59 protein-coding genes and 5 pseudogenes (2 of these 64 only partly in view) are annotated in these 56998 nt (G+C 49.8%); 23 read left to right on the top strand and 41 right to left on the bottom strand.

The annotated features are described in order from the left end of the window. On the bottom strand, positions 1-124 hold the 5' portion of the coding sequence (locus VSQ30_RS12890; protein ID WP_161880199.1) for a hypothetical protein. The gene continues 95 nt to the left of window position 1, outside the view; the window shows 124 of its 219 coding nt (coding positions 1-124); the start codon lies at positions 122-124; its stop codon lies off the left edge, out of view. 417 nt (positions 125-541) lie between these two features. Between VSQ30_RS12890 and VSQ30_RS12885 the strand changes: the two genes are divergently transcribed. The 5 genes from VSQ30_RS12885 (at position 542) to VSQ30_RS12865 (ending at position 7025) form a co-directional block, all read left to right on the top strand. Next, positions 542-1222, top strand: coding sequence for a lysophospholipid acyltransferase family protein (locus VSQ30_RS12885; RefSeq protein WP_334464460.1), 681 nt, complete (start codon positions 542-544; stop codon positions 1220-1222). Continuing rightward, entirely contained in the window at positions 1223-3217 is a 1995-nt protein-coding gene (locus VSQ30_RS12880) for a bifunctional 4-hydroxy-3-methylbut-2-enyl diphosphate reductase/30S ribosomal protein S1 (protein WP_334464459.1), read from the top strand. A 137-nt stretch (positions 3218-3354) separates the two neighbouring features. Beyond that, positions 3355-5721, top strand: coding sequence for a protein translocase subunit SecF (gene secF / locus VSQ30_RS12875; protein WP_334464458.1), 2367 nt, complete (start codon positions 3355-3357; stop codon positions 5719-5721). A 143-nt stretch (positions 5722-5864) separates the two neighbouring features. Next, positions 5865-6437, top strand: coding sequence for a DUF4364 family protein (locus VSQ30_RS12870; protein ID WP_334464457.1), 573 nt, complete (start codon positions 5865-5867; stop codon positions 6435-6437). 87 nt (positions 6438-6524) lie between these two features. Then, on the top strand, positions 6525-7025 hold the full coding sequence (locus VSQ30_RS12865) for a hypothetical protein (RefSeq protein ID WP_334464456.1): 501 nt from the start codon (positions 6525-6527) through the stop codon (positions 7023-7025). Positions 7026-7172: 147 nt separating this feature from the next. Here the strand turns inward: VSQ30_RS12865 and VSQ30_RS12860 are convergent, their stop codons facing one another. The 4 genes from VSQ30_RS12860 to yfbR all read right to left on the bottom strand — a co-directional run bounded on the left by VSQ30_RS12860 (position 7173) and on the right by yfbR (position 13223). Continuing rightward, positions 7173-8672, bottom strand: a complete 1500-nt coding sequence (locus VSQ30_RS12860) for an O-antigen ligase family protein (protein WP_334464455.1) — start codon at positions 8670-8672, stop codon at positions 7173-7175. A gap of 323 nt (positions 8673-8995) precedes the next feature. After that, positions 8996-11572, bottom strand: coding sequence for a DNA polymerase I (gene polA, locus VSQ30_RS12855; protein WP_334464454.1), 2577 nt, complete (start codon positions 11570-11572; stop codon positions 8996-8998). Beyond that, positions 11569-12558, bottom strand: coding sequence for a tRNA dihydrouridine synthase DusB (gene dusB, locus VSQ30_RS12850; protein WP_334464453.1), 990 nt, complete (start codon positions 12556-12558; stop codon positions 11569-11571). The genes polA and dusB overlap by 4 nt, the downstream gene beginning before the upstream one ends. A 14-nt stretch (positions 12559-12572) precedes the next feature. Further along, positions 12573-13223 (bottom strand): 5'-deoxynucleotidase, encoded by a 651-nt coding sequence (gene yfbR, locus VSQ30_RS12845; RefSeq protein WP_160641809.1) that lies wholly within the window; start codon positions 13221-13223, stop codon positions 12573-12575. A gap of 253 nt (positions 13224-13476) precedes the next feature. On the opposite strand from yfbR, the gene VSQ30_RS12840 reads away from it, so the two are divergent. Beyond that, positions 13477-14361 (top strand): sugar phosphate isomerase/epimerase family protein, encoded by an 885-nt coding sequence (locus VSQ30_RS12840; RefSeq protein ID WP_334464452.1) that lies wholly within the window; start codon positions 13477-13479, stop codon positions 14359-14361. Between the two features lie 266 nt (positions 14362-14627). Here the strand turns inward: VSQ30_RS12840 and VSQ30_RS12835 are convergent, their stop codons facing one another. Continuing rightward, positions 14628-15557, bottom strand: a complete 930-nt coding sequence (locus VSQ30_RS12835) for an NUDIX domain-containing protein (RefSeq protein WP_334464451.1) — start codon at positions 15555-15557, stop codon at positions 14628-14630. Positions 15558-15783: 226 nt separating this feature from the next. On the opposite strand from VSQ30_RS12835, the gene VSQ30_RS12830 reads away from it, so the two are divergent. After that, positions 15784-15927: a hypothetical protein gene (locus tag VSQ30_RS12830; RefSeq protein WP_334464450.1), complete on the top strand. Its 144-nt coding sequence runs from the start codon at positions 15784-15786 to the stop codon at positions 15925-15927. Here VSQ30_RS12830 and VSQ30_RS20800 read toward each other — a convergent pair. Both VSQ30_RS20800 and VSQ30_RS12825 read right to left on the bottom strand, forming a co-directional pair. Continuing rightward, complete coding sequence (locus VSQ30_RS20800) at positions 15900-15989, bottom strand: hypothetical protein (protein WP_502876280.1); 90 nt, start codon at positions 15987-15989, stop codon at positions 15900-15902. The genes VSQ30_RS12830 and VSQ30_RS20800 overlap by 28 nt on opposite strands. A 14-nt stretch (positions 15990-16003) precedes the next feature. After that, entirely contained in the window at positions 16004-16576 is a 573-nt protein-coding gene (locus tag VSQ30_RS12825; protein ID WP_334464449.1) for a LytR/AlgR family response regulator transcription factor, read from the bottom strand. A 374-nt stretch (positions 16577-16950) separates the two neighbouring features. Here VSQ30_RS12825 and VSQ30_RS12820 point away from each other — a divergent pair. Beyond that, positions 16951-17624: pseudogene (locus VSQ30_RS12820) on the top strand (DUF6017 domain-containing protein); the annotation flags it as partial. Beyond that, positions 17621-17755 (top strand): annotated as a pseudogene (locus VSQ30_RS20795) (VirB6/TrbL-like conjugal transfer protein, CD1112 family); the annotation flags it as partial. The pseudogenes VSQ30_RS12820 and VSQ30_RS20795, both read left to right, overlap by 4 nt. Here VSQ30_RS20795 and VSQ30_RS12815 read toward each other — a convergent pair. After that, positions 17752-18237, bottom strand: coding sequence for a hypothetical protein (locus VSQ30_RS12815; protein WP_325296647.1), 486 nt, complete (start codon positions 18235-18237; stop codon positions 17752-17754). The pseudogene VSQ30_RS20795 and the gene VSQ30_RS12815 overlap by 4 nt on opposite strands. Positions 18238-18340: 103 nt before the next feature. Here VSQ30_RS12815 and VSQ30_RS12810 point away from each other — a divergent pair, with 103 nt between their 5' ends. Genes VSQ30_RS12810 through VSQ30_RS12795 form a run of 4 tightly spaced genes read left to right on the top strand, consistent with a single transcriptional unit; the run spans position 18341 to position 19849 of the window. Further along, the gene (locus VSQ30_RS12810; protein ID WP_334464448.1) at positions 18341-19018 is read left to right on the top strand and encodes a DNA cytosine methyltransferase; all 678 of its coding nucleotides are present in this window, start codon (positions 18341-18343) and stop codon (positions 19016-19018) included. Next, positions 19012-19278, top strand: a complete 267-nt coding sequence (locus VSQ30_RS12805) for a hypothetical protein (RefSeq protein WP_502876253.1) — start codon at positions 19012-19014, stop codon at positions 19276-19278. Before VSQ30_RS12810 ends, VSQ30_RS12805 begins: the two co-directional genes overlap by 7 nt. A 2-nt stretch (positions 19279-19280) precedes the next feature. Next, on the top strand, positions 19281-19487 hold the full coding sequence (locus tag VSQ30_RS12800) for a transposon-transfer assisting family protein (protein WP_002569181.1): 207 nt from the start codon (positions 19281-19283) through the stop codon (positions 19485-19487). Beyond that, positions 19484-19849, top strand: coding sequence for a cysteine-rich VLP domain-containing protein (locus VSQ30_RS12795; protein ID WP_334464446.1), 366 nt, complete (start codon positions 19484-19486; stop codon positions 19847-19849). The genes VSQ30_RS12800 and VSQ30_RS12795 overlap by 4 nt, the downstream gene beginning before the upstream one ends. Positions 19850-20047: 198 nt before the next feature. Here VSQ30_RS12795 and VSQ30_RS12790 read toward each other — a convergent pair whose 3' ends face one another. Further along, entirely contained in the window at positions 20048-20650 is a 603-nt protein-coding gene (locus tag VSQ30_RS12790) for an alpha/beta hydrolase (protein ID WP_334464445.1), read from the bottom strand. A 143-nt stretch (positions 20651-20793) separates the two neighbouring features. Between VSQ30_RS12790 and VSQ30_RS12785 the strand changes: the two genes are divergently transcribed. The 7 genes and pseudogenes from VSQ30_RS12785 to VSQ30_RS12750 all read left to right on the top strand — a co-directional run bounded on the left by VSQ30_RS12785 (position 20794) and on the right by VSQ30_RS12750 (position 28843). Beyond that, entirely contained in the window at positions 20794-21834 is a 1041-nt protein-coding gene (locus tag VSQ30_RS12785; protein ID WP_334464874.1) for a tyrosine-type recombinase/integrase, read from the top strand. A gap of 394 nt (positions 21835-22228) precedes the next feature. Then, positions 22229-22525: pseudogene (locus tag VSQ30_RS12780) on the top strand (helix-turn-helix domain-containing protein); the annotation flags it as partial. A 281-nt stretch (positions 22526-22806) separates the two neighbouring features. Next, a complete protein-coding gene (locus VSQ30_RS12770) occupies positions 22807-25149 on the top strand; it encodes an ABC transporter permease (RefSeq protein WP_285828311.1) in 2343 nt (780 codons plus the stop codon). Between the two features lie 591 nt (positions 25150-25740). After that, positions 25741-26181, top strand: a complete 441-nt coding sequence (locus VSQ30_RS12765; protein WP_334464444.1) for an RNA polymerase sigma factor — start codon at positions 25741-25743, stop codon at positions 26179-26181. Further along, positions 26162-26422, top strand: coding sequence for a helix-turn-helix domain-containing protein (locus VSQ30_RS12760; protein ID WP_004081240.1), 261 nt, complete (start codon positions 26162-26164; stop codon positions 26420-26422). The genes VSQ30_RS12765 and VSQ30_RS12760 overlap by 20 nt, the downstream gene beginning before the upstream one ends. 416 nt (positions 26423-26838) lie before the next feature. Then, positions 26839-27066 carry a TnpW family protein gene (locus VSQ30_RS12755; protein WP_004607973.1) on the top strand — a complete coding sequence of 76 codons (228 nt, stop codon included), beginning with the start codon at positions 26839-26841 and terminating at the stop codon, positions 27064-27066. Between the two features lie 100 nt (positions 27067-27166). Beyond that, positions 27167-28843 carry a recombinase family protein gene (locus VSQ30_RS12750; protein ID WP_025577798.1) on the top strand — a complete coding sequence of 559 codons (1677 nt, stop codon included), beginning with the start codon at positions 27167-27169 and terminating at the stop codon, positions 28841-28843. Between the two features lie 63 nt (positions 28844-28906). Here VSQ30_RS12750 and VSQ30_RS12745 read toward each other — a convergent pair. The 26 genes and pseudogenes from VSQ30_RS12745 to VSQ30_RS12620 all read right to left on the bottom strand — a co-directional run. After that, positions 28907-29080 (bottom strand): annotated as a pseudogene (locus tag VSQ30_RS12745) (recombinase family protein); the annotation flags it as partial. A gap of 138 nt (positions 29081-29218) precedes the next feature. Continuing rightward, on the bottom strand, positions 29219-29434 hold the full coding sequence (locus tag VSQ30_RS12740) for a DUF6870 family protein (RefSeq protein WP_004083374.1): 216 nt from the start codon (positions 29432-29434) through the stop codon (positions 29219-29221). Positions 29435-30040: 606 nt separating this feature from the next. After that, positions 30041-30460 carry a sigma-70 family RNA polymerase sigma factor gene (locus VSQ30_RS12735; RefSeq protein ID WP_334464443.1) on the bottom strand — a complete coding sequence of 140 codons (420 nt, stop codon included), beginning with the start codon at positions 30458-30460 and terminating at the stop codon, positions 30041-30043. 467 nt (positions 30461-30927) lie between these two features. Beyond that, positions 30928-31419 (bottom strand): winged helix-turn-helix domain-containing protein, encoded by a 492-nt coding sequence (locus VSQ30_RS12730; RefSeq protein ID WP_022745526.1) that lies wholly within the window; start codon positions 31417-31419, stop codon positions 30928-30930. 61 nt (positions 31420-31480) lie between these two features. Beyond that, positions 31481-32260, bottom strand: coding sequence for a response regulator (locus tag VSQ30_RS12725; protein WP_334464442.1), 780 nt, complete (start codon positions 32258-32260; stop codon positions 31481-31483). Between the two features lie 305 nt (positions 32261-32565). Beyond that, positions 32566-32865 (bottom strand): DUF3267 domain-containing protein, encoded by a 300-nt coding sequence (locus VSQ30_RS12720; RefSeq protein WP_502876279.1) that lies wholly within the window; start codon positions 32863-32865, stop codon positions 32566-32568. 53 nt (positions 32866-32918) lie between these two features. Then, complete coding sequence (locus tag VSQ30_RS12715; RefSeq protein WP_334464441.1) at positions 32919-33914, bottom strand: IS1595 family transposase; 996 nt, start codon at positions 33912-33914, stop codon at positions 32919-32921. A 37-nt stretch (positions 33915-33951) separates the two neighbouring features. Continuing rightward, the gene (locus VSQ30_RS12710; protein WP_334464439.1) at positions 33952-34263 is read right to left on the bottom strand and encodes a hypothetical protein; all 312 of its coding nucleotides are present in this window, start codon (positions 34261-34263) and stop codon (positions 33952-33954) included. Beyond that, entirely contained in the window at positions 34254-34424 is a 171-nt protein-coding gene (locus VSQ30_RS12705) for a hypothetical protein (RefSeq protein ID WP_334464437.1), read from the bottom strand. The genes VSQ30_RS12710 and VSQ30_RS12705 overlap by 10 nt, the downstream gene beginning before the upstream one ends. Before the next feature lie 26 nt (positions 34425-34450). Then, positions 34451-36817 carry an ABC transporter permease gene (locus VSQ30_RS12700; RefSeq protein ID WP_334464435.1) on the bottom strand — a complete coding sequence of 789 codons (2367 nt, stop codon included), beginning with the start codon at positions 36815-36817 and terminating at the stop codon, positions 34451-34453. Positions 36818-36831: 14 nt separating this feature from the next. Beyond that, positions 36832-37497 (bottom strand): ABC transporter ATP-binding protein, encoded by a 666-nt coding sequence (locus VSQ30_RS12695; protein WP_016222139.1) that lies wholly within the window; start codon positions 37495-37497, stop codon positions 36832-36834. A 140-nt stretch (positions 37498-37637) separates the two neighbouring features. After that, on the bottom strand, positions 37638-40013 hold the full coding sequence (locus VSQ30_RS12690) for an ABC transporter permease (protein WP_334464433.1): 2376 nt from the start codon (positions 40011-40013) through the stop codon (positions 37638-37640). A 311-nt stretch (positions 40014-40324) separates the two neighbouring features. Beyond that, on the bottom strand, positions 40325-40984 hold the full coding sequence (locus VSQ30_RS12685; protein ID WP_160275149.1) for a CatA-like O-acetyltransferase: 660 nt from the start codon (positions 40982-40984) through the stop codon (positions 40325-40327). 76 nt (positions 40985-41060) lie between these two features. Next, on the bottom strand, positions 41061-41480 hold the full coding sequence (locus VSQ30_RS12680; protein ID WP_016323777.1) for a nuclear transport factor 2 family protein: 420 nt from the start codon (positions 41478-41480) through the stop codon (positions 41061-41063). Positions 41481-41506: 26 nt separating this feature from the next. Beyond that, positions 41507-42538 (bottom strand): sensor histidine kinase, encoded by a 1032-nt coding sequence (locus tag VSQ30_RS12675; protein WP_334464430.1) that lies wholly within the window; start codon positions 42536-42538, stop codon positions 41507-41509. After that, entirely contained in the window at positions 42535-43227 is a 693-nt protein-coding gene (locus VSQ30_RS12670) for a response regulator transcription factor (protein ID WP_160267771.1), read from the bottom strand. Before VSQ30_RS12670 ends, VSQ30_RS12675 begins: the two co-directional genes overlap by 4 nt. Positions 43228-43564: 337 nt before the next feature. Then, positions 43565-44023, bottom strand: a pseudogene (locus tag VSQ30_RS12665) (tyrosine-type recombinase/integrase); the annotation flags it as partial. A 25-nt stretch (positions 44024-44048) separates the two neighbouring features. Beyond that, positions 44049-44234, bottom strand: coding sequence for a hypothetical protein (locus VSQ30_RS12660; RefSeq protein ID WP_502876251.1), 186 nt, complete (start codon positions 44232-44234; stop codon positions 44049-44051). A gap of 17 nt (positions 44235-44251) precedes the next feature. Then, positions 44252-46363, bottom strand: coding sequence for a DNA topoisomerase 3 (locus VSQ30_RS12655; protein ID WP_334464428.1), 2112 nt, complete (start codon positions 46361-46363; stop codon positions 44252-44254). Further along, complete coding sequence (locus tag VSQ30_RS12650; protein ID WP_334464426.1) at positions 46360-46494, bottom strand: DUF3789 domain-containing protein; 135 nt, start codon at positions 46492-46494, stop codon at positions 46360-46362. The genes VSQ30_RS12655 and VSQ30_RS12650 overlap by 4 nt, the downstream gene beginning before the upstream one ends. Positions 46495-46683: 189 nt before the next feature. Then, positions 46684-47235 carry a DUF3795 domain-containing protein gene (locus tag VSQ30_RS12645; RefSeq protein ID WP_334464424.1) on the bottom strand — a complete coding sequence of 184 codons (552 nt, stop codon included), beginning with the start codon at positions 47233-47235 and terminating at the stop codon, positions 46684-46686. Positions 47236-47303: 68 nt separating this feature from the next. Beyond that, positions 47304-47561 carry a TfoX/Sxy family DNA transformation protein gene (locus tag VSQ30_RS12640; protein WP_334464422.1) on the bottom strand — a complete coding sequence of 86 codons (258 nt, stop codon included), beginning with the start codon at positions 47559-47561 and terminating at the stop codon, positions 47304-47306. Positions 47562-47618: 57 nt separating this feature from the next. Continuing rightward, positions 47619-47933: a DUF3784 domain-containing protein gene (locus VSQ30_RS12635; RefSeq protein WP_334464420.1), complete on the bottom strand. Its 315-nt coding sequence runs from the start codon at positions 47931-47933 to the stop codon at positions 47619-47621. A 353-nt stretch (positions 47934-48286) separates the two neighbouring features. Continuing rightward, positions 48287-48817: a GNAT family N-acetyltransferase gene (locus VSQ30_RS12630; RefSeq protein WP_330572349.1), complete on the bottom strand. Its 531-nt coding sequence runs from the start codon at positions 48815-48817 to the stop codon at positions 48287-48289. Positions 48818-48862: 45 nt separating this feature from the next. Continuing rightward, positions 48863-49327 (bottom strand): VOC family protein, encoded by a 465-nt coding sequence (locus VSQ30_RS12625; protein WP_135991988.1) that lies wholly within the window; start codon positions 49325-49327, stop codon positions 48863-48865. Positions 49328-49466: 139 nt separating this feature from the next. Next, positions 49467-49982, bottom strand: a complete 516-nt coding sequence (locus VSQ30_RS12620; protein WP_334464419.1) for an SLOG family protein — start codon at positions 49980-49982, stop codon at positions 49467-49469. Between the two features lie 148 nt (positions 49983-50130). On the opposite strand from VSQ30_RS12620, the gene VSQ30_RS12615 reads away from it, so the two are divergent. The 3 genes from VSQ30_RS12615 (at position 50131) to VSQ30_RS12605 (ending at position 51105) form a co-directional block, all read left to right on the top strand. Further along, positions 50131-50445: a helix-turn-helix domain-containing protein gene (locus VSQ30_RS12615; protein ID WP_053769357.1), complete on the top strand. Its 315-nt coding sequence runs from the start codon at positions 50131-50133 to the stop codon at positions 50443-50445. A gap of 133 nt (positions 50446-50578) precedes the next feature. Further along, positions 50579-50839, top strand: coding sequence for an AbrB/MazE/SpoVT family DNA-binding domain-containing protein (locus VSQ30_RS12610; protein ID WP_006861305.1), 261 nt, complete (start codon positions 50579-50581; stop codon positions 50837-50839). Continuing rightward, complete coding sequence (locus tag VSQ30_RS12605; RefSeq protein ID WP_289225872.1) at positions 50836-51105, top strand: type II toxin-antitoxin system RelE/ParE family toxin; 270 nt, start codon at positions 50836-50838, stop codon at positions 51103-51105. Before VSQ30_RS12610 ends, VSQ30_RS12605 begins: the two co-directional genes overlap by 4 nt. Before the next feature lie 132 nt (positions 51106-51237). Here VSQ30_RS12605 and VSQ30_RS12600 read toward each other — a convergent pair whose 3' ends face one another. The 5 genes from VSQ30_RS12600 to srtB form a co-directional block, all read right to left on the bottom strand. Then, positions 51238-51651: a dUTP diphosphatase gene (locus VSQ30_RS12600; protein WP_334464416.1), complete on the bottom strand. Its 414-nt coding sequence runs from the start codon at positions 51649-51651 to the stop codon at positions 51238-51240. Continuing rightward, entirely contained in the window at positions 51648-52391 is a 744-nt protein-coding gene (locus VSQ30_RS12595) for an FAD-dependent thymidylate synthase (RefSeq protein ID WP_502876250.1), read from the bottom strand. Before VSQ30_RS12595 ends, VSQ30_RS12600 begins: the two co-directional genes overlap by 4 nt. 10 nt (positions 52392-52401) lie before the next feature. After that, positions 52402-52689: a hypothetical protein gene (locus VSQ30_RS12590; protein ID WP_120484350.1), complete on the bottom strand. Its 288-nt coding sequence runs from the start codon at positions 52687-52689 to the stop codon at positions 52402-52404. 148 nt (positions 52690-52837) lie between these two features. Next, positions 52838-53320, bottom strand: a complete 483-nt coding sequence (locus tag VSQ30_RS12585) for a hypothetical protein (protein ID WP_334464415.1) — start codon at positions 53318-53320, stop codon at positions 52838-52840. 71 nt (positions 53321-53391) lie between these two features. Next, positions 53392-56998: the 3' portion of a class B sortase gene (gene srtB / locus VSQ30_RS12580; RefSeq protein WP_334464414.1), read on the bottom strand. The gene runs 50 nt beyond the window's last position; the window shows 3607 of its 3657 coding nt (coding positions 51-3657); its start codon lies beyond the right edge, outside the window; its stop codon occupies positions 53392-53394.

Below are 56998 nucleotides of genomic sequence, written 5' to 3'. Positions count from 1 at the left end.
CCCGCTTTCTGCACCTGGCGATATACCCTTTCGCAGTTTTAATGCTGCTGGCAAAACCCCAGACGTGGGAATACCCGCCGCATACCTTCCTGTCGCTCTCGTACTCCATGAAATACTGCTTCATACCGTTCCCATTCCCTTTCCGGAAAGTGTCTAAAACAATCCTGCGACTCCCTCCGCAAACTTAGTCCCTGCCCCAAATTTCGGAAGTTTTACCCATGTGTGGGATATTCACTTGCCAGCCTGAAACGGCTCTTTCTCTACAATCCGTTTTCTGTTGGTTTTGTCTGCCTCCCACACCGTCTGTAAATAGAAAATTGTTTTAGACGCCTTTCTCAAAGTGTCTAAAACAATTATGACATCCGCCGGCAGGCCCTGGCAGCGGAAAAGGGCTTGTAAACCGCGGCAGGCTGTGATATAATACAATTTAACAAAATGGGGCGGTATATACTTTGCGGGTTTTTATACCGGGCACCGGGCAGAAGGGGGACGCCGCATCCTGCCCGCGCCCCGTACCGTTTCAAAGGAGAGGAGCGAGGAAGTGGCAAAAAAGAAAAGGGAGTGCAAGAGGAAAATGTGGCTTTATGCCCTGGGGCAGTTCCTGCTTGTGCTGTTCTACTACCCGGTGTTCCGCATGCGGGTGCGGGGGCGGGAGAACATCCCCCGCACCGGGCCTTTGCTGGTGTGCTGCAACCACGCCGCCAAGCGGGATCCGGTTATGCTGGGGGTTTCCATGAGGCGGCAGGTGTTCTACATGGCCAAGGAGGAGCTGTTCCGCGGCAGGTTCCTGGGAGGGCTGCTCAGAAAGCTGGGGGCCTTTCCCGTGCTCAGGGGCAGCGGCGGGGCAGACGCCCTGCAGGAAGCCTACGATCTGCTGGACGACAACGCTGTGGTAGGGGTGTTCATCGAGGGCACCCGGTCGAAAACCGGGGAGCTGGGCAGGCCTAAAACAGGCGCGGCCCTTCTGGCCTACCGCACAAAGGCGCCTGTGGTGCCCGTATGCATCACGGCCGAGGACGGCAAGCCCCCCCGGGTCTTTAAGCGCACCATTGTGAAATTCGGCAGGCCCATCCCCTTCGAGGCCCTGGAAATGCCGGACGATTCCAGCATGCAGCTTCGCAAGGCAAGCCGGAAGATTATGTCAGAAATAGCCGCCCTGCGGGCAGAGTCCCTGGAGGAGTTTGGGATACAGCCCGAGGGCGCGGGAGAGGGGGAAAACTGATTGCAGGTAGAAGTGGCAGAAACCGCTGGCTTCTGCTTCGGGGTGGACAGGGCGGTAAACGCGGTCTACAAGCTGCTGGAGGAAGGGAAGAAGGCCTGCACCTTAGGGCCTATCGCCCACAACCCCCAGGTGACAGGGGACTTGCGGGAAAAGGGCGTGCTGGCGGTGGATTCCCCTGCCGGCGCGCCTCCCGGGTATGTGCTGGTCATCCGCTCCCACGGGGTGGCCCGGGAGGTGGAGGAGGAAATAGGGCGCCTGTCTGTTCCCTGCGTGGACGTTACCTGCCCTTCTGTGAAAAAAATACACCGGCTCGCCCGGGAAGCCGGGGAGCAGGGAAGGGTGTTTTTACTGTTCGGGGATGGGGATCACCCAGAGGTACGGGGGATCACAGGCCACTGCACAGGGGAATTTCTGGTGTGCCGGGGGGCGGGGGAACTGCAAACCCTGCTGAAAAACCGCCCGGATTTGTCGAAATTGCCCATAGCAGTGGCAGCCCAGACCACCTTCCATGCTGGAGAGTGGCAAAATTGTTTGGGAATCCTGAAAAAAGTATGTACAAACGCCGTGTTTTTTGCTACAATATGTAATGCAACTGCGAAGCGGCAAAAAGAGGCAAAGGCCCTGGCCCAAAAATGCCACCGGATGGTGGTCATCGGAGGCCGGGACAGCTCGAATACGGCGAAACTCCGCGATATTTGCGCTGAATATTGTGAGACGTACCTCATAGAAAGGGCGGACGAGCTGCCCGCTTTTCCGGCCGGACTGCGCATTGGCATCACAGCGGGGGCATCGACCCCGGCAAGCATTATAAAGGAGGTACTGGTTACCATGGCAGAAGTAAACAACAACGAGCTGAATTTTGAGGAAATGCTGGAGGAGTCCCTCAAAAGCTTAAATACAGATGAAAAGGTACATGGCGTTGTTGTGGGCATCTCCCCCACGGAGGTCTATGTAGACGTAGGCCGCAAGCAGGCAGGCTTCATTCCCGCAAACGAGCTTTCCAACGACCCCGGCGTAAAGCCCGAGGACATTGTAAAGCTGGGCGATGAAATGGATCTGCTCATCATGAAGACAAACGACCAGGAAGGCACCATCATGCTCTCCAAAAGGCGCGTGGACGCCATGAAGGGCTGGGATGAAATCCAGGAAGCCCAGGAGAGCGGGGAAATCCTCACGGGCAAGGTTATTGAGGTGGTCAAGGGCGGCGTTATCGTCTTGAAGGGCGCCATGCGGGTGTTCGTGCCTGCCTCCCAGGCAACCGCCAGCCGGGGCGAGGATCTGAATGCCCTGATGGGCACCCAGGTGCGGTTCCGCATTATCGAAGTAAACCGCCAGCGCCGCCGGGCCGTAGGCTCCATCCGCAGCGTGCTCCGGGAAGAGCGCAAGGCCGCCCAGGAGAAGTTCTGGGAGACTATCGAGGAAGGGCAGGCCTTCACCGGCACTGTCAAGTCCCTGACAAACTTCGGCGCTTTTGTGGACTTGGGCGGCGTGGACGGCATGATCCACATCTCCGAGCTTTCCTGGAACCGGGTCAAGCACCCCAGCGAAGTGGTGAACGTGGGCGACACGGTAGATGTGTATGTCAAGGGCCTGGACAGGGAGAACGGCAAGATTTCCCTGGGCTACAAGCGGCCTGAGGACAACCCCTGGGTGAAGATGGAGCGGGAGTATCCTGTGGGCACTGTGTGCGACGCCAAGGTTGTGGGCATGACGGCTTTCGGCGCTTTTGCCAACGTGATCCCCGGCATTGACGGCCTTATCCATATTTCCCAGATTGCCGACCACCGCATCGAGAAGCCCCAGGATGTGCTGAAGGTGGGCGACGAAGTGCGCGTAAAGATTACAGAAATCGACTTTGACAAGCACCGGGTGTCCCTTTCCATCCGGGCGCTGCTGGAGGAAGAGCAGGCCGCAGCCGACGAGGCCGCTGCCGAAGCCCCGGCAAACGAGATTGTGTATTCTACAGAGCTTCCCGCTGACGAGCCGGAGGAATAAACCTAGTATTTTCGTGTATTAAAACAGGGTAGTATCTACTGCTGCCCTGTTTTCTACGTAAAAACAACAACGTGATAAAACAGCCCAAGGGCTTGCTCTGCAAAGGGTTTTGTCACGCTGTATTGGAGGAAAGAACTATGAAGCGTGTAAAAAAACCGGTATTTTTTGTGGTGCTGGTGCTGATCTGCGCCCTGGTGTTCACCTCGCTGTTCGGCTTGTACGGCCAGAACGGCGACTTTAAAACCACCATCCTGAAAGGCGTGGGGGACATCCGCTGGGGCATCGACATCCGGGGCGGCGTGGAAGCCACCTTCAGCCCCGCGGGGGATGTGCAGGCCACGGACAGCGAGCTGGAGTCTGCCAAGCAGATTATCGAAACCCGCATGGTGGCCCAGAACATCACCGACTATGAACTGTATACTGACAGCGGCAACAACCGCATTATCGTGCGCTTCCCCTGGAAGAGCGACGAAACAGATTTCGACCCGGAGACAGCCATCAACGAGCTGTCTGCCACCGCCATGCTCACCTTCCGGGAGGGCGGCGATTATGAAACCATGGAATACGGCACAGACGGCCAGCCTGTCTATAAAACGCCTTCCGGCACTACAGCGGATACCATCATCCTGGAAGGCTCCGACGTGGTGAAGGCCGAGCCTGGGGTGCAGCAGAGCGAAAGCACCGGGGCCACAGAGTACGTGGTTTCCCTGGAGCTGAGCGACAGCGGCAAGGAAAAGTTCTCGGAGGCCACCGGGCGGCTGGTGGGCAGCGTTATCTCCATCTGGATGGACGATGTGCGCCTGTCCGCCCCCACAGTAAATGAAGCCATCACAGACGGCAAGTGCATTATTTCCGGCGGCTTCACCAGCGAATACGCCACCACCCTGGCGGCGCAGATCCAGGCGGGCGCTTTGCCCTTTGCGTTGGAAACCTCTAACTTCAACGCGCTGGCCCCCACCCTGGGCGCCAACGCCCTGAACGCCATGATGCTGGCAGGCATTATCGCCTTTGCCCTCATTGCCGTGCTGATGATAGTGGTGTTCCGCCTGCCCGGCGTGGTAGCGGTTATTTCCCTGGCAGGCCAGATGGGCATCTGCTTTGCGGCCATCACAGGCTTCTTCCCCAACATGAATTCCTTCACCATGACCCTCCCCGGCATTGCGGGCCTCATCCTCTCCATCGGCATTGGCGTGGACGCAAACGTTATCACCGCCAGCCGCGTCCGGGAAGAGCTGCGTGCCGGCAAAACCCTGGACGGGGCCTTGCAGCGGGGCTTCCAGAGCAGCTTCTGGGCCATCTTTGACGGCAATATCACCACTGCCATTGTGGCTGTCATGCTCATGGGCGTGTTCGGCCCCAGCAACATCCTGTCCCTGATTTTCGGCGAATCCACTACAGGCTCCATCTTCTCCTTTGGCTTCACCCTGCTGGTAGGCATTATCGCCAACTTCATCATGGGCGTGTTTGCCACCCGCATGATGACCCTCTCCCTGGCAGGCTTCAAGTGCCTGCACAGGAAATGGCTCTTTGGCGGCTCCAAGGAGGACGGGCAGGCCGGCTCCAAAACGGAAAAGGTGTGGGACTTCTTCAGCAACCGCAAAACCTTCTATATCATCTCCGCCGCTGTGCTGGTGGTGGGCATTGTGGCAAGCGCGGTTATCGGGCCGAAGCTGGATATCCAGTTTGCAGGCGGCGCTATGATCCGCTACACAGTAGACGGCACTGGCGTCACCTCTGACGCTGTGGCTCAGACCATCCAGGACAAGCTTGGGAAAACAGCTTCCGTGTCCCTGAATACAGATATGGGCACAGGAGGCCAGCAGGCCACCATCTCCTTCTCCGGCAACCAGGGCATGACGCCCGACGAGCAGAAGGAAGTGGCAGACACCCTGTCCGATGCTTTCCATGATGCCACCTTCACCCTGCTGGAGTCCAACTCCGTGGACGCCACCATGGGCGCCAAGTTCTTCCAGAAGTGCCTGGTGTGCTTTGCCCTGACAGCCGTGCTGCTGCTGGCATATATTGCCCTGCGGTTTAAGAAGATTGGCGGCCTGTCCGCCGGCCTCACCGCTATTGTGGCCCTGCTCCATGACGTGCTCATTTCCTTCTGCGTGTTTGTGGTGTTCGGAATGCCCATCAACGATATCTTTATCGCTGTGGTGCTCACCATCCTGGGCTATTCCTTAAACAGCACCATCGTTATTTACGACCGCGTCCGGGAGAACAAGCGCAAGTTTGGCTCCAAAACGGCTCTCAACACCATTATGAACCAGAGCCTGAGCCAGACCCTGGGCCGCACCCTGCTCACCTCCCTGACCACCTTCCTGGCTCTGGTGGCAGTGCTGGCTGTGGCAGGCATATACTCCATCTCCAGCGTAATTTCCTTCTCCTTGCCCATGATGGTAGGCGTGGTGGCTGGGTGCTTCTCCTCCCAGTTCATCGCCCCCACCCTGTTTGCCGCATGGCAGAACCATGTGCAGGCAAAGGAAAAGTCCAACTCCTAAAAACAGCAGATACGATAAAGGGGCCGTCCGGCACAAGCCGGGCGGCCCCTCTTGCCCTTTTACGCGCCTGCTCCCATTGCGCCTTTCGCAGGGGTATGGTATAATAAGCTTATATAAAAAATGTTTTGTCTGGAGGGATGGTCATGGAGCGGGGGTTTACCGGCGGCGTAGGGCCAGGAGGATTATGGAACCCAAATGATATCCGTATATTGATATGCTATGTGCTGCATAGCGTAGACGCGCCCTTGCCCCGGGAGGACGTCTCTCAAATTTTGCAGCGAAAGGGTCTGGCGAATTACTTTGAGGTAGAGGACGCATTTGCCGCTTTAGAGCGGCTGGGCCACATTTCCCAGGATGGGGCGGGGCTTTGCCAGGTGGAAAAAACCGGGCGGGAGATAGCCGCCGCCCTGGGGGACACCCTGCCCCTTTCTGTGCGGGACAAGGCCACAGAGACGGCGCTGGCTCTGCTGGCCCAGGCCCAGGTGCAGCGGGAGAACCGGGTGGAAATCCAGGAGGGCGCTAAGGGCTTCCAGGTTTCCTGCCACATCTCCGGAGGGGACATGGAGCTGATGTCCGTCTCCCTGTATGTGCCGGACAGGGCGCAGGCAGAACTGGTGCGGGAGAACTTCTACAAAAACCCCGAAGGGGCTTACAGGCTGCTTTTATCCTTTCTCACAGGGGACATGGGGTATGCAAAGGAGTTGTTTGAGAAATAGGAGTCGTGGCGCTTATTTAAAAGGCGCGCAAAGCCGATATAGTAGGTAAATGGCAGGGGATTTCCGCTGCGGAAAGGAGCGTGTTTTATGGAAATGCGGGTAACCGGAAAGCGTTTTGGGGGGACAGTGAAGCAGGCGGTTCCAGAGAAAAAGCCGCAATTAGGGGGACAAAGCCCCATGGGCAAGGCCCGGCAGGACAGGCTGGAGCTGTCCAAACGGGCGGCGGATTTCCTCACAGAGCAGGCAAAACAGATGGCCGAGGAGTTGGGCCGGCTGGGGCAGAAGGAAAAGGAAGAGTCCGGCGGCGGTTCCCTGCTCGACAGTTATAAAAAGCAGATGGATATCATGGACAAGTGCGCCAAGATTTCCGCCAGCATCTCCGCAGGGGACAGGGTGCCCCCGGAGGATCTGCGCTATTTGAAGGAGCACGACATGAACGCCTATCGGCTGGCAATGGTGACCCGGAAGCCGAAGAGGGATCCACAAGACAAGAAAAGCGAGCTTTCAGAAGAGGACATCCGGGAGATGGAGAGCGGTAGGACCATGGCTTCTGGAGCAGACGCTGCCAGCGAAGCCGGCGGCGAGTGAAGAGACGGAACGGGACAGCCAGAGATGGATGACAAATAGCTGCAAGAGATTACAGAAAGTTTACAAAACCCGCAGGTTTTACCAAAAACCTGCGGGTTTTTACCATTATTAACATTTTGTTCATAAAATTGGAAGGATTGGAAAATGCTATGCCTTCCTTCCCTGCTTCCGGGAACTCCCGGGGCATTCCCGGATTTTCACCAGATAGTAAATGCCTGCCAAGGCAAGGGAAAAGTATACGGTAACGTTAGGCTTGCGCAGCACCTGCCCGGAAAACTGGGCCGCGCCCAGCGCCAGTATGCATATAAGGGAATAGGCCCCCAGCTCCAGGGAAAGGAAGTCAAAAAACCTCCGGCGGTTTTGCACCAGGCCTTTCAGGACGCACCACACGAAGTACAGAATGAAGCCCAGATACAGGGCGGCGCCTAAATAGCCGTAATAGAAGGGAAGGGCGGAAAGGTCGTTCTCCGCGTCATAATTGTACCCATTTATGGTGGCCTCCGCATACTCAAACCCTAAAAGCCTGGTGGGGAAATCCTTCTCGTCCCGGATTAAATCCAGGGCCGCCAGGCGCTTTGTACGGCTGTTATACAGAACCTGGGGCTGGGTGGCGTAATGATACTGCTCCATCACCTTTTCCAAGCCGAAGCGATCCAGCAAATCCCCCAGCAGAGGCCCGCCGAACACGCCGGGCTTGCTGTACACCTCCGTATACACCCGCTGTATTTTTTCCAGCTTTTCCGGGGGGATTTCCTCCCCTTGTGCATAGGTGAAATCCCAGTCCTCTCCTAAAACAGCAGCGGCCTTTTCCTCATAGATGGCATAAGAGTTGGCTGTAAGCTTCTGCCGCTGCACCATGGGGGAAACGCCCTGCAAGGACAGCAGCACTGCCGCCGCCAGGAGAAGGGGGATACAGAAGCGGATATGCCCGCGGGTTAGCAGGAACAGGATCCCGAAAGCCCCGCACAGCAGCACAGCAGAAAAGTACGTAAGCCGGGTGCCTGTAAGGTACAAAAGCCCCATCCCCAAAGCGCACGCAAGGGAAAACACAGAAAGCCTTTCCGTACGGGCGGCCCACAACAGCAGCCCTGTCACCAGCAGGCAGAGGATGGCGCTTTGGGCGTTTGGCACGCCAAACCAGCCCAGCACGCCCAGTTGGATGCCACGCTCGGAAAAGTCATAAGTATAAGCTGGGGCGCCAACGGCGTAGGAAAGCAGGATTATCAGCAGCACTGTGGTGAAATTTACCGCGAAAAAGAAGGGGATGCGCGAAAACAGTTCCCCGCTCTTTTTCAGGCATGTGATAAAACTCAGCGTCCACAAGGGGAGCTGGATAAGCTTCAAATATTCCGCCACGTCCCCGATAGGATCCATATAGCCCATACGGGCACAGTTCAGCCCGTGTAAAAGCCAGAGCGCGCCTATGGCGCCATACATGGCGCCATAAACCCATTTGCGGTCTGACAGATAGAAGCCGTAGGCGCTCACAGCTACCAGCAGCAGGCAGCGCAGGGCGGTGGTAACGCTTGTAAGCTCCGCTTCCCCCATGAAATAGGACAGTACATCCAGCACAGGCTGGCTTACTAAAAGCACAGTCACAATGGCGGGGGTATGTGTAAGAAAGTCTCTCTGTAGAATACGCTTCATGCTTCCTCTTTTCCAACATGGAGTTTAAGAACCGCCCGGTTAAGGACGGCCTTTTTGTCTCCCTGTCCCGGGCGGTTTATTGTACCATAACCTTATCCGGAGTTCCCGATACCCCTGCGAAGCAGGGGGTGAGCGCTTTGCGGTTATTATACCATGTATGGGTGCCGTAATATCCCGCTTAGAATGGTGCGGTATTGCCTATTATTCATTATAGCAGTTTTCCCAGCGGATTTCAACTGTGGACTCCACGGGGGCAGGAGGACACACGATGGCCGCCGTAAGCGCGGAAGCATCCGGTCGCGTTTCCTCTGTCCTGCGTGCCGTCAGCCTTTGGCGTCGTACCAGGTTTTCCCGGCGCAGGCCTCTGCCACCAGGGGGACGGCAAGGTTTACCGCCTGCTCCATCTCCTCCCGCAGCAGCTTTTTCACCTGTTCCTGCTCGCTTTCCGGACACTCTACAATCAGCTCGTCGTGTACCTGTAAAATCATCCTGGCCTGAAGGCCTTCCTGCATAAGCCGTTTGGAAACCCGGATCATGGCGATTTTAATGATGTCCGCCGCCGCCCCCTGGATGGGCATGTTCCGGGCCACCCGTTCCCCAAAGGCCCGCATGTTGAAGTTGGAGCTTTTCAGCTCCGGCAGGTACCGCCTACGGCCAAACATGGTTTCCACATAGCCCTGCTCCCGGGCTTCCTCTGCCACCCGCTTCATGTAGGCGTCCACCCCGGCGAATCCCCGCAGGTATTCGTTGATATAGTCCTCCGCCTCCTTGCGGCTGACCCCGATATCCTTGGAAAGGGAGAAGGCCCCGATGCCATAGACAATGCCAAAGTTTACAGCCTTTGCCCTGCTGCGCATTTCGCCTGTCACCAGTTCCGGAGGCATGCCGAACACCCTTGCCGCTGTGGCGGTGTGGATATCCCGGCCCTCCCTGAAGTCCTCCTGCATGGCGGAATCGTTTGCCACATGGGCCAGCACCCGCAGCTCGATCTGGCTGTAGTCCGCGTCCACCAGCACGCCTTTTTCCGCCGCGAAAAACTTTCGCAGCTCCCGTCCGATGGGGGTGCGCACCGGGATGTTCTGCAGGTTCGGCTCTGTGCTGGAAATGCGCCCTGTGCGGGTTTCTGTCTGGTTGAAGCTGGAGTGGATGCGCCCGTCCGGGCCAATCACCTTTAAAAGCCCGTCGCAGTAGGTGGATTTCAGCTTCGATACTGTGCGGTAGCGGAGGATTTCCTCCACCACCGGGGCCTGCCAGCGCAGATCGTTTAAAACGTCCACATTGGTGGACCAGCCTGTTTTCGTCTTTTTCCCATGGGGAAGCCCCAGCTTTTCAAAGAGGGCTTCCCCTAGCTGCTTGGGGGAGTTGATGTTGAAATCGTATCCCACCTGCTCTATGATGGAATCGTGCAGCTCCTGCACCTGCCGCTCCATCTCCCTGCCGTAGGCCTCGATGGAATCCCTGTCCACGTAAAACCCGATGTGCTCCATCTGGGCCAGCACAAAGCTTAAGGGGATTTCAATGTTTTCCAGCAGCTCCCGCTGGCCGTTTTCGTCAATGGCCTTAGAGAGGGACTGGCACAGCCCGGGCATCCCGGCGGCACAGCAGAGGGCTTCTTCCTCCAGCTCCGGCAGGACGACCCGGTATTCGGCGCAGAGCCTCGGCACGTCATAGCCGCTGGCAGAGGGGTTTAAAAGATACCCTGCCAGGGCTGTGTCCATGCGCACGTTTTCTATCTGGGTTTGAAGCTGTAAAGCCAGCCGGTGCAGGGGCTTTACATCGTGGGTGAATTTCCCGATGCGCCCGTTCTGAAAGAAGGCCCGCAAAAAGGCTTCGTCCGGTTGCACAGCCCAAAGCTCCCCCTTGTGGCAGAAATCCATCTCCAAAAGGGCGCCTTCCTTGTCCCACTGGCACAGGAAATAGGCTGCGCCCTCATCCTCCAGCCGGGGCAGCATGGCCGCGCCGTCTGGAAGGCGGTTTACAGGCAGGGCTTCCCCCGCTGCCTTTTCCGCCTCCTGCTGGGGGGCGGGGATGCCGTCCAGCCCGAATTTTTCCAGGAGGGAGAAAAGCTCCAGCTTTACCATAGCGGCCGCGGCTTTCTGGGGATCCCCGGCCCCCTTTTGATAGTGGGCAAGGGTGGTGTCAATGGGGGCATCCCGGCGGATGGTGCCCAAATCATAGCTTAAAAAGGCGTTGTCCCGGGAGGCCTCCAGCTTTTTGCGCATGGCAGGCTTGATATCCAGCTCTTCCAGGTGATCATACAGGTATTGGATGCTGCCGTATTTCTGGATAAGCTCCCCCGCGCCTTTGGGGCCGATGCCCGCCACGCCAGGGATGCAGTCGGAGGCATCCCCCTGGATGGCCTTGAGGTCGATCATCTGCCGGGGGGTTACGCCGTATTCCTCCATGATTTTCCCTTCGTCGTACAGCGTCACCTGGGGCTGGCCGAATTTCGTGGTGGCAAGGCGCACGCTGGTGCTGCCGGACACAAGCTGCAGGCTGTCCCTGTCTCCTGTGGCAATGAGGCACTGGTGGCCCTCCTTCTCGCAGGCGGCGGAAAGGGTGCCCAGGATATCGTCGGCCTCCCAGCCCTCGCAGGTGACGACATGGCAGCCCAAATCCCGCAGAAGCTGCTGCAAAACAGGAAGCTGCTGGGCAAGCTCCTCGGGCATGCCCTTGCGGTTTGCCTTATATCCCGCATACTGCTTGTGCCGGAAGGTGGGCGCCCGCATGTCAAAGGCCGCCGCCACCCCTTCCGGCTCCGTCTCCTCCAAAAGCTTTTTCAGCATGGTGAGAAAGCCGTATATGCCGTTTGTAAACTCCCCGGATTTTGTGGACAAAAGCTTTATCCCGTAAAAGGCCCGGTTCAGGATGCTGTTCCCATCTAACACCAATAGCTTCATAGGTCTTCCTCCTGCTCTTGTTGATTTCTCTGGTATACGTCCCCCACCAGCCTGTCCAAATCTTCCAGGGTGCAAAGCTGCCCGGCCCTGCGCCGGAACTCTGCCGCTCCCCGCAGGCCGTGGAGATACCAGCCTGCGTGCTTCCTGGCCTCCCGCATGGCCCGGCCCTCGCCCTTCAGCTCCACCAGCAGGCCAATGTGCCTGCGCATGGTGAAAAGCCTTTCGGCAATGCCGGGAGGCGGCAGGATGGTGCAGGAATCGGTGAGGTAGGCGTTTATCTGCCGAAACACCCAGGGATTCCCCAAGGCGCCCCGGCCCACCATCACCATGTCGCAGCCCGTTTCCATCAAAAGGTTCCGGGCAGACTGGGCGCCTGCCACGTCCCCGTTGCCGATAACCGGAACGCTGACCGCCTCCTTCATCTGGCGGATGATGTCCCAGTCCGCCTTTCCCTGGTACATCTGGGTACGGGTGCGCCCATGTACGCACAAAGCGGCTGCCCCGGCCTGCTGGCAGATTTTCGCCACCTCCACAGCGTTTTTGCTGGATTCGTCCCACCCGGCCCGCATTTTCACCGTAACGGGTACAGGAACCGACCGCCGCAGGGCGGACACGATCTCCCCGCATTTCTGGGGATCTTGCATCAGGGCGCTGCCCGCGCCGTTTCCCGCCACCTTGGGCACCGGGCAGCCCATGTTTAAATCAAAGCCGTCTGGGTGCAGGGCCATGAGCATTTCACCGGCTTGGGCGATAGTTTGGGGATCCTCCCCGAAAAGCTGGATGAACACCGGGGAGGCGTCCTGGCTTACCGCCGCTATCTCCGCTGTTTTTTTGTCGCCATAGGTGACCGCCCGGGCACTGACCATCTCTGTTACGGTATAGGCCGCGCCAAAGCCCTGGCACACCTGGCGGAAGGCGGCGTCTGTCACCCCTGCCATAGGGGCTAAGGCCGCCCGGCCCTGTATCTCCATATTGCCTATCTTCACGGGGAACCCTCCTTTTATTTATGTACCACCTGGGAAAAGACCATCTGGGAGGAGGGGGAGAAGTGAAGCCCCGCTTCCCGGGTGTAGTCCTGCTCCTCAATGGTAAGCCCATAGGAGGGCAAAAACTCTGCTAAAAAGCAGTCGGCCTCCGGCAGGCGCATGTCCCGGATGGACTGCAAAATGCCCTGCTCTGCCTTGCGGAAATCCTGGTTGCCGCCCCGGCGCTCCTCAATGCATTTGATGGCCGCGGAAATGCGGTCGGCCGCCTTCACCAGGGCGCGAAGCTCCTGATCCCCCGGCGCGCCCATGGTCATCAGTTCCCGGTAGCAGGGGCGCAGATCCTCGGGCAGCATGGAAACAAGGTGCTCCACCGCCATTTCCTCCACCTCCCCGTATGCCTTGCGGATTTCCTCTGAATGATACTTCACCGGCGTGGGCAAGTCCCCCGTGATGATTTCCGAAGCGTCGTGCAGCACCGCCAGGGCGGCGGCCCGCTCCGCGTTGTAGGTCTTGCCGAAGCGGCGGTTTCCCAGGGTTGCCAGGGCATGGGCCAGAAGGGCCACCTCCATGGAGTGCTCGCAAAGGTTTTCATAGCGGGTGTTATGCATCAGGCCCCAGCGGTTGATATATTTCATGCGGGAAAGCATGGCAAAGAAATGGTACATGGCGCGTCGCTCCTTTTTCGTTTCTCAATACACCCTTAGTATAACACAGGCAGAGGCCCTTGTGGGGAAAAATTTTTGAAAAAGGAGAGGGAGCGGCTGCCGGGCAGGGGAGGAAGGAGGTGCCCGCGAAAAGTACTGTGGTTTTTCCCAATAAACAGATATGCCGTGTAAAATTTTATGGGCGTATTGACAGGTTGCAAAAAGGGTGGTATGATGATATTCAGAAAAATATGGACACAGGAGGATCCTGCTTATGAAAGTCAATATCGGTACATATTCCTTTGGCGGCATCGCCAGCTATCTGGGCCTTGGCCCTACCCTGCTGGAGAAGTTCCAAACTATCAAGTCTTTGGGCTTTGACGGCGTGGAGCTGCTGCCTGTTGACCTGGACAACGACGTGGAGGACATTAAGAAATGGGCTGCGGAGACAGGGCTGGAAATCGTTTCCGTCCACGCCAAGCCCACAGAGGAGATTGTCAAAAAGATGGCGGCTTTGGGCGGCAAGGCTGTTATCTGGGCCAGCACCGACTTCTGCAACAGGGAAGAGGCCATTGCCGTTGCCAAGGAGCTGGACGCCATGGCGGAAATGGCAGAGCCTTACGGCATTAAGGTGGGCTATCACAACCATGAGAAGGAGTTCTTCATGGACGAGGGCCTGACCCTTATTGAGCACATGGCCAATAACTCCAGCAAGTTCTTCTTCCAGTTGGACTGCGGCTGGGCTACGGTAGGCGGCTTCTATCCTCCCAGCGTCATCCGGCGGTTCAAGGACAGGATTGTGGCTATCCATGTGAAGGAAAACTGCAAGATTTTAGGGCCTGGCCCCCGGCCCAAGTCTGCCAAGGAAGGCCCCGGCGAAAGCCCCTTTGCCAAGGCTGCCGAAATGCCTCTGGAGGAGCGCCAGAAGATGCTGGATCAGTTTAATGCCCGCAACGCTGACCCGGCCTTTAACCGCCGCTTTGCTGTGCAGTGCAAGATGGGCGCGGAGGAGTCCAATATGAACTGGCAGGCCATTAAGGACGCCCTGGACGAGCAGAGCTTCGAGGCCTTCTGGGTTATTGAGCGTGAGGGCTTCTATGACGAGCACGACAAGTGCATTGCTGACGACTGTGCATGGCTTAAGGCAAACGTGAAATAACAAAGGCCCTGTGGCCTTCCAAAGCTAAGAAGCTGTACCAATGGCTCCTGCACAAATTTTTCCGGGAAATTTAGCGGGCTTCTGTGTTAGAAATCCTCGAAATACGAAAGTATTTCTTGCGGTTTCCGCCTTGAACCCCACAAAATTTCCTCGAAAATCTTCGCACCAATCCTATCGGTACAGCTTCTAAAAACGCACCTGGGCATAGATTCCATACCCAAGTGCGTTTGCTATATATCACAGCAGAGATTTTTTAGCAGGCCCTCCTAAAGGAGGGGGAAAACATAGCCTAAAGTGGGCACCAGTTCCCCGCTGTCATACAGGGCCTGTATCTCGCTTTTGTCCATCCAGCGGCACTGTGCCACTTCCTTTGTAGTGGCCTTTTCCAGGGCCAGGGGGCCGTTATAGTCAAAGAGCCACACGTCCAGGATATCCTGGAAGCCCTCTCCCCGGACTTCGCTGTGAATCAGCTTCCCGCCTTCCGGGGGCAAATCCAGCCCCACTTCCTCCTTCACTTCCCGCAAAGCGCCGGTAAGGCTGTCCTCGCCTTTCACCACCGAGCCGCCTGTGCATTCCCACAGAAGGGGGAATGCGGGCCTGTCCGCCCCGCGCTGGGAGATGAGGAACTGCCCCTTTGGATTGCGGATCCAGATATGTACCACCAGATGGTAGCGGCCCTCTGGCAGGGGGGCTCCCCGCAGGTGGGTTTCCCCGGTAAGCACCCGGTCTTGGGTGTATAAATCCCATTGTTCCCCGGCCTGCCCTGTTTTCTCCAGCAGCTTCTGCACTGCCCAGCGTTGCATTTCCAGCTTCATCTTCTGGGCGGCTTCCTCTACAGGCACCCAGATAAATGTGTGGTCAGGCTCTATAGGCTCTTGGGATTTTGTGCCCAGAGCGCCTGCATAGTAAAACTGGATGGCATGAATGGGGCCAAAATCTGTCTGGCCCAGATATCCGTCCGCGCAGCCCATGTACTGGCCGGCGCGGGCTGGGCAGCCCAGCTCTTCCAGACACTCCCGGCAGATGCACGCTTCATGGCTTTCGCCGGGATCTGTCCCGCCGCCAGGCAGGAACCAGCCGGAGGGCGTGTCCGCCACAGCAAGCAGGCCGTCCTGCACAGCCAGCAGGTATGCGCCCTCCCGGCTGCGGTAAGCTTTGCCCGGCTCTGGCGCGCCAAATGTTCTGTCGGTTTTCATGCTGACCTCCCCTTCCTGTGAACAAGCGTATTAGTTTGGTCCAATTATTATACGCTTTCCTGAAAGGCTTGTCAAGCTTTTTTACCGGATATCATAGACGCTCGGCGGATGTCATAATTGATTTAGACACTTTGAGTGATTTATGCTCTAGGAGACTTGTTTATCCGATTTTTCGGTAAAGAGGTAGAGGCTCTTAGAGCATTTTTCATTGAAGGAGGACTTGCCAATGCTGAAAACCAAAATCACCCCATTGTACGAAAGATTGAGTCGTGATGATGAGAAGTCAAATAGACGTAAAGCCAAGTTATTTTTTTCGGCATCCATAGGGGATGCCGTTTTTGCTTATTGGATAGCCCTGACAAATTTGTAATAGATGGTAATGCGCTTTTCCTTACCCTTGCGGCAGCGCCCCATACCCGGCGTTTCATAAATCGTAATCCGGTCAATCAGTTCATGAAATAGGGATAGTCCAGCAGCAAAGCCGCAAAATCCGCCTGCCGCATGGGGACGGTTATCTTTTCCCCGCTGGTGATATGGACTTCCACACAGCGTCCGCAGTATTCCGTATGGGTAATCTGGTGAAGCAGGAGCGGCTGCTGTCCTGCCGCGCCCGGAACCATCACACACTGGTTCTGTTCCAGAAGCTTTGCCCCGCACCGGGTCAGGGCCTGTGCCAGCTTTTCATAGGAATAGGGCTTGACCAGGTAAAATGCCGCCGCCACATCATAGCTGTCCACAGCAAATTCCTTGGTGGTTGTCGTAAAGATTAGCTGGCAGGCATCGTCCTGCTCCCGGATTTTTTTCGCCGCTTCCATGCCGGTCATGCCGGACATATAAATATCCAGAAAAATCACATCAAAGGTATCTGGGGCAAAGCCTGCAAGCAGGGCTTCGCCGCTTTCAAAAACTGCCGGGGCCGGAACCAGGACAATCCCCTGCTCCCGCGCCCAGCGGCAGATAAATTCCCGCAGTTTCCCAGCGTCTGCGGAAAGGTCGTCTGCAATGGCAATCCGCATCATTTTCGCCTTTTAACACAAAAGACTTCGTTTGTCAAGACCCATTATACCATATTTTCAGCGTCCTGACCTACATCTCATGCAGATTTTTGACATCTCATGCAGAGCCTATTGACAAGAACGGGAAAAACGCTATGCTAAATATATAACCGATTCCTTAAAAGGGCGTTGCCATAAGAAAACATGGAAAACCCCAGTAAAATCAATGTTTTTTAAGGGCAGCGGAAAACGGGGCGGCGCAAACAAGTGAACAACAGCACAGAAAACGGGCGATGTCGGCAAGACACCGCCCGTTTCTGCGTCCCGGCGAACGCCGCAGATTTTGAAAAAGTCTGCGGCGTTTTTTTATGTCCAGACACCGAAAGGAGCGTCGAACCATGCCAGTATTCCGCGTGGAGAGGAACAAGGGGTACACGGTGATGTCGAACTACCACCTGCGGGACAAGTCCCTGTCCCTGAAAGCCAAGGGGCCTGCTGTCGCAAATGCTGTCACTCCCGGAAGATTGGGATTACACGTTAAAGGGCCTGGCCCTTATCAACCGGGAGAAGATCGACGCCATCCGGCAGGCTATCCGGGAGTTGGAGCAGGCGGGGTACATCGTCCGTTCGCGGGAGCGTGACGAACGGGGACGGCTGCGGGGCGCGGACTATGTGATCTATGAACAGCCGCAGACGCCGCCTGCATTGGATTTACCTACGTTGGAAAATCCAACATTGGATAATCCTACGCAGGAAAAACCTACGTTGGAAAATCCAACGCAATTAAATAAAGATAGAGTAACTAAAGACCAAGCTATTACTGACCGATCAATTACCCATTCCTTTCCCTCCCTTTCGCCCCCTCCCGCTGGAACGGCTGCGGCTTCGCCGCCGGAAAGGAACGGAAGCGGCCACGCAGAGCGCCGTTGAGATTTACCGGGAGCTTATCAAAGAGAATATCGAGTACGACCACCTCCTGCACTACTCCAAGATCGACCCGGAGGAATTGGACGGCATCGTGGAATTGCTGGTGGAAACCGTCTGCACGGCCCGCAAGACAATCCGGGTGTCCTGATACAGAATATCGCCCTTGACGGGGATGTTTCCGGGGCGATATGGGGGTGTATGGGCTATACGGTGCTGCTGTGTTTCTGCCTGTTCAAGACCGGGAGCATCGCCAAGGCCGTGTTCGCCGCCCATTAAGATTGTTCTGCTATTTTTTCTTCTAAGGTGCGGAGCAATTTAAGAAATTCAATCATAATCGGGATTTCAAAAGGATATAGTTCAGGTTCGTCCATAGGAAGTTTAATCTTTAAGAGCATTTCATGTATACTTTTGAGTTCTTCCAGTGACAAATTGTTCTGTTGGATATATCCCGAAACTTTTTGCGTTAAATCCGTAAGGCCAGAAATATTTCCATACCGAATTTGATCCATTCTGTTAATGTACTGATCTGTTCTTGGCATCGAGTTCTGCCAACTAAGTATTTGCTTTTGGCTTTCTAACTCGGCGCTAATCTTTGCTAAGATTTGGGAAGTGTCAGCATCTTTTTCTTTCAAACTCTTTTCAAGTTCTAAGCGTATGTCACGCTCTGTTTTCTTACTGCTTCGATAGCTTATGATCGCTACAATTATCGGAGTAGCAATAACGAGAATGTCTTTTATCACAGTAATATAAATTTCCATGCTTTTTCTCCTTATTCCTAATTTGAATGGTGTCTTGGAACGATTATACCACAAGGCAGCACTGAAATCTATATTTCTTGCCATTGTAAAGGAGGCTTGATATTTGAGGCAGTTTACATTAGCATCACTCTTTGACGGCATAGGGGGCTTTCCCTACGCCGCTTCTTTTTACAATATCACGTCCCTGTGGGCAAGCGAGATCGTCCCGGCCTGCGTGTTGGTGACGCGGAAGCACTTCCCGAACATGGCCCACGCCGGGGACGTGACCCAGCTCCACGGCGGAAAACTCCCGCCTGTGGACATCGTGACATTCGGCAGCCCGTGTCAAGGGCTGTCACTGGCAGGCCAGCGCCGGGGGCTGGCGGACGAACGGAGCGGCCTTTTCATGGAGGCCATACGGATAATTGATGAAATGAGGGAGGCGACACATGGCGAATATCCAAGGTTCGCGCTGTTCGAGAACGTCCCCGGCGCTCTGTCGTCCGCAGGAGGACGTGACTTTGCGGCTGTGCTGCAATCGTTCACAAAGGCCCAAATTCCAATGCCTTATTCTGGACGGTGGGCAAACGCCGGGATGGTACGAGGGGTCGGAGTTGATCTCGCTTGGTGCGTGTACGACGCCCAATATTTCGGCACAGCACAGCGGCGCAGGCGTCTGTTTCTTGTCTGCGATTTTGCAGGAAAATGTGCCGGAGAAATACTCTTTGTCCCCAAAAGCCTGCGCGGGTATTTTGAGGCGGGCGGAACGCCGCGGCAAGGACTTGCCGCCTTTTCATGGTAGAGCTTTCCCCGGCGTTCATGCGGCTTGCGGGAACAAAGGACACTGACCGCCTTTTCTCCATGCTGCCCTACAAGACACTTTCCTTTTCCAAAATCGAGGGCAGACATGGGACGTATGCGCTGATTGACAAGGGGGAGAACCGGGACAGGGAGATAAGGAAGCCTCGCCCCTCTATCCGGGCGCAGCTTAAAGCAGACAAGGCAAAGACCGCCCCGAAAAAGGCGGCGGCAAAAACAAAAAATCACGATATGGAGGTATGAGCATGATTAGACTGACTGTTGAAGAAACAAACCTTTTGAGCATTTACAACGAAGGCGGCAAGCGGGCTTTGATTGAGAATGTCAACGCCGCGCTGCCCTACATGGACGCGGATATGCGGGAGCTTGCAAAGCGCACCCTTTCCAAAGTGGACGCTTTGACCGAAGCGGAATTTGCGGAGCTTCCTATTTACGCCGCTGATGAAGTATGAACAGGGTTAAGCGGCTAACGCCGCCCCAGAGCCGGAAGGTCAACGCCCTTGTGCGCCGGACGTGCTGCAATTATGATAACGGGAACTGTATCTTACTGGACGACGGGGACGAGTGCGTTTGTCCGCAGCTCATTTCCTATTCGCTTCTCTGCAAGTGGTTCCGGGTTGCGGTGCTTCCCGCCGACAAGCTGCTCTACGCGGAGCTTTACCAGACCGGGGACAGGAAGAAGTGTACCGAGTGCAGCGCGTTCTTTGCGTCAAGCTCCAACAGCGTCAAATACTGCCCCGACTGCCGGAAGTGTATCACCCGCAGACAAGCCGCCGAGCGCATGAGGAAAAGACGCGCCCCTGTTACGCAGTAGGCGCGGAAAATCCCTTGATTTACAGGGCTTTCCGGGCGGGAAAATCAGATAGGCGATACTTTATACCTTTACCCCCGAAAATGGCGTTCTACTGCGTAACAAACCAATCTCTGCACCCATAAGAAAACCGGGGTGCGGTGGCTATTTGATTTGATAGCTGCCGCGTCCCGGCTTTTCTTTTGCCCTACAAACTGAAATTTATCCTATTGCCTTTTTCATCCAACTATCTAAAAAGGCAAGTTGTTCATCTGTATGAAACCAATGCTCCCCATTTTCCATTACAGTAAGATGTGTATTGTGATTACTAATAAATTTATTTACTGTTTGGCGAGATATGAGGTTATCATTTCCTGCATATAGAATTTCTGTGGGAACATTCCATATTATAGGATTTTCCCTAACAAAACATAAATATTTCCACGATAATGTTTCCCCAAAATCCGTAGGGATTTCTCCCTTCTCACGCAAATCCTTCTCTGATACATTTGCCCAACTCATCATGTCAAGTATAAGACGTTCCATGTCAAGTACAGGCGATATAAATAAAGCCTTTGCAATATCACAATCTTGCAATGTGTGCATTGCAAAATAAGCGCCTATACTGTTTGCAATCAAATAAATACAGTCATATCTTTCGCAAACCTTGTCATAAACCGATTGAATTTGATTTTGCACAATCCACGGAAGATAGTCATTGTACTCTATGCCAATCATATCAAAACCCAAACAATTTTTCTTGTACTGTTCAGCTTCCAAATGGCTTCCACCTTTTCCGTGAATATATAAAATTACTTTTTTCATAATATCACCTCTACAAAAAATTCCAATTTATATTATATGATTTTATAATTCAAAATGCAATAGCTCCACAAAATTATTCCAGTTCTGTTTGCCTTTTCCGTTCCGGCTGTCTGTCTGCCTGTAAAATGCTGTCAATGTTCTGCTTGATAATATCATACTCCCAGACTTTCTTTTTCAGCTTCCCATACACCGCCCCGGACGGGGCAAAGAAAACCTATACAAAACGCGGCTTTGCCACCAAACGCGACGCTTCACAGCATGAAGCGGAAATGCGGACGAAGCTCCAAAATCCGGGACAGATTGCGTCTATCGCTTCACAGCGCAAGCAGACCGTCGCCAACTACCTTAATGAATGGGTAGAAAGCTATGCAAGGGTAAATCTGCGCCCGTCCACCTACGACGGGTACAAAAAGACCATTGCAAACTATATCAACCCCTATATCGGCGGCGTTGCCCTTAACCAGCTCACCCCCGCTATGGTAGATAAGATGTTTCAGCAGATTATCGACAAAGGCTTGAAACCGTCCACCGCAGCCGGGGCAAAGCGCGTGTTGAGCGTGGCGTTGAGCCATGCCCGGAAATACCGCTATATCGAAACCAACGCGGCAAAGGACACGCTGACAAAGTTTGGAAAAAACGACAAGACACCCGACCCCTACACGCCGGAACAGGTGAAAGCCCTCATGCAGCGCGTAGAGGGTACTGTTTGGGAAATGCCCGTTATTCTGGGCTGGCTTTACGGTATGCGCCGTTCTGAAATTCTGGGCTTGCGTTGGCGTAATGTTGACTTGGAGAACAACACCTTTGACGTTTCCGAGCAGCTCCCCTTTAAGGTACCGCCGAAAACAAAGGTTATAGAGGAAATGGCACCGCCGAAATCCAACGGGCGAAAGCTGCCTATCACAGAGCTTGCCCGCCCGTTTTTCCTTAAACAACTTGCCATGCAGGAAGCACAGAAAGAACAGGCGGCAAAGGACGGGAAGCCTTACTATGACAATGACCTTGTTGTGGCAAAGGCTGACGGTGCGCCGATTGCCGCGTCGTGGGTATCTTCACAGTTTGGAAAGCTGCTTGAAGATTTGGAAATGCCGCATATCCGCTTCCATGATTTAAGGCACCCGTATGTCAAGCCCACGACAAAAAAATTTACAACTTTTTTTGAGGATTTCCGGGCAGCCGCATAGCTGCCCGGAACTGCTTAATACGGTATTCATGGCTCACGCCTCCTTCGCCCTGCTCGATCATCCGCATCATTTCCTGGAATGCCGGGCGGTCAAAAGCTGACGTTAGATAACGATACTTTTGAAAACACTGGAAAATCAAGGTTTTTCGAGCGACGGACAAGCAGGGTATTGTACTAAAAACTGAATACGACGCAGAAGCGGCGTTTCTTACTCTCTACATGGGAGAACAGGAACGCCGCTTTTTTCATGCCCTTTGTTACGCAGTAGGGGCAGAAAAAGCCTTGCTACAAGCGGTTTTCCGGGCGCGTATCTGGCGCGGAAAGGGATTTATACCTTATCCCCCGAAACCGCGCTTCTACTGCGTAACAAATCCAAAGCAAAGGAGCTATGAACTATGGCAGTTTTCAGAGTGGAACGGAACAAGGGCTACACCGTAATGAGCAACCACCACCTACGCAACAAGGAGCTTTCCCTAAAGGCAAAGGGGCTGTTGTCGCAAATGCTGTCACTCCCCGAAGATTGGGACTACACCTTGAAAGGCTTATCCCTTATCAACCGGGAGAAGATAGACGCTATCCGCGAAGCCATTAAGGAGCTTGAACGCGCCGGGTATATCGTCCGTTCAAGGGAGCGCGACGAGAAAGGACGCTTGCGGGGCGCGGACTATGTGATATTCGAGCAGCCGCAGCCGCCTATCATAGCACAGCGGCGGGGATTTTGCTATCCTTATCCACGCTCTGTTTCTTTTTCCCGTTCCGGCTGTCTGTCTGCCTGTAAAATGCTGTCAATGTTCTGCTTGATAATATCATATTCCCGGACTTTCTTTTTCAATTTTCCATATGCTTACCAGTGCTTCAAGACGTTTCAAACAAACTATTCTGATGATAACGCACAATAACAATTTAACTGCTTCTGTTGACAGAGTATTTCGTGTAAGCGACGGTATTCTTGCAGATTTGGGAGGGACAACAAATGAAACATTATCTTAAACTTGTTCCCATATCCGCAAAAATTCACCGCAAGCAAAGCAAGATGACCCGTATCTGTATCACTCTTGCGGTTCTTTTAGTTGCTGTCATGTTTGGGCTTGCTGATATGTATTTACAAGGCGTTACACGGCATGAAATGGAGGAAAGCGGGAACTGGCATTATGAGTTTCATTCTATTGATACGCAAACAGCTTCCTTTATTTCAGCACGTCCAGATGTAGAGATTGCCGGGTGGCATAATACGATTTCTTCCGAAGCGGGATATTCGATAAAAGAGCAGACTATTTCTATCAGCGCACAAGAAAGAAAGGTTTTTGAAGATATATTTTTGAATGGAATTACAGAGGGTGAATATCCAGATACACCGAACGAGATTGCAGTATCTTCTTCATTCAAGAATACTGCTTCTGTTTCGTTGAATGAAACGATTGCACTATGCAAACCAGACGGAAATACAACGGACTATCTGATTGTTGGATTTTTGAATGATACTGAAACCTCACGCTTGATTACCGGAAATACTCCGATTGTCGTAATGACACCAGAGGGATTAGGGACGCTTGCTGTTAATAATGCTATTGAGAATTATGTTATTCAATTTTCACGTTTATGCAACATACCAGATATAATCAATGACATAAAAGCAGGCAATAATCTGTCCGATGAACAGATAACCGAGAATATCCCTCTTTTGAGTATACAAGGACAATTAGAAGGAAAAACAGGTGTAAATCAGATTTATCAGGTAGCCTTTATTCTCTCTGTAATTGTTATGCTGACCTGCATTCTGATGATTTCAAGCAGTCTAAACAGTAATGTTGCAGAAAGGACGGAATTTTTTGGTATGCTCCGTTGCTTAGGCGCAACGAAAAGACAGATAATGCGATTTGTGCGTTTAGAAGGATTGTATTGGTGCAAAACAGCTATACCTATTGGAATTATATTCTCAGTAGTGATAGTCTGGATTTTGTCTGCTGCTATGCGGGTAATAAATCCTCAATGGTTTTCATCTATGCCGATTTTAGGTATAAGTTGGATAAGTGTAATCGCAAGTATTCTGTTAGGACTGTTGACCGTTTTACTGGCAGCCCGCTCTCCGGCAAAAAGAGCAGCGAAAGTTTCCCCTCTTACTGCTGTATCGGGAAATGCCGGACAGACGGCTTCATTTCGTAAGGCGGCAAATACAACGGCATTTAAGATTGAAACAGCATTAGGTATTCATCATGCAAAAGCAAAGAAGAAAAATTATATTTTAATGACAGGGGCGTTTGCCGTCTGTATTACGTTGTTCCTTACGTTCAGCACCCTTGTTGATTTTATGAAAAATGCTTTTGTTCCCCCGGTATATACGCCGGAATTGTCCATAGCAAGTGAGACAAATACTTGTTCGATTTTTAATGAGCTGTTAGAGCAGATTAAGCAAAATGATGTTGTCAAACGGGCGTACGGGCGTATGTTTGCTTATGAAGTTCCGGCAGAAAATAACGGGAAAAATTATAATGCAAATCTTATTTCCTATGAGGAAAATCAATTTAGGTGGGCAGCGGACTCTTTGATAGCTGGTTCCATAGAAACAGTAATGCAACAGGAAAATCAAGTATTGTTTGTACAGACAGGAAATATTGATGTGCAAGTTGGCGACAATATATCCTTGACTATCAACAACAGACCACAGATTGTTACAGTTGCAGGGATTTTATCTGACAGTCCATTAGCGCGTGTGGAGGGAACGGAAACCTTTTTCTGTTCAGAAGCAACTTTTACCGCTCTGACCGGGGAAACAGGCTATACCATTATTGACATTCAGTTTGAGAACAACGCTTCCAGTGAAGATGTAAAAGCAATCGAAAGCATATTTTCCAATGGCGGCGTAATATTTTCAGACAGTCTTTCACAGATTCAGCAGCAAAGAAATCTGTACCATACATTCGCTATTCTCGTGTACGGTTTTCTGTCCATTATAGTTGCAATTACCATTTTCCATATTATGAATACAATCAGTATGGGCGCGGCAACGAAAATGAAAGAATACGGAGCAATGCGGGCGATTGGAATGAGTAACCGCCAACTTGTAAAGATGATAATTGCAGAAGCGGGAACCTATGCGATAAACGGAGTGATTTGGGGGTGTATCATTGGACTTCCCATGCACTGGATTATTTATGTAAGCCTAATAACAAACATTTGGAGAACAGCATGGAGCGTTCCGTTCATTCCACTTATACTCATAATCGCTATTGTTCTATCGGCTTCTCTTTTGGCAGTTAGAGAACCAGCAAAACGATTGCAGAGAATGTCTATCGTCGAAAATATCAGCGCACAATAATTTTTCATCGTTTTTAGCGCGGGCAGCTTCAAAAAACTGCCCGCACTTTTTCTACCTTACAAATCCGTAAGCTAAAATTCATCTTAAAGTAAGCTGGTATTGATAAAATAAAGCAAAACAAAATCTTGTTTCGTTCTCTGCCGCACGACGGCAAAAGAAAAAAAGCCGTCGTACAGCAGAGATATTTTCACACGCCCTTTTTGACGCGGCGGCTTTTGAAAAATCAAAGCCGCCGTTTCTTTTTATCTTCTCAAGAAATGACGCGGTATCACTGTTAAAAGCGGCGGCTAAAGGAGGTAGCCGCCATGAAGCATATACCGTATCGACAAAATCCGACGGTCATTGACATATCAAAAAAAGCCCGACCGCCGCCGGGGAAAATCACGCCTATAAACACGAACTGTCTAATCATCTAAATACTGCTTACAATACCTATGCGCCTGTTCGAGCTTTTCGGACAGGCGTATTTTGCTGCTCAAAAAATTTTTTGAAGAAATTTCAAAAAATCTTCGGCGTTTTTCAAAAACGCCGTATTGCCCCGCGAAAAGGGGGAAGCACCACCAACTTTCCAACGAGAAAGGAGGTGAGAATGTGGAACCTAATAGCAAGGAGTTTTACAAACAATGTGCTTTTCAGAAGTTTTGTAATACGGTGCTGCACAATGAAGCGTGCGACACTCATAGAGAGCTTCGCAGACACAAGGCAAAGGAAGTGACCTTTTCCGACATGACCTTAGACGAAGCGCGGCAGCTTCATACGTTTGACGAATATTTCAAACGGGAAACTGTCGAAACCGTCTTTGAAAAAGCCGGGAAGAAAATCACGCCAAAGCTGCTTCTTGAAGCAATCCGTACTTTGCCGGAAGAAAAGCGCAAAGCCATATTGCTGTATTACTTCGAGGGAATGAACGATACCGAGATTGCGGAGCTGTTCAATACGTCGAGAAGCACGATACAGTACAGGCGGACAAGCTCTTTTGAGCTGCTAAGAAAATATCTGGAGGAAAATGCTGATGAATGGGACGAATGGTAACGAACCCGGCTACCCGGAAAAAGCCCTTGTTCCCTATCCTGTCATTGTGGCAGCGACAAAGGGCGACCCGGACGCCATGAAGATTGTCTTGCAGCATTTCAGCGGCTACATAGCCCGCCTCTCCATGCGGAAGCTGTACGACGAGCGCGGGAACGTCTATTTTGGCGTAGACCACGACATTCGGGAACGGCTGCAAGCAAAACTGATGATGGCTGTCCTCACCTTTAAGGCAGAGGAATAACCGCAACGGCGGCGGGACGCTTTCTCTCTCCCCCTTTTCCGTTCCGCTGCTGACGCGGCAGCAAAGCCATTCTGAACCTTGACAAAGAAAGCGGCGCAAGATAACGGCGGCGCAGCATAGGGCAAATCGGATACGTTCCTTTTGCGCCGAGCCATACGGCGGGTGCGCCATGACGCTATCCGGGTGAGGTTATCCCCACCCGGACAGCCGAGCGACCAACACCGCGCCGGGGAGCAAGTGTAGCGGCTTGCGGGCGACGACACGCAGAATATACAATGATACTTCCTTACAGCCACAGTCCGAGCGTTAAGAGCGTCGCAGGCAATGGGTAGGGCTGCATGAGAACCATGCGGGGGTGCAATTCCCATGAGGTTATGCTAATAACCGTCCGATTAAAGCCTTTGTTTTATTGAATAGTGGACTTGCTGCTATTCATAGACTGTATTATATGTTTGCGAAAGAAAGGGGGATTTTCTTTGACGCAAAACCAAACGCCCGTTACCACAACGGAGCATAAAATAGGGAAAGTTACTTACCTTGTATGTTCGTCCGCAAGTGAACGCGCGACGGACACACTGGATAAAAAGATAAAAAAGCTCATTCGCAAAGACATGGAGCTGAACCCCGCAAACGCCCGGAAATAGGGCGTTTCTTCACATTTTATACATGACACAGGCAGCGGTATGTGGTATAATATAGACAGTACAAATACCATGCTTGTCTGTCGTCGGAAAGGAGGACAAAATGTTACAGACAGACAAGATTACCGCTTTATATTGCAGATTGAGCCAGGAAGATATGCAAGCCGGGGAAAGCGAAAGCATACAGAACCAAAAGCTGATTTTACAAAAGTACGCTGACGAACACCACTTTTTCAACACGCGCTTTTTCGTAGACGACGGATTTTCTGGCGTGAGCTTTGAGCGTGAGGGGCTTCAAGCCATGCTGCATGAAGTCGAAGCCGGGAACGTGGCAACCGTCATTACAAAAGACCTTTCCCGTCTGGGACGTAATTATCTGAAAACCGGCGAACTGATAGAGATTGTTTTCCCCGAATACGAAGTGCGCTACATTGCCATTAACGACGGTGTAGACACAGCGAGGGAAGATAACGAGTTTACCCCTCTGCGGAACTGGTTCAACGAGTTTTACGCCCGCGACACCTCAAAGAAAATCCGGGCTGTCAAACAGGCAAAGGCGCAGAAAGGGGAGCGCGTCAACGGCGAAGCTCCTTACGGCTACCTTATCGACCCGGATAACCGCAATCATCTGATACCCGACCCGGAAACGGCACACGTCGTAAAACAGATTTTTGCAATGTATGTACGGGGCGACCGTATGTGTGAAATCCAGAACTGGCTGCGGGACAATGAGATATTGACCGTCGGGGAACTGCGCTACCGCAGGACAGGGAGCAAACGCCACCCCCGCCCACAGCTCAACGCATGGTACAACTGGCCGGATAAGACGCTGTACGACATTCTGACAAGGAAAGAGTATTTAGGGCATACCATAACCGGGAAAACCTACAAGGTATCTTATAAGTCGAAAAAGACGAAAAAGAACCCGGAGGAAAAAAGGTATTTCTTCCCCAACACTCACGAACCTTTGATTGATGAAGAAACCTTTGAGCTTGCACAGAAGCGGATTGCCACCCGGCACCGCCCGACAAAGGTTGATGAAATCGACCTGTTTTCTGGGCTTCTCTTTTGTGGGGACTGCGGCTACAAAATGTACGCAGTACGCGGAGCCGGGACGCTTGAACGGAAACACGCCTACACTTGCGGCAACTACCGCAACCGGGCAAGAAATGATATGCTCTGCACTACGCATTATATCCGCAAAAGCGTATTGAAAGAACTTGTCCTTGCAGACTTGCAGCGAGTAACGTCTTATGTGAAAGAGCATGAACAGGAATTTATTCAGACCGCCAACGAGTGCAGCGCAAAGGCAGTACAAAAGACGCTGACACAGCAGCGGAAAGAGCTTGATAAGGCGCAGAGCCGGGTTAGCGAGCTGAATATCTTATTCCGCAAGCTCTACGAGGACAACGCTTTAGGGAAACTTTCAGATGAACAATTTGCTTTTCTAACTTCCGGCTACGACGAAGAAAAAAAGACGCTGACCCGAAGGATTGCGGAGCTGTCACAGGAAATTGACAACGCCACCGAGCGCAGCGCGGACGTGAAAAGGTTTGTCGCACTGGTACGCAAGTACACCGCCATTACCGAACTGACCTACGAAAACGTCCATGAATTTATTGACCGTATTCTTATTCACGAACTGGATAAGGAAACGAACACCCGCAAAATCGAAATCTTTTATAGCTTTGTCGGCAGAGTTGATACAGGCGACAAGCCTACTGAAAGTATCTCCTATTTCAGACAGATAGGAGCCGACGTAAAGAGTTATGCTATCTAACATACATCAAAAAGAGGTAAGATAACACCCTCTGCAAAAAAGGTATCGTTATCTTACCTCAACAAAGAGAACCCCGCTGTAACCGTCGTCAATCTTTTCTGCCACGACTTCAATCTCCGGGTGCCGGGCAATGTAATCATCGATCAGCCGCCGTTGGTTGGCAACGCTGTCGCTTTCCACCGTCTTATCATCGGTATAAGAAAGACGGATGTACTTAATGGCTTTATAAACCTGCATAAAAAAACACTCCTTTCGTTGCGCAGAAAAATCCCCGCAATCCAAGAAGTGTGGCTGTGCCGTATTCAATTCCTTTTCCAGTTCTTATTGTACCACGCCCCTGCGGGAAAGTCAGCCCTTTTCCTAAAATAATCCGGCTCACCGTAAGATTCCCTTGATACATTCCTCCAGGGTGGCGCCGCCTGCGGCAAAGCTGGCCTGTACGGTGAACCGCCCGCATTTGAAGCGGTAAGGGTCTTTGATCTGCCGTACAAATTCGGCGATCCGTTCCTCACGGGAAAGCTCCTTATCAACGGCAACCTCCCGGATGTCCACCAGTGCGCCGGTTCTGCCGGCAACAACCGTATTCTCCATAATACCAACTCCTTCCTGAAAATTTCTGGCTATCGAAACCACATGAATAAGTCGGGCCTGCGCTCATACACTCACAGACCCGGCCCATTGTATCTGATTTCGATCAGCTGCCGTATTTGCCACGCCCCCCGGCAGGCCCTGAACGAACAGGGCGGGGCTGTTACAGGCTGCGGATAGCGTTGCCGCATCATAGCCCCGCATACGCCGCCGCTTTGCCAGAGCAGGCGCACGCCGCAGGAACTCTCCCCAAGTCTTTAGGGAGCCGTGAGGAAGTACCATTATGATCTGTGCCGTTGTCGCGTCCGGCCTGCCACAGCCGGTTTCGTGGGTTGCGTTTACCGCTCGGACAGCCTGGATTCATCACCTCCTTAGGCCGCCTGTCACCGCGCCGCCCCATCTGCCGCTCGGAACACAGAATGAAGTACCTGTAACAGCGTGTATTCGGTTGTCAAGGAGCAAGCGAGGGGCGTGGCAGTTATGACAGTTTTTCAGTTGGGGCGGGCCGGAGCATGTGCTGTACGGCCACACCCGCCAGGCTTGTCCTGCCGGATAAATATGTCCCTCTATTATTCATTTCATTTTTGAGGGTTATTTTCGGGGGCAGGATTAAATTTCTTCCAGAATTTTTTTCAGGCGTCGGAGTCCGCGCTGGATTCCTTCATGCACGGAGCTTACCGCCGAGTGTTCGCTTTTGGCAATTTCGGAAAGGCTCATTCCCAACAGATAGTGCGAGCATATCCGGTTCCGCTGCTTTTCAGGCAACAGGGTAATGGCCTGGTACAGCCGTCCATGTTCTTCCTCATGGATCAGAATATCTTCCGGCGCAAGCACGACCACAAGGGCATCACGTTCAACATTCTTGTCATAGTCCAGAGAAAAATATGCCTTATGCCGGTATGTACGCAGGAAATGGGCCGCCTCGCTTAATTTATATTCCCGGAGCAGGTCGGCCACCTCGTCCGGCACTTCAACAATATTATCTTTCGTATAGAACGGGTAATAGTCACGCAGATTGATTTCTTTCATGTGTAATTCCTCCGATTTCGATTTTTTTAGTTGATAGGCAAAATCGAAATCAGAGGGTGGGGAGCGACACCCCGGACTATCACCTGCAACAGAGGCAGCAGGAAAGTTTGTCTGTTTTGTAGATAAGAAAAGAGCGCGTACCCGTTTTGTTACAGGCGCGCGCTTAATGGAACATTTTGCTGATTGCTGGGAGAAAAAATAAAAATATGTCGATACAAAAAGTGCCGCAGCTTTTTGAACTGCGGCACTAAAATATATTTGGCTATTTTTTTGTCGTTTCCTGTGAAAATATAGGACTTTTCTAATGTGCATGTCTGCCCCCATATCTGGGGGAGTATAAATGGATTTGTCACTATACTTTGATATATCCCCCAACCTGTTACATGGGGGATATTATACAGGGGCATATTCGCTTTTTATCGCCAGCCTTTCCCGGTAATGTCCTAAAAATGCCCTAAATTTATCTGTCATATTCCAGCATCGAATTTATAACCGACGCCCCGCACACTGATAACATATTCAGGTGCTTCAGGTGCAATTTGAAGTTTCTGGCGAAGGCGGCTCAACAGATTATGGATTGTTTTCGGTGTAACGTCAATATATTCTTCGCCCCAAACATGGTAAGCTATGGTCTCAAAGGTCAATACCCGTTTCTTGTTGACAATCAGTAGGTGGAGTGCATCGAATTCTTTAGCTGTTAATTCTATCTCCTGACTGCCGACACACACCGTTCTTTCTTCCAGGCAAAAATACAGATCACCTTCCCGGATTTCCAATAATGGTTGAACTGAACCATTCTGGAAACCGTGACATTTAGAAACAGTACATAGGAAAATATCGGGAAAATCACTCAGATTTTCTCTATTAAGAATATACTGCAATAAATCTTTCTGCTGCTCTGTATCAAGCAAAGCAAACAATTTTTCTCCAATTTGTCTGCCGGATTCAGATATATCCAATACGGCTAATTTCCCATGTCACCACCTCCTTCAAATCAACTTTATTTCAAGATTTTTACCATTATTTTGAATCTTCAACAAAATACATAATTCTCCGTATCAGCTCCGGAATATTGACCGGGGACACGAAATAGTCATTGATACCTTCATACCGGTATTCATATTCCGTGGTAAGGTCGCTGTTCTCGGTGAGGATAAAGAACGGCAGAAGCCGGACAGGGGGATTCTTCATTTGGAACATTCCCGCCACCCGCCGCAGCGCATGAAACAACTCCATTGCTGTACCGTCCGGCAGTTCCACATCACACAAAATCAGTTCTATTTCCTTATCCTCAAAAATCCGGCGCTTAGCGTCTGCAATCGAGGGAACCAGAATCAGGTCAAAGCCCTTTTGCAGCATAGTAGCCCGCAGCACTCCGGCGCTGGTATCTTCCGCATGGACAAAGAGCAGCTTGTGAAAAGTCGGGGCCTTTTCGCCGGATAACTGCCGGTAGGCGTATTCCACCAGCTTATCTTGCAGCAGTAGCCCTTTCATTTTGTCCATGCACAGCATCGCGCCCCGTTGCTTGGCCTCCTGTTCGTAGTCCTCTTTATCATGGCAGGACGCCAGAATAAAAGGCAGCTCCTTGTCTGCGACTCGCACCTCGTCCAGAAAGTCCATGCCAGAACCGTCCGGCAGGTCGAGATCACAGCAGATTACCAGAGGCATTTCCTCTTGGATGGCTGTCCGAGCTTCTTTCAGTGTGGAAGCCGTTTCTACCGGGTAGCCTCGCCGTTGTAAATATTTTTGCAGACGCCATATATAGGTGTCGCTGTCATCGATCAGCAGTATCTTTTTCATGTGTCCGCACCCCCAATATTGATTTACTATAAGCATAAACTACAAATGTTACACAAATGTCCGAGGTGCCTTTGATTTCGACAGAAAAACAGGCTGAATTGTTACAAAGCTCGGACATTTCAAAATATTTTGTCAAGGGATAGCAAAAATCAGTGGCGCAGCTAATGAACCGCTCCACTGATTTTCCCAAACGTCCAATTTACTTTTGTGTTTTCTTCCACTTTACATATTCATTCGCAGTGGCATTTGTTTTCTTTTTATGAGGAGCTATAAACAGTAACGCCATGATTAAATAGTATTCGTTCCTATTTCTCAAAAACGACAAAACCACATTCGTAAGGATGGTCGCAATACACACTTTCTTGCTTATCAGTGTGGTATAACATACTTTTCAGTATAATTAGAAAATCTCCGCCACCTGAAATAATCATAAATTCTGCCAGAATAAATAGCAGTAATTGATTTGTCATTACAGAAACCACTGCTGCTCCACCGCCTAAAACTAATGTAGGCATAGCAGTTCCCAACAAATATTGCCACTTTTTCAACGGTTCGGAGCAAGTACAGTATGGAGAAAAACTACTCCAAATAAATCCAAAATCAATCGAATGAAAATGATTTTTTGCAAAGGTGTTAGTCCGTAAGTGTGTTGGTAAGACTATATTGCCACTAAACGGACCGTTCTTATATCTTTATTGCTATGGTAATAATTTACGCCTGTCACCGTCAATACTGCCTCCGTCAGCCGCCTGACCATAGCTTCAGCATTCCGGTAAGCGGCTGAAAACAGTGCGTTATATCTGTTGATATATTTGCTGGCAACCCCACGGTAAAAATTGTACCGTTTTTTGATAAAACTGTGGAATCCGTTCACTGTGTTCAGATGGTAGAAACAGGATTCTTCCGATCTCTGGTTATTGCAGTCCTTAACCGTACAGTCCGCAATTCCCGGAAAGGCATGGTAACTCCTCAGCCCGTCACAAAGGGCGAGCGTTCCGTCCGCGATATGCCCGTCAAATATACGGATGAGTTCCCCGGCGCTGGGTTTTGCCCTGTTGACGGTGGCGGCAATGGCATCCCCTTTGCGCTGAATGCCCGTACAGATGCAGATATATTCATTGGAAATGCCTCTTTTTTGGGCTTTTGCACCATGTTTACGGGCAGTCCTTGCAACGGTACTGTCGAGCTTCCTGCCTTTATAGCAGTCCAGGACAAAGGTCTCGTCGAACTCAGACACTTCCCCCAGGCAGGCATCAGTGACTTCAGGAAGCTCCTGCAGCGCCAGAAGTATTTTATGGCGCATGTCGAAAGCCGCCTGGTGAAAGATACCCAGCCGTTTTGCGGAGAAATCAATGGCATTGCCATGCAGGGTGTCCTTGACCATCTCCTTCCAGACGGATGCCGGGAAGTGTGAATTTGCCATGACGGTATTTGTAGTCGGAACGAAAGTGCGCCCGCATATTTTGCAGAGAAACCGCTGTTTTTGACAAGCGTGCCCATAACGGATCACTTTGCCGCAGCCACAATATGGACAGGGAGGCTTTTCAGCCGGTTCTTTCGTTTCCAGCATAAGGGAGGCGGCCTCCAGCAGAGAAGATATTTCATCTTCTGTAAGTTTATTGATGTAACTAATAAGCATTTCCTGATTGGTCATGGGATTATCCTCCTGAATATGAGAGAATTATACCATTTCAGATGCCCCATAAAACGGACTCAAACAGATTACCAACACATTTACGGACTAACACCTTTGCAAAAAACCCCCAAGTGATGCCATGTATTAATTCGTGTAAAATAGTTAGAGGAAGAAGAAGAAACGCCGCTACGACAAATCTCAAAGAAATCCCCCCTAAATCAAAACTATTCACATTATAGTAAAACAAAAATGTTAAAGCTATAAATGGCAGCATACTCAAAGGTCCTAAAAAATTCGCTTGTCGAATATTAATAGTCATATTCTTAATTTTATATCCTTTTTGCTGCATTTCAGAATTTAATCCCAAAGAGGGTTTAATTCCCCGCAGCTTGCTGCGCAACAAACTAATGACGAACGAAGTGAGTCTCGGGCTGATACCCCGCAGCTTGCTGCGGGGAGTTTCATTTTTTCAAATTCATTTTTACGTTTCAATTCTTTTTCTGTTAATTTTCTTTTATCGTCAGCCATAGATAATTCCTCCAAATTTTATACGCTTATTCCATCGCCCGCATTTGTTCAATCAGAGATTGTTTTTTCTGTCTGCGGACTGTCCATACAGACAAAATCAGCTCCATTCCGAACAATACCAGAATGAACAGACCCATTTCCAAAACCGGGAATTTGTAAGGCACTACTTTTCCGGCAAAAGCTCCTACACTAAATTTGCTGCAAGCAAAGATGGAAGCCGGAAGCCCAACGATCAGCGTCGCCAATGTTGCAAAGAATGCATAGCACAGCCCCTCGCAGATATTCATTTTACATAGCTGCTTTTGGGTCAGTCCGATGGAACGCAAAACACTGTTTTCCTGTTTTCTGGACATTTGATTAGAGAGGGTCGTGTTAATTAGGTTGATAACGCCAAAGAGGAATACCAGCCAAGAAAGTACCTCCATACTGCCAAATACAAAAGAATTTATATTTTTTTCATACTCAATTACAGTGTTAATATCATCTAATGCAATATCCGTATGAGCGGATATAATATTTTTTAATTCATCCCTCACATGATCCGCTTTTTGGGGATCACTTACAATGCTCCATGAATAATCGAAAGAGGTGATTTCCGGGTGCAGTTCATGGAACAATGCTTCCGGTGCAAATTCCAATACACCGTCAAAGTGATGTGTTCCATGTCCATTATCCAGATTATTGTTAAACACCCCGGATATAGTAACCGGAATGGTTGATTTCCCGGAGATAAGTTCAGCTGTTTCTCCGACACCTATATGTTCACGGTTACTTGTTGCCGAATCAATTAGGATGCTGTGTGTATCCGTCGGCATAGTGCCCTCTATCAATGAAGCTTCAACCTTAGAATAATTTTGATCAGTCAGTATATCACACATACCACCATATTCAATTCCGTTGACGTTATAATTTATATGAAGGCTTTGCCTTTTTGCAATCACATCGGTTACACCGTCAATAGACAAAATTTCCTGTTTGAGTTCCTCATTCAGTGGATTTCCTGCTGCCATGACTTCTTGTTCTGACAACTTTGAATCCAGATAAACCTTATAGTCACCATCCGGGAACTCTTGTCTTGCAAGCGCCTCTGGGGAGCGCAGCAAAACAATGGAGGATACCACAAGCAGGATAATTCCACCCAAACTCAATGAGGCTACAATAGCAACGGTCTTTTTGCGGTCACGCTTAAAATTCGCAATTCCCATTGAAACAGGATTGAGCTTGATATTCTTTTTCCGGCTGCGGATGTCTTTTTGCGCCGGGGTAAAACGGACGGCTTCAATGGGGGAAATCCCTGCCGCTATTTTCACCGGCTTACGGATGGAAACAGATACCATGATCCAACTGCTTATGAGTGTCAAAATAATCGTTGCCACATAGGAAACAGCATTAAATCCCTTGGAAAACAGGAGAAAACCGCCGCATACGCCCAGCACTGTACCAATCAGAATCCCGATACTGCCGAGTTTGTGTCCCTCCCGCTTTACAATCCGCTTGATTTGCTTTGGCGTCGCGCCAATCGTCCGAAGCTGCCCGTAGCTCTGGATTTTGTCATTGATGGAGATACGGAAGATACTCTGGATCACAATATAGCCGCCGATCAGAACAATAGCAATCACACCAACAATCGGTAAAAAATCAAAGGATTTAGAAGCATAAGCAAAATATTTGCTGTTCATTTTGGGCATAGAAAGCTGATATTCCTCCGCAACCTCCCTGCAATAAGAGCTCATCAGTTCTTCGTCCAACTGAACGCTGTTTTTGAAATGGACATAGGCGCGATACCCAGCCGGATCAAACCCTTTCCATTCTGTCAGGGCAGCGTTGGAAAGAATGATAGCGCAGGTATTCGCTTCTTTTTCATTTACGCTGTCCATAATGCCGGTAACGACATAATCGCCATGAAAACTCTCTGTATCTAAGGTCACAGTGTCCCCGATCTTGGCATTGTGTCCATAGGTGGAAAGAAAGTATTCGCTTACGACAACTTCATTTGCCTTTTGGGGCAGATTCCCCTCCAATAGCTTCATTTGGTCGCGCCCAATCTCCATCATTTCTGCGTCATTATATACATAAGAGGCATGATAGCCCTGTTCTGAAAGTTCCTCACCCAGCATATAGTAGCCGCCTACGCGCTCAAACTCCGGCACTCCTTTCAGGGTTTCAATGTCGTTTTCCTCCACGCCCAGCCAGACCGCCTCATAAGTATCGAGAACCTGATTGCGCTGCATTTGTGTTAGGGAAGTGGACACGATTCCCGTAAAGCAGATCAGAAACGCCGCCAGCGCAACGGCGATCACCACCATCAGATTCCGGCGCTTCTCGCTTTGTAAACTTTTCTTTGCCAGCTTCTTTGTAATGGCGCTGGTATCATTTTCAAAAGGCCATGTCATAGCCTGCCACCTCCTTATTCCACAATCTTGCCATCCTCAATGCGGATAATCCGATCTGCAAGACGGGCTATGTCGTTATTGTGGGTAATCATCACAACAGTTTGCCGGAACTCCGCACTGGTGCGCTTGATAAGCCCCAGCACTTCGGCGCTGGTCTTGCTGTCAAGGTTGCCGGTCGGCTCGTCGGCCAGCACGATAGCCGGTTTGGTAATCAGGGCGCGGGCGATAGCCACACGCTGCTGCTGTCCGCCGGAAAGATTGTTCGGCATATTTTTTAGCTTATCTTCCAGTCCCAGCAGGTGAACGATCTCGTCCAAAAACTTCTGATCCACCGTGTCCCCGTCCAGCTCCACCGGCAGGACTATGTTCTCATACACATTCAGGATGGGAACAAGGTTATAGTTCTGGAAGATAAAACCGATGTTACGGCGGCGGAAGATGGTGAGTTGTTCGTCGTTCTTCTTTGCCAGTTCTTCGCCGCGGACAATCACGGTCCCGCTGGTGGGAGTGTCCAGCCCGCCCATCATGTGAAGCAGGGTAGACTTTCCGCTTCCGGAGGTTCCCACAACGGCCACAAATTCGCCCTCGTCTACGGAGAAGTTCACGCCGTCAAGGGCGCGGGTAATGTTCGGCTCTGCACCGTAATGCTTTTTTAGGTCAATCGTCTGTAAAATGCTCATATTCAAAACTCCTTTCAAGGCTTTCTGCCTGTTGATAAGGGTATTGTAAAACCCAAATGTCCGCGAAATGTTACAGCGGCCAAAAAACTTTATTGAAAACCGGGGTGAAATGTTACAACGCTCGGACATTTCAAAAATTTCTATGATAATTCCCGTATTTGATCTACCAGAGATTGTTTTTTTATCTGCCGGATTGCCAAATACGAGAAAAGCATTTGGACGGCAAGCATCAGTATAAAATAACTGAACATTTCAACTGTCGGAAAATGATAGCTTACTTTTCCAAAAATACTCATTGCACTAAAGACGGTGCAGAGAAGATACCCGATAAGAGTTCCGCATGATATGGAAAGAAGCAGCACCCCTAATGTATAGAACAAGCCCTCTATCAATAACATTTTTGAAAGCTGCTTACTGCTCAAACCAACCGCTTGCAAAACACCTAATTCTCGCTTCCGTGTCAAGATGTTTGTTATCAGTGTGTTTAGCAGATTGATAATGCCAAAAACCCCGATAAACATAACAAAAATGTAAACTGGCATACGATAATTCAATAGTTTTTCGTTGTATGCCTCTACCCAATCATTCAAGGTACTAACATAGACGCTGGAAGCCGGTGGAATTATCTTTTGGATTTCATCTTTTGCAGCTGCCCATTTACTGTCATCTGTATCTACAATAAATTGATAATTGAGGTTTTCAACAGGAACGATCTTTGACAGCATTTCTAAAGGAATAAATAGCGTATCATATCCGCCATACGGGATATCAGCGTCCACAATTCCCATTACTTTTACTTCCAATGTTTGTCCGCCAACTTCAATCAGAAGTTCGTCCCCAATCGCTGCATCCCACCCAAAAGTTTCTTTCCACTGTGGGCCATTTTCAATAATAATGCCATTATTATTGAGTAGTGCTTGCAAATCTGCTGTACCATCAATCAAATATTCTTCAAGCAATTTTTGAGAGCTTGGCATATATGCGTCTGAAACAACCGGTTCAATATCTCCCGTTGGCATACGGACATTCAAAACGGTGCCCTGGTATTCTTTTATTTCTTCCACACCATCTATGTCCAAAATGGATTCTCTAAAATCTTCTGTGAGCAGATTTGATTTTTGGAGTTCTGAATATTGTTCGCTGTTATGTGCCTGCGGCCCGTAATCGCCTAATTCAAGGCGAATTTCTCCGTAAGGAAAACTCCTGCGCGCCATCGCTAAAGGATCAATGGAATTAAAATATGCAGAGCTTGCCATCAGCAAAATTCCACATACCCCTAACGACAGGATCGTTAAAGCGGTTTTCTTTCTGTTCCTTGCAAAATTAAGGAAAGCTAAATTTTTCGCGGATAGAGAACGATGCAACACTTTTGTACTGTTGGACATTACATCATTATTGCCCGCCATATAACGGACTGCTTCAATAGGCGTAACATGAGCAGCAGTTTTGGCTGGCTTAATTACAGCAATCATAACGCATAGATACACAAACAGAGCTGTGACAGCGGCAATTACAAATACCATTAAAGTGTTCCAGCCTTGTGGGACAAGGACATATCCCGCTATTGCACCGGCTAATATTCCAATCGGAATACCAATTCTGGAAAGATGGAATCCCTCTCTAAAAACGATTTTTTTCATCTGTTTTCCAGTTGCCCCTATTGTCCGCAGTTTCCCATATTCTTTTGTTTTTCTGGCTATGGACACATAGAACAGGCTGTAAATAACAAGGGTACAAGCCAAAGCGATAATAAGACTGATAAATGCTATTACAGCGATATATTGGCTGCTTCTCTGCTCAATGAGAGAAAAATAATATGTTGAAAACTGCATTTGCTCCGGCTGTATTTCCAATTCTCTGCACAATGTTGATAATTCAGCTTGTATAGCGGCCTTAGACCAGCCATCAGATTCATTCAAACGGATATAAGCGGAGTATGCCGGTTCGCTGATCTTGTTTTCAATATAGGACTGCGACACGAATACGGAATAATTTGAATTTTCGACAGGCAAAATACCACATAAGGTATAATCCTTTTCTCCATCTCCCAGATTTAACGATATAGTATCGCCTATGGATTTGGACAATCCAGCTCTATCAAGAAACGCCTTTGTGATAGCAATTTCATTTGTAGATTTGGGCAATTCTCCCTCTAAATCAGGATATTTTGCTAATTTCATTATCGTTTCGTCCATTGAACGAACGGTTAATTTGTAGTCCCCATAAGATACTAAACCCAACAAATGACTTACACCCACTTGAATCCTATCGTCATTTAATAATTTCGTAATGGTATCATTATCGACTTCATTGATAATTGCTTGATAACGCCCAGCCGCATCATTTAATGATTTTCGCTGCGAAGCAAAAAAATACAAGGTCGTTGTCATTACCAAACAGGTAGCTAAGGCAATCGTAATGATAATGAGGATGTTTCTACTTTTATCTGCTTTTAAGTTTCGTTTTGCCAACTTTTTTGTAATGGCGCTTGTATCGTTTTCAAAAGGCCATGTCATAGTTGTATCACCTCCATATTTGATAAGGGTATTGTAAAACCCAAATGTCCGCGAAATGTTACAGCGGCCAAAAAGTTTCATTAAAAATCGGGGTGAAATGTTACAAAGCTCGGACATTTCAAAAAAATTTACGGCGGGCAGCCGGGAATGGCCGTCCGCCACGTTCTATTTTACTAAAATTGAAAGACAGCAGCAGTTCAAAACAAGCTGCCTTTCAGCCCCTTTTTGAAAACTAATACAGCTCTTTCTGTTCCCCAAAATGACATTGTGACAAGCCGATAACTTTGCTTTTCCATTTCTTCTATTTTGCATTATACATCTTTATTACCTCCGTCAAGTGTATTTATCAGTTCTTGTACCTCATTAAAAAATCTACACAAATGAAACCCATCTGCCACAGCATGATGAATGTTCATAGTAAGCGGCATCATGTACCTGCCATGTGACATTTCATACTTTCCCCAGGTAATGACTGGTGCAAGAAATTTACCCTCATCAAAAACATGAACATCAAAGTGGCTGTATTTTACCCATGGTAAACAAGATACATCAAAAAAGTTCAAGGGCTGGTTTTCCACAAAAGCTCGATCCGCTTCATGTTTTTCTTTGTCAGCCATGAAACGCTCAGAAAATTCAAATATATCATCAGAAAATTCCGTGACTAATTTTGTGAAATTTTCATCTTCTTTATGAAATTCTGTATATGACGGACTAATAAAATTCCATTTTATTAGATCACCAGTATCGTTCCAGCTATATTTAAACTCATCATGTGTATTAACAACTTTTGATACAATCCATATCATAGACGGATAAAATTTTAGATTATTTCTCTTTGAAAATTCTATTAGATTTGTCACATCAATCTCCACAGTTAAGCTCATAACAATACGCATATTTTCAATGTAGCTCTTAAATAGCTTTCCTCTGCTCCACTCATTCAAATCAATTTTTGTATAGCTCATTTCCATATTCATTCTCCTTTTCATTTTTAAACTTTTTAAGAAAACACAAGCCTCTCCGAATTGTATAGAACTTCATACACTTCTAAAACCAATTCGCCTTTTGATTTCTAAATTGAGGGATGTCGCTTTCTTGATAGGGATTATAAGTATTGCGGTTACACCCAAACTCTTTTAATGCTTTTATTTTATTGTCCTCTGTCCATTCAACCAAAGAAATGCCGTCAAATTCCTCTATATCCCCATTGTTCATTTCATTTTTGAAATACCATTCTACAATCGTTTGATTTTCTTTATGGAAGAATTGCCTGATTTCCCAAATTACCACCTTTCCACGGGTATTCCACTCCTGAAACCAATGCTTTACGGTTTTACGATTGCTATACTGGGGACACCAACTTTCTGTATAGAGGACATCTTCTGTAAAAATATCATCAATGCCCATATCTTTCTGATAAAGCCACATATCAAACCACAGTCGGATCGTTTTTTCTCGTTCATTCATAATAGAAACACCTCGCTCATTTACTTTCATTTTGTAGGCAGCATAATGGAAAATTCCGAACCCCTGCCCGGCTCCGAAACCACTCTGATATAGCCGCCCTGCCGCGTTATGATCTTGCGGGCCAGATACAGGCCAATGCCAACGCCCTGCTGTTCGTGTACTTCTTCCTCACGATAAAAGCGCCGGAAGATGGCGGCCTGATTGCTTTCAGAAATGCCCTTGCCGGTGTCAGTCACTTTGATCTCCACATACATTTCCCACAGTACCATCGACACAGCGATTTTCCCGCCTGCCAGGGTGTACTTCACCGCATTGTCCAGCAAGTTAAAGAGGGCTTCGGATGTCCACTTGCTGTCATGGGAAACGGCCAAATCCTCCGGGCAGTCCACGGACACGGTGATTTCCTTTTTCTCCGCTGCATACACAATCCCACTCATAGCCTGCGCCACGGTATCAAAAAGGCGGCCCGGTTTCTTATCCAACTGGATCACGCCCGTTTCCAGCCGGGAGGTTTTCACAAGGGCCTGAAAGAGAAAATCCAGCTTATCCGTCTGGCTGCGGATTCCCCGGATAAAGTCAGTACGCTCCGCCTCGGTCATAGGCTTTTCCAGCAGGGTGTCCGCCGCCATTTTCAGGTTGTTTACCGGCGTTTTCACCTGATGGGAAATATCCGATACAAGGGCCTGTAACTCCTGCCGTTCCTCGTCCACAAGACGGCGGTTCTCCTGCATAATCTGATAAAGCCTTGCCAGCCGGTGTCCGATTCTGGCAAGCTGGGTTTCGCTGTCCTCCGGGCGCTGGGGCGCTTCATTTCCGGCGATCATGTGGTCTAAGGTCTGGCATAGGTCAGCGGTAAACTGCGACAGCCGCTTTCCAAACACCTGCGTCAGTACAAAAATCCCCACAAGGGCGCACAGCAGCAGCGCCCCGCCAGTCAGCAGCGCCGCCGTTTGTTTTGTCACAAAAAACAGGGCTATGGTAATCCCGGACATAGAGAGGACAAGCCCTATTGCCACCCGGCCAAACAGCCGCTTTACAGATAGGTTTTGAAACTTCATTTCGCCTCGCCTCCCGTCCACTGATAGCCCATGCCGTAAACGGTCTTGATGTAGGGCGTGCCGCCGTCGGATTCGATCTTGCTGCGAATCCGGCTGATGGAGGTTGTCAGGGTGTGTTCATCCACAAACTTCTCGTCTATATCCCACAGCTTTTCCAGAAGCTGCCCACGGGTCAGCACTTGCCGGGGATTTTTACGGAACAGGTTCAGCATTTTGTATTCCATCGGGGATAGGGTCAGGGGCTTGCCGTTTAAGGAAGCTGTCTGCTCCGAGAAGTCCAGAAACAGCCGCCCGTCGTTGTAAATATCCCTGGCCGGTTTGTGGTGTTCCAGCATGGCGAACATGGCTTTGATTTTCCGCTGCAAGGCCCCGATCACAAAGGGCTTTGTGATGTAATCCACCGCGCCCACTTCATAGCCCCGTATCTGGTCGCTCTCCTGATCGTTGGCGGTCAGGAAGATTACAATGGTGTCCGGGTGCTGGGGCTTTATCAGCCTGCACAGTTCAAAACCATTCCCATCCGGCAGGTTGATGTCCAGCAGCACTAAATCAAATTCCCGCTGGCGCAGGACATCAGCTGCGGTCCTGGCATTCAGGGCAGAAGTCACGCCGTACCCGTCTGCGGTCAGGTTATAGGCCAACATCTTATTCAAAAAACTGTCGTCCTCGACAATTAAAATCTGCTTCATATCCTCACTTCCTTTGCTTTTTGCAGATAGTATAACAGGCAAATGTCCGCGAAATGTTACAGCGGACAAAAAATTTAATTTTTGCATTTCTCTGTTATAGCAGTTCAAAATAATAACTCTATTATAGGCAGTTATCAAAGGTTTATCAATGCGGCAACTGTAAACAGATTCAACTACCGGTTATACCGAAAGTCAGATTATCCCGAATACATCAAAGAAAGCCAGTAATAGCGGCATTTCTTAGAGAAATATTCGGGATAACTTTTTAGTCATTTACACGGTCAGCTTTCCTAAATCTCTCGCTTAGGGAGAATAATTCGGGATAATCTTAGGTCCATCATAGACCGTAAAGACGTTTGAGGATTTCCTCATCACTGACGGTATAATTAACAGGCTCCGCTTCAAGGAAAGGATCAGAAGCCATTGCCTCCGTGATTGCTTTCCTTTTCGCTTCTGTATCTGCGTGTGCGTAAATCAGCGTGGTTTCAAGCTGTTTGTGTCCAAGCCATTGCGAGATTAAAGTTAAATCCATGCCGTGTTGGTATAAATGCATGGCCCTCGTATGTCTCCACAAATGGGGGTGGACATTCAGGGGGACATCCGGGCATTTCTCCCTTGCAGATGCGGCGTATTTCTGAATCCGGAGCCTTGCCGTATCATCGCACATGGCGTTACGGATTCCTTTGCGCTCCACATAAAAGAGCCATTCCGATGACATCCATGTTTCGCCCGGATGGAACACCTTCATATAATTCTGCAGATGTTTTACAGTATCTTTCATCAAGGGGACTAGGTTGTTTCTTTTCCCATTCTGATCCTCCTTATCGTTCCTGCTGTTTTGATGGTTTCTGCTTTTGGGGCGTCTCCGTCTGCTTTGCGTCTTTTATCTGCTGCCGGAGGGAAGGTCTGTGTTCCGGCTCCGCTTCGGAATCCGTGATATTGACATACTCGCCAATGATACAAAGCGCCTCCCCGTAACTGCCGCAAGCAAACACCCGGTCCTTCATTTCCTTTGCCTGGTCCTTCAGGTCATGCTCCCGCAGGGTACGGGCCGCAATTCCAGCTTGAAATTCACATATTTTCCGCCTGTATCATCCAGCAGCACCACCGCGTCATAGGTCTTGCCCGTCTTTTCGCTGTAAAGCCCGGACATGGAAATGCGGCCCTCTTTCAGAAGGGCCGCCGCCACGGATTTTGTTATGGATTTTTTCTTTCCGGAAAAGAATTTATTGTCTTTCCACAGCGCAAAGGCACAGTCCTGGTTATCACAAAAGAATCCTTTTTTGCCCTCATATACGGTTCCGCCGCAGCGGGGGCAGATGCCGACAGCCTCACGCCCGTTTCTTTTTGCATCCGGGAACAGAACGGCAAAGCGTTCCTCCGGGGCGGCATGCTCCTTTACCAGCGTCCGGCTCATATCCGCAATCTGCCCCATAAAGGATTCTGCAGCCAGCTCGCCGCGTTCCACCTGCTTCAACATGGATTCCCATTCTGCGGTGAGCGTTGGCGATTTAATATTGTCCGGCAGGACCAGGATCAGGTTCGTACCTTTTTCCGTTGGGATAAGCTGCTTTTTCTTCCGATCCACAAATCCGGCAGAGACCAGTTTTTCCAGTGTAGCCGCACGGGTGGCCGGGGTGCCTAACCCCTTGCGCTCGGCATCCTCCGGCATATCCCCGGCACCAGCGGTCTCCATAGCTGCCAGAAGGGAATCCTCCGTATAATGCTTCGGCGGGGAGGTTTTGCCCTCCCGGACGCTGGTAGAGACCGTTTCAAAAATCTGCCCCTCTTGCAGCACGGGGAGGGAGACATCTGTATTCTCGTCATTCTCCGGCTTGAATTCTTTTAATTCTATGCGGTAGAGGCGTTCCACTTCCTTCCATCCGGCCTGCAATACGGTTTTTCCCTTTGCTGTAAAGGAATTACCCTGGCAGTCCAGAACCGCCGTCACCGCCTCGAACCAGTGCGCTTGTGCCGTGGCAGAAAGCAGCCTTGCGGCGATCAGCGTCAGGACATCCCGCTCCCCGGAAGGGAGCTCCGATAAATCTGTCCGGGCAATCTCCACCGTAGGGATAATGGCATGGTGGTCGGTGACTTTGCTGCCATCGATTACGTGGTCAATATCCGGTTCCCCTGCACAGCCTTTTCCAAAGGGCATATGTTCCCGCAGCCAGAGAACCAGGGAAGCGGCGGTTGCCTGCATATCTTCGGTTAAATACTGGCTGTCCGTCCGGGGATAGGTCGCCAGTTTTTTCTCATAGAGGGCTTGCACATAATCAAGGGTCTGCTGGGCCGTATAACCATAGATACGGTTACATTCCCGCTGCAAGGTTGTCAGGTCATACAGGCGGGGCGGCTGCACCGTCTTGACCTGCTTTTCCACGGACAGCACTAAAGCACCCTGCCCGTCACAGTCCCTGCGGATTTTTTCAGCTTCATTTTTCCCGGACAGCTTTTCCCCAGAGGCAGTAAAGCCGCCGCAGGTGATCTCCGGCACATAGAAAGGCTTGCTCGTAAATGCCTGAATATCCGCCTCCCGCTGGACTAAAAGGGCCAGCGTGGGTGACATGACGCGCCCCACATTGAGCGTGACGCCATACAGGACAGAGAAAAGCCGGGTGGCGTTAATACCGATCAGCCAGTCAGCCCCGGCCCGGCAGACCGCCGCGTCATAGAGCTTATCGTAATCGCTGCCAGGACGCAGGTGTTCAAACCCGTCACGGATCGCCGCATCCTCCATACTGGAAATCCAGAGGCGTTCCATCGGTTTCTTACATCCGGCGTGTTCATAGACCAGACGGAAGATCAGTTCGCCCTCCCGTCCAGCGTCGGTAGCGCATACCACGGAATCCACCCGTTTGTCTTTCATCAGCCGGCAAAGAAGGTCAAGCTGCTTTTTCTTGTCCTTCGGCACTTCATATTTCCATGTTTCCGGCAGAATCGGCAGATCGCCATAGCGCCATCTGGCATACTGTTCCCCATAAGCCTCCGGCTGCGCCAGCTCCAAAAGGTGCCCCACGCACCAGCTCACCAGGTACCCGCCGCCCTCCAGGTAGCCGTCTTTTTTCTCATTTGCGCCCAGAACCGCCGCCAGCGACATGGCGACAGAGGGCTTTTCTGCAATTACTAACTTCAATGTCCAGACCTCCTTTGCATATCTTCAAATTCTTCGTCCGCCTGCTTTCCTGTCTGCAAAAGACACATCAGCACAACGCCGGCAGACATCCCTCCTGTGAATGTAAGAAAGTGTGTAATCATGTTCCACATAAGAATCGCCTCCTTATTGAGTTTGGTCAATAAAAAACGCAAAGGCTTTCAGCACCTTTGCATTTTATTACAAAGAAAAAGCACCACCAAAAATATGTGGCGCAGTTTCAAAGATATTTAATTTGGGGAAGGGAAGATTAGATGATCTATAAGCATTGATTCATGTGTAAAAACCATAGCATATTCAAATTATCCCTTTTTCTTATGGAGCTTTAAGTCAATATTTTTTGTTGCTGCTGCATCCTGCAGTAATCCGGCAACAAAAGCGCTTTTTTCTTTGAGCGTCATTGTTTCCATATCAGATTTACGATCAATTTCTTTAAGTACCGTTTGCAGCTCTTGTAGTTCTAGCAGGTTGACGGCTACACAAAAGAGTGTCTTTTTACGGCCATCATTATAGCCCGACAAGAAAATCCCCAGGATTTTTGCTTTTTCCGTCTGTTCTGCATTATAAGAGTCTATCCCGAATTGTTTGGCCTTTTCCATATCGGATTTTCGACTTCGATGTGTTATAAAGGAATCAAAATCGTCAATATGATCGTATTTTTCACAGGGGTATTCGCTGCATTGGAAACAGTATTGAGCGCCGTTGTGCTCCATGCTGCACCTTGCGATTTTGCAGGATTGATTCCCCTCACCACCACCGCAACCGGGACAGTATTTATTCAAGAACATAGGGCAAAGCCCACAATTCAAACCGCAGAGGGAAAATAATTGATTTGATCGGTTAAATCCTTTCATGGAACCTCCTAATGTAAGAAAGATAAATCCTAGTTTTCCAGTTTGATAAACCGGAATTTACGTTGCTGTTACTTTTTCAAAAAATCACTAAATTCTTTCAATTCCTTTTTTGTATCTTCGGAAAGCCTGTTATACTCTGTATCATGAATCGCCCCCTCTAACGTATATAAATGTACCAGACAAACATTTGGATATTTCTGCTTTAATCTAAGAAATGCGTCTTTTGCACCTACCTCAATTAGTTTCTCGGAAGATTCAATACCAACAGATATTAGCTTTTTTTCCATTTCTTTACCAATATTCATCATAGCTGTTAATTCTGACATATTTATTTTCAACTCTCCTTGTTCTACTCATTTTTTAAACTGGAAGTTTCTTCTCTATTAGCGGTTATATTTTGCTCCTGCATAAACCAGCAACGCCAATCCCACAACAAATCCCAATGAAAAAGCGATAGAACTTAATGCTGAATCTGTTATACCGATTATTATAGCAGTCACCAAAAGACCAATTCCAATAAAAATAACACCCCAACCTGATATTTTACAAAAAACCTTTTTATCACTTGGAGACACTTTGTCATAATGATAACTATGAAGCAAAGTGATTTTTTCCTTTTTCCACATCAAGCAACCAAGATATATAAAAACAAGTGCAAGTACACCTATTCCAATCGCAACACCTATCGTTTCCGTCATAACAAGCTCCTCCAAAATTCCGATTTATCTATTTCTGAATTGCCAGTTCCTATTATATGATTTTGAAACTCAAAAAGCAATAGTGCCTATAACATAATTCCGTAGACCGCCGAGCGTATGAGGAAAATGCGGGCGAATGTGACGCGATAGGGGCGAAATAAGCCTTGATTTATGCGGCTTTCCGGGCGGGAAAATAAGGCGGCAAGGGATTATACCTTTCCCCTCAAAAATGCCGTTCTATTGCATAACAAACTAATCTCTGCACCCATGAGAAAACCGGGGCGCGGTGGTTACTAAAAAGCTGCCGCGTCCCGGCTTTTCTTTTGTCCTACAAATTCAAGTTATGCAGTCATTTACTTGTTTAATATAGCATAAACAAAAGTGTCTTTCCAAATTGGATTGTTATTATCATCTTTCCAAAAATAAACATTTTGTTTATAATGTGCTTCTCTTTCAAAACCTAATCTTTCAAGTAGTTTCCATGAATTCAAATTACATGGGTCACATTCAGCAAAAATTCTATGTATCCCTTCAGAAAATGCCTTCTTTATTAAAGCCGTACAACTTTCCTTAGCATATCCTTGTCCCCAATATTGTTTATTAAATACATACCCAATTTCAAGAGATTCAAATTCTCTTTTTCCGAGATACACATTTCCAATCATTTTACCATTAGATTTTAATTCAACTGCAATCATTTCCTCGGTTGAAATTCTCCAATCAAGATTTCCTTCCACCTCACTAATATTCATTGGTTTATATGGTTCATGTTTTACCACTTCTTCATCAGATAAATATTCATACAAATCTTGTAAATCCTCTTTACAATATCTTCTTAAAATCAATCTATCCGTTTCTGTAATAACTTTCTTTTCTGCCATCATATTTACCTCACTAAATTCCCGATTTGTTTATTCGTCCATCAGGTATTATCTGTTTAGAAGTTTTGTCAAATCCTCAATAGAAGCGTCCATTTTCACAGAGACTTCTTCCATTGTCATGCCGGAAGCAAGAAAACGCTTTATCACCATTTTCATATCCTCGCCGACCTCTATGATATGCCCGTCCAAATCGTAAAACCGGATCACCCGTTGACCCCAGCTATGCTCGATCACTTCTCCCAGATATTCAATATCCGGGTATTCTTTCAACTTGTTCAAAAAACCGTCAAAGTCCTGTTCCTCAAAGACGATTTCCGCATTGTTGGATTTCTTTAATACCTTTTCTTTTGGCAGATCTACAAGCCAGTCAAAATCCTGCTGCAATGCCAGGCCGCAGGTAAAAGCAATATTTCTGCCATAATCCTGGAACACCTCTAATCCGAACAAATCCTCATAAAATTTTCTTGAGGCGTTAATGTCGGCCACCGATATAAGCGTACATACATGTTTCATGCAAATACTCCTTTCAAACTGTGGTTTCCCATTTCCACAAAAGGTGATCTATCATTATCTGTAAGTCCAACTGAATTTGTCACTGACCTTCTCGGTTGAACATTTATTATACCATAGAGCAGCCTGTATCTCTACTTTTTTATATCCGGTTTTGTCCAAGATTTGTCCTGTTTTTGTCCAAGATCAGCCCTACGGGTATTTCCCGCAGTTCTTTCCGAAATTGATGCGCAAACCGGATGGCCCTAACCGTGCCTCCTTTTTCCCTCCCGTCATACACAGCGATCACCCGGTCTGAGTGTTCCACCATGTAGCGGTTCCGGTGGGAATAGACGCTGGGGTGGTATTTCTCCTGCATGACAACAACATCCGCGCAAGCCTCCAGCATTTCATAAGTCCGGCCCTTTGCCATCATGCTGTCCAGGCGCTTTTGATAGGGAATGACAGCAATCAGCTCCAGCGCGGGATTTGTCTTTTTCTTCTCCAGCACGATCTCGGCAAAATACTGGTCCACGCCGTCCGCAAAACCGCTCATAAAGCGGGTAAACCCGTCTGCAACGGCAGAATCAATTGCACGCCGCAGGGCTGCCTTTACATGGTTAATCTCTTTCTGTGGTAAATCTCTGTGCCCGGTGACACAGCAGGTCTTTCCTTCCATTTCTATTCCTCCATCCGATAGGTGTTATTCTTCACTTTCCATATTGTAATAGATTTAATTTAGCAAGTCAACGAAAACACCCCTTTTCCCTTTGCGAATAATACAAGGGTGTGAGGTACAATCTATTACAGAATGGGAGGTGAAGGCGATGTATGAAGATTTTGTCCCGGAACGACTGGCAAAGCTGCGGACACAGAAAGGCGTATCTGCGCGCGATATGTCTCTATCGTTAGGACAGGCAAACAACTACATCAATAACATTGAAAACAAAAAGTCACTTCCCGCCATGCAGTCTTTTTTCTATATCTGCGAATATTTAGGCGTAACACCGCAGGAATTCTTTGATGAGGGTAACACCTGCCCCGAAGCCTTGCGGGAATTTACCGCAGAGGCGAAACAGCTCGACTCCAAATCCATGCAGTATATCCTCGGTATTATGAAAGAACTCAATAGCAGAAAGTAAGCGGTCACGGTGCTGGCCGCTTTATTTGTAAATTTTTTTCGTACCCCTTGCATAAATCCCTCAAAGTGGATATACTATAAGTAAGAAAGTGAGAAATTCCTACTTTCAAACTCAAAACAAAGGAGATGATCGTATGCTGGCCGAATTGCGTCAAAAAGCCCAGGTCACAATTCCAAGAGAAATCATTGTCAAACTCGGTCTGTCCGAAGGCGATAAACTGGACATCTTCGAGAAGGACGGCTCCATCTGCATTATGCCGGTGGTTGTCTACCCCAAAAAATATTTAAGCGAGCTTAAAGAAGAAATCGGGGATGTAAAAGCAAAAATCGCATCCGGGGAGCAGCCTGTCTTTGACAGCGTGGACGCCCTGTTTGACAAATTGGAGGCGGAATGATGGCGTATGAGTTTACCTTTACGCCCCGTTTCCAAAAGCATTTTAAGGGCCTGACCGCACAGGAGAAGAAGCAGCTTAAAAACAAGCTGGAACTTCTGGCCGAAAATCCTTCCCACCCGTCGCTGCGCACCAAACGCATCCAGGGAACCACAGACCTTTTTGAGTGCAGCGTCAACATGGACATCCGCATTATCTGGTATTACGAAGGCGACAAAATGATTATCCTGGTGGACGTAGGGCATCACGACATATTAAAGCAGTTTTAAGCAGCAGGGCGGTACGCTATGACAGTGTACCGCCTTTTGCTGCCTTTCTTTTATTGTACCCTGCAATCCTCCCGATATGCCCAATCCCACTACCGGCGATAATTCCCGAATTACTCTCTAAAAGTCACTTTTTTATTTTCCTGTACTTCCAAATCCGCCTGTGCCGCGCTGTCCGCCAAGTTCGGTAACAAATTCTGCGATCACAACCGGGGTAATTACAAGCTGGCCCACGCGGGAGCCTTTGGAAAGTTCCTGTGTCTGATTGCTTACATTACTGATGATCGCATGAATCTCCCCACGGTAGCCGGAATCCACTGGCGGCAGCTCACAGACCAATCCCTTTACGGCCATGCTGGTACGCGGAAACACATAGCCCGCATAGCCGTCCGGCACCTCAATTCCAAACCCAAGAGGAACCTTTGCAATCTCGCCAGGCTGCAAAGTACAGTCATAGGGCATATATACATCCGCGCCGGCATCGTTCCCATGCGGACGGAATGGACGGCGGCTCTCCGGCACGCCAAAGTCAATCAGTTTGATCTTCATGCGCCGCCTCCTTCAAAAAGTGCCGGATAGTCCGCTTTCAGAAGCTCCTCCAGCGTCATATCCGCATCTATTTTTCTGCCGCAGGTCATTTTCCCCTCCAGGCATTTGTCCCGCTGGCAGAACGACCCTGTAAGACCGGGAGCAAACAGCGCCGGGCTCAATATATAAAGCTCCTGCCAGATTTTCAGGAGCACGATCCGGGTCTCGTCCGTATTGCGCCGGCATACCCGCTGGCCGATGATATGTTTCCATTGATAGGGTGTGGCGCTGATAATCAGCACATTCCGAAGCCCCTGGGGTGTGGCATATCCCGCCGCGTCATGGCCCACGCCGGCATTACATAACCGCTCATAGCAATCCATGCCTTCGTGACAGCTTTTTAAGTACAATTCCCGGACCGCAGCTGGGGCGGCCAGAATCTCATAGGGTACGGCAAAATCTGCCTGCCCTGCATAATTGCTGTACTGTAAGGACGCACTCATAAATTTCACCTCGTTCTGGTGTCTGGTGATCTGTGCCAGAAAGCGCCGGCTTGCTCCTACAACGGCAACGGTAATGACCGCAAATTTCTGTACCGTCGGGTGCGGGAGGCTCCCGATTACCGCCACGGTGTCCCCGCTGAACGATTTTTCATAAAGGGCCATCAGGTCGTCCATTGTGGCGATCCGGTGGCCCCTCTGGGTGAGCCGGGCGGCAAAGACCATGTTCTTCTCGGCCTCCTGTACCGCCTGGCAGTTCAATATTTTTACTTCAATCCTGTTGATTGGTATGTCCCTCCTTTACAATAGCCTTCAATAAGAACAGATAGTTGAGGCTGTCAGTGATCTTTTCATTCCATGTGCCTATACCGTAATCCGTATCACCGTCAAAGCACATGTCATACAGGGAGACGATATGCTTCGCCAGCATCCCGGCAAGGGCACGCTCCGGCGTGGTGTGCTGCAAAGCTGCCGCCGCCTTAAAAGCTCCCAGCCGGTCCGTATCGTCCCCAGTGTATTCTTTGGTTTTCTTTTGCAGAATGTCAGCGCAGAGCCGCACCTGCTCGTCAAATACGGCATTGACTTCCTGTTGTGTGATATGGCATCCCTCCTTTGAAAAATGGTTTGTCCCGAATACTGTATGGAATCCGGGACAGTTTTACTTGAAGCAGAACAAAATACGCATTATATCCCTTATCCGCTGCATTTCAGGCGCTCGGCAGATAAATCCAGTCGTGCATCAGGCACACGCTGGGTTCGTCCTCCCTGGGAACCAGGCGGTAGGTACATTCCCCGTACACGGTCCGCTTGTCCTCAATCTCCATGCCATACGCCTTATAGAAGCGGTATTCCAGGTTGGAAATGATACAGCGGAGCGTCTGCAGCGCCTCCCGCTGTGAGGTCACGATCAGATCCCGGTCAATGCTGCGCTTTAAGAATAGCAGGGATTTATAAAGCTGTACCTCTGTCCGGTAAGGGCGGCAGTCCATATATTCCAGCCAGCCGCTAAAAGCCACCGGCCCGCTCTGGATCACATCACGCTCCGGGTGATAATACTCGTAGCAGTCCAGGTTCGCCGTATTCAGAAGATAGAGCATTTCCCGGACCTCATTTTCCGGCATATCATAGAACCGCAGAAGGGAGCGGTACAGATGGACATAGCCGGGTATCGAAACAATGGCATTCACCATAGAAAAATCCTCCTTGTAAATAGCGGGTGCGGGAGCTTTTGCCCCCGCACCGGTTTCTTAAAAATATTCGGTTATTCCACTTCCAACAGTTTTCCCATGACGATGAAGCGGCTCGCGCCTCCGGGCGTACAGGTGGAAAGGGTCAGCACCTTGTCACTGGAAGTCACCGTAACATCGGTTTCAATGACAGACCGGCCCGCCATTTCAGAAAGCCATGTGGTGTAGGCGCCGTCATCCTTCCAATTAAGACGCCAGGGGGAAATGTCGCTGCCGGACTCGCTGGGTCTTGTCACAAATGCCGTAAAAATTTCCACGACATAGCCGCCGCCAGGGGTGACAAGGTACATCTGCGGGTGTCCGTCAAAATAGCTCTGTTCGTCATACTCATTCAGCGCAGCGAACATGGAGCCGTCCCGCATGTTGTGGCCGTAGATAATGGTATTGCGGTCCGAAAAATCCTCCTGATTCTCATAGTCTGCAAACAGGCAGCCCGCCTTGTTATAAGTGCCGTCATACAGATGGTGCAGATAATACTCGTTGTCGTCTGCCTGCGTCACCGGGTAGTTGATGGCCGTATCAGGGAGGGTAAGCCACCCGATGATGTCCGGCCCGGTTTCCCGGAGCGCATCAAAATCCACTGTGGGGAGGACCACAGAAGGGTCCTCCCCGGCAGGTTCCATTTCCGTATTATCGTCCTCCAGCGCTTCGGTCTGCTCCGGCAGCTCTACATGGGAAGCAATGTCCTCATAGGCTCCGGCGCTCTCTGAATACTGGCTAAGGTCGCATACCATCAGGAACCCGCTGCCAAGTGCCAGCAACCCACAGAGGGAAACCACCGCAATGCCAACAGCTTTTCTCTTTGGGGTATTTCTGCTGTACTTGCCCTTTTTGAAATAGACTGCGGCAAACAGCCCGCCGCCGATTACGGCCAGCGCCAGGAGCCCGCCATACAGAAAAATGAAATTGTCATCCCCGGTCTGCGGTACCGCTTTATCAGGATTAGACGGTGTGGACGGATTGGAAGGTGTTTTCGGATTATCCGGGTTATCCGGGGTAGTCGGTTTCTCCGGCTTTTCATTGAAGAACTGGACCGTCGCGGTTTCATCCGCCTTGATCTCCACGGTAGCAGCGTCGGGAATGATATAGTCCCTGCTTGCCCGGTTGGAGATTTCCGTTACGGTATAAATGCCGACACGCAGCCCTTTGACCTCAATCACGCCGGATTTGGGAGAAGTGAAAGTTTCACAGTAGGAGCCATCCGCATTCTTAACTTCAAAAGCAAAGCCATCCTTGCGCCCATCGCTGGAATCCTTCGTGATTTTCAGGTTTCCGCGGTACGCCTCATTGGTAAAGCCCCGTCCTGCCTCGCCGTTTTCCACAACCGCCACCTGGCCGTCCTCTGTGATGGCAAAGTAGTAGGCGTTCTCGTCAAGCTGGTAGCCCTCCGGCGCCTTGCTTTCCTTCACAAAGTAGCCCTTTGCCAGAAGGCCCTCCGCGGTGTGGTAGCCCGCATCCGATTCTTTCAGTGTGCCGATCTTCGTATCTTCGGAATCAAATTCCTTATTGCCGTTGGTGTCCTCATACAGCTCGAATACCGCGCCGGAGAGAAAACGCAGGAAGGTATTATTATCTTTGTCCTCCTTCTCCACAGAAGAAGGCTCGTCCACAGCTTCGGTTTTCATCACCTGCACGCTGCCGCGGATCAGGGTATTTTCCACTTTGATTTCAATGCGCTGGCCATCTACACCAATATAGATATGGTGCTGTTCGGGGCTTACCGTATAAAGTGCCGGAGAAGAAATTTCCTTTACGATCCAGTGGCCGTAAGGGATATTCTCAAAGGCAAAGCTGCCGTCCTCTCCGGTCGTAACAGTGATCAGGGCGTTTTCCTCGGTAAATTCCTCCGTATCCGGCCTGAATAATCCCATCAGTGCGCCGGCCAGTTTCACATCTTCGCCGCCCTCCGGGTTTTCACCGACTTTCACGCCGTCCGCACGCCCGCGCAGCAGGTCATTGGAAACCGCTTCGCCCTCATTGACAAGAATCTGCACCAGCGCCGCCTCCTGACCGGCATACTCAAAGACAACCGGATATTCGGTATCAGAGAGGATATAGGCGCTGTTTGTGGTGCGTTCCTTCACATAGTAGCTGCCAAAAGGCAGGTCGGAGGCAAAGAAAGCGTCATAGCCGCCCGCCTCATTTGCGGAAACAGAAACCACTTCCAAAAGCCCGCCAGCCGGGATCACGCTGCCGTCAAGGGCCGTCAGGTCTGCGGAAGCATACAGCCCGAAAGAAATATCTTTGTATTCCTCATTCATGCCAAGCCCAAAAAGGTCGTCTGTTTCCAGTGCTTTAGAAAGGCTTACATCCACCTTCTGGCGCTCGTCATAAAGACCGATGGTTGTCTGTGTCACTTCCACGGTCTCGCCTGCATAGGTAAGCTCGGTATATTCCGGCTGGGTATTTAAGACCATCCCCTCCGGTGCCTGGCGTTCCTCCAGACGGTAGCGTCCCAGGTAAAGAAGCCCGCTCTGGGCGGTGCCGTCCTCCCCGGTGGTAAGGGTTTCCACAACGGTGTCTTTTGCCGCCCTGAGCGTACCGTCGCCGGTATAAATATCTTCATCCGCGATCACGTCATAGACCGCGCCCGGCAGACCCATGACTTCATATACCGGCTGGTACAGCCCATCGTTCTCCTGGACGGAAGCGAATACCTCGCCGGTCTTGGTGATGGTAAGCTTCCCCTTCTGCGGCATATTGTACTGTGTAACCGTGACAACGGCCTCGCTGCCGTCAATGGTAAACGGTACCGGCTCGCTGGAAAGCACATAACCGTAGGGCGCCGCCACCTCGTAAAGTTCAAAATCCCCGGTGTGCAGAGGCTCTGGCAGCATCAGCCAGCCTTCATCCGATACATAGAAGGTATCAAGGGTTTCCGGGTTCGGATAGTAAATATCCTGAGTGACAAATTCCCCAGTAGACAAATCCTTGATCTGGAAGCCGGTACCCGTCATCGGGATAATATTGCCGGTCTCTACGTCGCATTTCTCCACTTTCAGCCGTGCCGTGATGGTACGGTTATTCAGGATATAGCTGTAAGTCTGGCCGTTGGAGGAAATAAAGACCGTAAAGTCCGGGATAAACGCCTTTCCTTCTTCGCCGACTACCTGGTGGACCGTATAACGGCCATAAGGCAGCATTTTAGAAGCTGCAAAACCATCATTATCCGTTGTCAGCAGGTCACGCTCACTTTCCTTTGCCGCGTCATAACTGCCTGCCGCTTTCAGGTAAACCTCAAAGACCGCACCGACCTCCGGGCGCTCAATGACGCCCTCATTGGGTTCGTCCGTATTTTCATCCCCGGACACATCCGGGTCCAGGTCGTCCGTATGCTTTACAAGCTGGATATTTCCGTAAATAACTGTTTCTGTCACCTGGTTCTCGGTGGTGTTCAGTTCCACTTCATACAGGGTCGGGGAAGCGCCCACCTCATAGACCGTATCGTTTAAGAGGTAGCCGGTGCTGGGATCAATCTCCCGGACAGTCCAGTTATCGCCGCAGACATAGTAGCGGGTCATAAAGCTGCCGTCCGGCCCGGTGGTGTAGGTGTCTACCAGCTCGCCATTGTTATAAATTCCGTAGGTTGCCCCGGCAACCTTTTCTTGATTTCCTGTCTTT

The sequence above is a fragment of the Acutalibacter sp. JLR.KK004 genome, assembly GCF_036941085.1.
Classification (GTDB): Bacteria; Bacillota; Clostridia; order Oscillospirales; family Acutalibacteraceae; genus Acutalibacter.
Note: the sequence above shows the minus strand (reverse complement) of the source record. Positions and strands in the feature narration are given on the sequence as shown.

What these genes read in the sequence shown, in the direction of transcription:
- VSQ30_RS12715 (WP_334464441.1), bottom strand. Translation starts at nt 33,914, where the DNA reads ATGACCAATCAGGAAATGCTTATTAGTTACATCAATAAACTTACAGAA.
- VSQ30_RS12750 (WP_025577798.1), top strand. Translation starts at nt 27,167, where the DNA reads ATGTTACAGACAGACAAGATTACCGCTTTATATTGCAGATTGAGCCAG.
- VSQ30_RS12830 (WP_334464450.1), top strand. Translation starts at nt 15,784, where the DNA reads ATGCTGAAAACCAAAATCACCCCATTGTACGAAAGATTGAGTCGTGAT.
- VSQ30_RS12680 (WP_016323777.1), bottom strand. Translation starts at nt 41,480, where the DNA reads ATGAATGAACGAGAAAAAACGATCCGACTGTGGTTTGATATGTGGCTT.
- VSQ30_RS12625 (WP_135991988.1), bottom strand. Translation starts at nt 49,327, where the DNA reads ATGAAACATGTATGTACGCTTATATCGGTGGCCGACATTAACGCCTCA.
- VSQ30_RS12635 (WP_334464420.1), bottom strand. Translation starts at nt 47,933, where the DNA reads ATGACGGAAACGATAGGTGTTGCGATTGGAATAGGTGTACTTGCACTT.
- VSQ30_RS12695 (WP_016222139.1), bottom strand. Translation starts at nt 37,497, where the DNA reads ATGAGCATTTTACAGACGATTGACCTAAAAAAGCATTACGGTGCAGAG.
- VSQ30_RS12800 (WP_002569181.1), top strand. Translation starts at nt 19,281, where the DNA reads ATGATTAGACTGACTGTTGAAGAAACAAACCTTTTGAGCATTTACAAC.
- VSQ30_RS12770 (WP_285828311.1), top strand. Translation starts at nt 22,807, where the DNA reads ATGAAACATTATCTTAAACTTGTTCCCATATCCGCAAAAATTCACCGC.
- VSQ30_RS12860 (WP_334464455.1), bottom strand. Translation starts at nt 8,672, where the DNA reads ATGAAGCGTATTCTACAGAGAGACTTTCTTACACATACCCCCGCCATT.
- VSQ30_RS12805 (WP_502876253.1), top strand. Translation starts at nt 19,012, where the DNA reads ATGGTAGAGCTTTCCCCGGCGTTCATGCGGCTTGCGGGAACAAAGGAC.
- VSQ30_RS12650 (WP_334464426.1), bottom strand. Translation starts at nt 46,494, where the DNA reads ATGTGGAACATGATTACACACTTTCTTACATTCACAGGAGGGATGTCT.
- VSQ30_RS12670 (WP_160267771.1), bottom strand. Translation starts at nt 43,227, where the DNA reads ATGAAGCAGATTTTAATTGTCGAGGACGACAGTTTTTTGAATAAGATG.
- VSQ30_RS12840 (WP_334464452.1), top strand. Translation starts at nt 13,477, where the DNA reads ATGAAAGTCAATATCGGTACATATTCCTTTGGCGGCATCGCCAGCTAT.
- VSQ30_RS12620 (WP_334464419.1), bottom strand. Translation starts at nt 49,982, where the DNA reads ATGGAAGGAAAGACCTGCTGTGTCACCGGGCACAGAGATTTACCACAG.
- VSQ30_RS12825 (WP_334464449.1), bottom strand. Translation starts at nt 16,576, where the DNA reads ATGATGCGGATTGCCATTGCAGACGACCTTTCCGCAGACGCTGGGAAA.
- VSQ30_RS12700 (WP_334464435.1), bottom strand. Translation starts at nt 36,817, where the DNA reads ATGACATGGCCTTTTGAAAATGATACCAGCGCCATTACAAAGAAGCTG.
- VSQ30_RS12690 (WP_334464433.1), bottom strand. Translation starts at nt 40,013, where the DNA reads ATGACATGGCCTTTTGAAAACGATACAAGCGCCATTACAAAAAAGTTG.
- VSQ30_RS12605 (WP_289225872.1), top strand. Translation starts at nt 50,836, where the DNA reads ATGATGGCGTATGAGTTTACCTTTACGCCCCGTTTCCAAAAGCATTTT.
- VSQ30_RS12615 (WP_053769357.1), top strand. Translation starts at nt 50,131, where the DNA reads ATGTATGAAGATTTTGTCCCGGAACGACTGGCAAAGCTGCGGACACAG.
- VSQ30_RS12630 (WP_330572349.1), bottom strand. Translation starts at nt 48,817, where the DNA reads ATGATGGCAGAAAAGAAAGTTATTACAGAAACGGATAGATTGATTTTA.
- VSQ30_RS12675 (WP_334464430.1), bottom strand. Translation starts at nt 42,538, where the DNA reads ATGAAGTTTCAAAACCTATCTGTAAAGCGGCTGTTTGGCCGGGTGGCA.
- VSQ30_RS12760 (WP_004081240.1), top strand. Translation starts at nt 26,162, where the DNA reads ATGAATGGGACGAATGGTAACGAACCCGGCTACCCGGAAAAAGCCCTT.
- VSQ30_RS12795 (WP_334464446.1), top strand. Translation starts at nt 19,484, where the DNA reads ATGAACAGGGTTAAGCGGCTAACGCCGCCCCAGAGCCGGAAGGTCAAC.
- secF (WP_334464458.1), top strand. Translation starts at nt 3,355, where the DNA reads ATGAAGCGTGTAAAAAAACCGGTATTTTTTGTGGTGCTGGTGCTGATC.
- VSQ30_RS12585 (WP_334464415.1), bottom strand. Translation starts at nt 53,320, where the DNA reads ATGGTGAATGCCATTGTTTCGATACCCGGCTATGTCCATCTGTACCGC.
- VSQ30_RS12865 (WP_334464456.1), top strand. Translation starts at nt 6,525, where the DNA reads ATGGAAATGCGGGTAACCGGAAAGCGTTTTGGGGGGACAGTGAAGCAG.
- VSQ30_RS12640 (WP_334464422.1), bottom strand. Translation starts at nt 47,561, where the DNA reads ATGTCAGAATTAACAGCTATGATGAATATTGGTAAAGAAATGGAAAAA.
- VSQ30_RS12685 (WP_160275149.1), bottom strand. Translation starts at nt 40,984, where the DNA reads ATGGAAATGAGCTATACAAAAATTGATTTGAATGAGTGGAGCAGAGGA.
- VSQ30_RS12725 (WP_334464442.1), bottom strand. Translation starts at nt 32,260, where the DNA reads ATGAAAAAGATACTGCTGATCGATGACAGCGACACCTATATATGGCGT.
- yfbR (WP_160641809.1), bottom strand. Translation starts at nt 13,223, where the DNA reads ATGTACCATTTCTTTGCCATGCTTTCCCGCATGAAATATATCAACCGC.
- VSQ30_RS12735 (WP_334464443.1), bottom strand. Translation starts at nt 30,460, where the DNA reads ATGAAAGAAATCAATCTGCGTGACTATTACCCGTTCTATACGAAAGAT.
- VSQ30_RS12790 (WP_334464445.1), bottom strand. Translation starts at nt 20,650, where the DNA reads ATGAAAAAAGTAATTTTATATATTCACGGAAAAGGTGGAAGCCATTTG.
- VSQ30_RS12815 (WP_325296647.1), bottom strand. Translation starts at nt 18,237, where the DNA reads ATGGAAATTTATATTACTGTGATAAAAGACATTCTCGTTATTGCTACT.
- VSQ30_RS12600 (WP_334464416.1), bottom strand. Translation starts at nt 51,651, where the DNA reads ATGAAGATCAAACTGATTGACTTTGGCGTGCCGGAGAGCCGCCGTCCA.
- VSQ30_RS12740 (WP_004083374.1), bottom strand. Translation starts at nt 29,434, where the DNA reads ATGGAGAATACGGTTGTTGCCGGCAGAACCGGCGCACTGGTGGACATC.
- VSQ30_RS12660 (WP_502876251.1), bottom strand. Translation starts at nt 44,234, where the DNA reads ATGAAGGACCGGGTGTTTGCTTGCGGCAGTTACGGGGAGGCGCTTTGT.
- VSQ30_RS12870 (WP_334464457.1), top strand. Translation starts at nt 5,865, where the DNA reads ATGGAGCGGGGGTTTACCGGCGGCGTAGGGCCAGGAGGATTATGGAAC.
- VSQ30_RS12610 (WP_006861305.1), top strand. Translation starts at nt 50,579, where the DNA reads ATGCTGGCCGAATTGCGTCAAAAAGCCCAGGTCACAATTCCAAGAGAA.
- polA (WP_334464454.1), bottom strand. Translation starts at nt 11,572, where the DNA reads ATGAAGCTATTGGTGTTAGATGGGAACAGCATCCTGAACCGGGCCTTT.
- VSQ30_RS12645 (WP_334464424.1), bottom strand. Translation starts at nt 47,235, where the DNA reads ATGAAAGGATTTAACCGATCAAATCAATTATTTTCCCTCTGCGGTTTG.
- VSQ30_RS12705 (WP_334464437.1), bottom strand. Translation starts at nt 34,424, where the DNA reads ATGGCTGACGATAAAAGAAAATTAACAGAAAAAGAATTGAAACGTAAA.
- VSQ30_RS12835 (WP_334464451.1), bottom strand. Translation starts at nt 15,557, where the DNA reads ATGAAAACCGACAGAACATTTGGCGCGCCAGAGCCGGGCAAAGCTTAC.